Source organism: Micromonospora sp. NPDC048898 (assembly GCF_043198035.1).
In the GTDB taxonomy this organism is placed as follows: domain Bacteria; phylum Actinomycetota; class Actinomycetes; order Mycobacteriales; family Micromonosporaceae; genus Micromonospora.
Genome location: NZ_JBICUF010000014.1, coordinates 1 through 55,494, shown reverse-complemented (window position 1 = coordinate 55,494; position 55,494 = coordinate 1). Strand labels below are relative to the sequence as shown.

The 55,494-nt window shown below is 72.8% G+C and carries 54 protein-coding genes and 1 pseudogene (1 of these 55 only partly in view); 28 read left to right on the top strand and 27 right to left on the bottom strand.

The genetic code is table 11. From position 1 onward, the window contains the following. Window positions 1-772, bottom strand: partial view of a GlxA family transcriptional regulator gene (locus ACGFIQ_RS27965; protein WP_393248478.1) — the 5' portion only. It extends 197 nt beyond the left edge of the window; only the first 772 of its 969 coding nucleotides appear in the window; its start codon is at window positions 770-772; the stop codon falls past the left edge of the window. A gap of 117 nt (window positions 773-889) precedes the next feature. On the opposite strand from ACGFIQ_RS27965, the gene ACGFIQ_RS27960 reads away from it, so the two are divergent. The 3 genes from ACGFIQ_RS27960 to ACGFIQ_RS27950 all read left to right on the top strand — a co-directional run bounded on the left by ACGFIQ_RS27960 (window position 890) and on the right by ACGFIQ_RS27950 (window position 5,410). Beyond that, a complete protein-coding gene (locus tag ACGFIQ_RS27960) occupies window positions 890-3,667 on the top strand; it encodes a BTAD domain-containing putative transcriptional regulator (protein ID WP_393248617.1) in 2,778 nt (925 codons plus the stop codon). Between the two features lie 92 nt (window positions 3,668-3,759). Continuing rightward, window positions 3,760-4,479 (top strand): hypothetical protein, encoded by a 720-nt coding sequence (locus ACGFIQ_RS27955; RefSeq protein ID WP_393248477.1) that lies wholly within the window; start codon window positions 3,760-3,762, stop codon window positions 4,477-4,479. 43 nt (window positions 4,480-4,522) lie between these two features. Next, window positions 4,523-5,410, top strand: coding sequence for a hypothetical protein (locus ACGFIQ_RS27950; protein WP_393248476.1), 888 nt, complete (start codon window positions 4,523-4,525; stop codon window positions 5,408-5,410). A gap of 43 nt (window positions 5,411-5,453) precedes the next feature. Here the strand turns inward: ACGFIQ_RS27950 and ACGFIQ_RS27945 are convergent, their stop codons facing one another. Continuing rightward, window positions 5,454-6,440, bottom strand: a complete 987-nt coding sequence (locus ACGFIQ_RS27945) for an AraC family transcriptional regulator (RefSeq protein ID WP_393248475.1) — start codon at window positions 6,438-6,440, stop codon at window positions 5,454-5,456. A 431-nt stretch (window positions 6,441-6,871) separates the two neighbouring features. Between ACGFIQ_RS27945 and ACGFIQ_RS27940 the strand changes: the two genes are divergently transcribed. From ACGFIQ_RS27940 to ACGFIQ_RS27930, 3 genes are all read left to right on the top strand, one after another. Then, window positions 6,872-7,690, top strand: coding sequence for a hypothetical protein (locus ACGFIQ_RS27940; protein ID WP_393248474.1), 819 nt, complete (start codon window positions 6,872-6,874; stop codon window positions 7,688-7,690). Next, complete coding sequence (locus tag ACGFIQ_RS27935; RefSeq protein ID WP_393248473.1) at window positions 7,687-8,097, top strand: lasso peptide biosynthesis protein; 411 nt, start codon at window positions 7,687-7,689, stop codon at window positions 8,095-8,097. Before ACGFIQ_RS27940 ends, ACGFIQ_RS27935 begins: the two co-directional genes overlap by 4 nt. 482 nt (window positions 8,098-8,579) lie before the next feature. Next, the gene (locus ACGFIQ_RS27930; protein ID WP_393248472.1) at window positions 8,580-9,590 is read left to right on the top strand and encodes an AraC family transcriptional regulator; all 1,011 of its coding nucleotides are present in this window, start codon (window positions 8,580-8,582) and stop codon (window positions 9,588-9,590) included. A 66-nt stretch (window positions 9,591-9,656) separates the two neighbouring features. Here ACGFIQ_RS27930 and ACGFIQ_RS27925 read toward each other — a convergent pair whose 3' ends face one another. Continuing rightward, a complete protein-coding gene (locus ACGFIQ_RS27925) occupies window positions 9,657-9,905 on the bottom strand; it encodes a hypothetical protein (protein WP_393248626.1) in 249 nt (82 codons plus the stop codon). 45 nt (window positions 9,906-9,950) lie between these two features. On the opposite strand from ACGFIQ_RS27925, the gene ACGFIQ_RS27920 reads away from it, so the two are divergent. After that, window positions 9,951-10,442 (top strand): YcxB family protein, encoded by a 492-nt coding sequence (locus ACGFIQ_RS27920; RefSeq protein ID WP_393248471.1) that lies wholly within the window; start codon window positions 9,951-9,953, stop codon window positions 10,440-10,442. 43 nt (window positions 10,443-10,485) lie between these two features. Here the strand turns inward: ACGFIQ_RS27920 and ACGFIQ_RS27915 are convergent, their stop codons facing one another. Continuing rightward, window positions 10,486-11,430, bottom strand: coding sequence for a GlxA family transcriptional regulator (locus tag ACGFIQ_RS27915; RefSeq protein ID WP_393248470.1), 945 nt, complete (start codon window positions 11,428-11,430; stop codon window positions 10,486-10,488). 53 nt (window positions 11,431-11,483) lie between these two features. Here ACGFIQ_RS27915 and ACGFIQ_RS27910 point away from each other — a divergent pair, with 53 nt between their 5' ends. Beyond that, a complete protein-coding gene (locus ACGFIQ_RS27910; protein ID WP_393248469.1) occupies window positions 11,484-12,083 on the top strand; it encodes a DJ-1/PfpI family protein in 600 nt (199 codons plus the stop codon). Window positions 12,084-12,095: 12 nt separating this feature from the next. Here ACGFIQ_RS27910 and ACGFIQ_RS27905 read toward each other — a convergent pair whose 3' ends face one another. From ACGFIQ_RS27905 to ACGFIQ_RS27885, 5 genes and pseudogenes are all read right to left on the bottom strand, one after another. After that, window positions 12,096-13,280 (bottom strand): NAD(P)/FAD-dependent oxidoreductase, encoded by a 1,185-nt coding sequence (locus tag ACGFIQ_RS27905; RefSeq protein WP_393248468.1) that lies wholly within the window; start codon window positions 13,278-13,280, stop codon window positions 12,096-12,098. Between the two features lie 82 nt (window positions 13,281-13,362). Next, window positions 13,363-14,307 carry an RNA polymerase sigma-70 factor gene (locus ACGFIQ_RS27900; protein WP_393248616.1) on the bottom strand — a complete coding sequence of 315 codons (945 nt, stop codon included), beginning with the start codon at window positions 14,305-14,307 and terminating at the stop codon, window positions 13,363-13,365. Window positions 14,308-14,367: 60 nt separating this feature from the next. Next, window positions 14,368-15,495, bottom strand: a pseudogene (locus ACGFIQ_RS27895) (MFS transporter); the annotation flags it as partial. Between the two features lie 75 nt (window positions 15,496-15,570). Further along, complete coding sequence (locus ACGFIQ_RS27890) at window positions 15,571-16,050, bottom strand: hypothetical protein (protein ID WP_393248467.1); 480 nt, start codon at window positions 16,048-16,050, stop codon at window positions 15,571-15,573. Between the two features lie 10 nt (window positions 16,051-16,060). Next, window positions 16,061-16,516: a GNAT family N-acetyltransferase gene (locus tag ACGFIQ_RS27885; protein WP_393248466.1), complete on the bottom strand. Its 456-nt coding sequence runs from the start codon at window positions 16,514-16,516 to the stop codon at window positions 16,061-16,063. Between the two features lie 122 nt (window positions 16,517-16,638). Between ACGFIQ_RS27885 and ACGFIQ_RS27880 the strand changes: the two genes are divergently transcribed. The 5 genes from ACGFIQ_RS27880 to ACGFIQ_RS27860 all read left to right on the top strand — a co-directional run bounded on the left by ACGFIQ_RS27880 (window position 16,639) and on the right by ACGFIQ_RS27860 (window position 20,628). Next, window positions 16,639-17,193 (top strand): Uma2 family endonuclease, encoded by a 555-nt coding sequence (locus ACGFIQ_RS27880; RefSeq protein ID WP_393248465.1) that lies wholly within the window; start codon window positions 16,639-16,641, stop codon window positions 17,191-17,193. A 41-nt stretch (window positions 17,194-17,234) separates the two neighbouring features. After that, window positions 17,235-18,029 (top strand): class I SAM-dependent methyltransferase, encoded by a 795-nt coding sequence (locus ACGFIQ_RS27875; protein ID WP_393248464.1) that lies wholly within the window; start codon window positions 17,235-17,237, stop codon window positions 18,027-18,029. 290 nt (window positions 18,030-18,319) lie between these two features. After that, a complete protein-coding gene (locus ACGFIQ_RS27870; protein WP_393248463.1) occupies window positions 18,320-18,589 on the top strand; it encodes a hypothetical protein in 270 nt (89 codons plus the stop codon). Continuing rightward, window positions 18,589-19,629: a hypothetical protein gene (locus ACGFIQ_RS27865; RefSeq protein WP_393248462.1), complete on the top strand. Its 1,041-nt coding sequence runs from the start codon at window positions 18,589-18,591 to the stop codon at window positions 19,627-19,629. Before ACGFIQ_RS27870 ends, ACGFIQ_RS27865 begins: the two co-directional genes overlap by 1 nt. A 69-nt stretch (window positions 19,630-19,698) precedes the next feature. Beyond that, window positions 19,699-20,628, top strand: a complete 930-nt coding sequence (locus ACGFIQ_RS27860; protein ID WP_393248461.1) for an LLM class F420-dependent oxidoreductase — start codon at window positions 19,699-19,701, stop codon at window positions 20,626-20,628. Window positions 20,629-20,665: 37 nt separating this feature from the next. On the opposite strand, the gene ACGFIQ_RS27855 is transcribed toward ACGFIQ_RS27860, so the two are convergent. Next, on the bottom strand, window positions 20,666-21,103 hold the full coding sequence (locus ACGFIQ_RS27855) for a hypothetical protein (protein WP_393248460.1): 438 nt from the start codon (window positions 21,101-21,103) through the stop codon (window positions 20,666-20,668). Between the two features lie 119 nt (window positions 21,104-21,222). Between ACGFIQ_RS27855 and ACGFIQ_RS27850 the strand changes: the two genes are divergently transcribed. Continuing rightward, a complete protein-coding gene (locus tag ACGFIQ_RS27850) occupies window positions 21,223-21,975 on the top strand; it encodes a hypothetical protein (RefSeq protein ID WP_393248459.1) in 753 nt (250 codons plus the stop codon). After that, window positions 21,972-23,255, top strand: a complete 1,284-nt coding sequence (locus tag ACGFIQ_RS27845; RefSeq protein WP_393248458.1) for an FAD-binding protein — start codon at window positions 21,972-21,974, stop codon at window positions 23,253-23,255. Before ACGFIQ_RS27850 ends, ACGFIQ_RS27845 begins: the two co-directional genes overlap by 4 nt. Here the strand turns inward: ACGFIQ_RS27845 and ACGFIQ_RS27840 are convergent. From ACGFIQ_RS27840 to ACGFIQ_RS27830, 3 genes are all read right to left on the bottom strand, one after another. Beyond that, entirely contained in the window at window positions 23,252-24,373 is a 1,122-nt protein-coding gene (locus tag ACGFIQ_RS27840; RefSeq protein WP_393248457.1) for a site-2 protease family protein, read from the bottom strand. The two genes, ACGFIQ_RS27845 and ACGFIQ_RS27840, sit on opposite strands and share 4 nt — an antisense overlap. Window positions 24,374-24,483: 110 nt before the next feature. Next, window positions 24,484-24,903: a PIN domain nuclease gene (locus tag ACGFIQ_RS27835; protein WP_393248456.1), complete on the bottom strand. Its 420-nt coding sequence runs from the start codon at window positions 24,901-24,903 to the stop codon at window positions 24,484-24,486. Beyond that, window positions 24,900-25,109 (bottom strand): type II toxin-antitoxin system VapB family antitoxin, encoded by a 210-nt coding sequence (locus tag ACGFIQ_RS27830; protein ID WP_393248455.1) that lies wholly within the window; start codon window positions 25,107-25,109, stop codon window positions 24,900-24,902. The genes ACGFIQ_RS27835 and ACGFIQ_RS27830 overlap by 4 nt, the downstream gene beginning before the upstream one ends. 137 nt (window positions 25,110-25,246) lie before the next feature. Here ACGFIQ_RS27830 and ACGFIQ_RS27825 point away from each other — a divergent pair, with 137 nt between their 5' ends. Next, a complete protein-coding gene (locus ACGFIQ_RS27825; protein ID WP_393248615.1) occupies window positions 25,247-27,382 on the top strand; it encodes a prolyl oligopeptidase family protein in 2,136 nt (711 codons plus the stop codon). Here the strand turns inward: ACGFIQ_RS27825 and ACGFIQ_RS27820 are convergent. Further along, window positions 27,304-28,158 carry an alpha/beta hydrolase gene (locus ACGFIQ_RS27820; RefSeq protein WP_393248454.1) on the bottom strand — a complete coding sequence of 285 codons (855 nt, stop codon included), beginning with the start codon at window positions 28,156-28,158 and terminating at the stop codon, window positions 27,304-27,306. The two genes, ACGFIQ_RS27825 and ACGFIQ_RS27820, sit on opposite strands and share 79 nt — an antisense overlap. 280 nt (window positions 28,159-28,438) lie before the next feature. Between ACGFIQ_RS27820 and ACGFIQ_RS27815 the strand changes: the two genes are divergently transcribed. From ACGFIQ_RS27815 to ACGFIQ_RS27800, 4 genes are read left to right on the top strand one after another with little or no spacing between them, the layout of a single operon-like run. Then, window positions 28,439-29,338 (top strand): ABC transporter ATP-binding protein, encoded by a 900-nt coding sequence (locus ACGFIQ_RS27815; RefSeq protein WP_393248453.1) that lies wholly within the window; start codon window positions 28,439-28,441, stop codon window positions 29,336-29,338. A 1-nt stretch (window position 29,339) separates the two neighbouring features. After that, a complete protein-coding gene (locus tag ACGFIQ_RS27810; RefSeq protein ID WP_393248452.1) occupies window positions 29,340-30,140 on the top strand; it encodes an ABC transporter permease in 801 nt (266 codons plus the stop codon). 26 nt (window positions 30,141-30,166) lie between these two features. Then, entirely contained in the window at window positions 30,167-31,297 is a 1,131-nt protein-coding gene (locus ACGFIQ_RS27805) for a sensor histidine kinase (RefSeq protein ID WP_393248451.1), read from the top strand. Continuing rightward, window positions 31,294-31,926 (top strand): response regulator, encoded by a 633-nt coding sequence (locus ACGFIQ_RS27800; protein ID WP_393248450.1) that lies wholly within the window; start codon window positions 31,294-31,296, stop codon window positions 31,924-31,926. Before ACGFIQ_RS27805 ends, ACGFIQ_RS27800 begins: the two co-directional genes overlap by 4 nt. Window positions 31,927-31,936: 10 nt before the next feature. On the opposite strand, the gene ACGFIQ_RS27795 is transcribed toward ACGFIQ_RS27800, so the two are convergent. Next, complete coding sequence (locus ACGFIQ_RS27795; RefSeq protein WP_393248449.1) at window positions 31,937-32,842, bottom strand: L,D-transpeptidase; 906 nt, start codon at window positions 32,840-32,842, stop codon at window positions 31,937-31,939. 198 nt (window positions 32,843-33,040) lie between these two features. Between ACGFIQ_RS27795 and ACGFIQ_RS27790 the strand changes: the two genes are divergently transcribed. The 4 genes from ACGFIQ_RS27790 to ACGFIQ_RS27775 are packed head-to-tail and all read left to right on the top strand — an operon-like array spanning window position 33,041 to window position 37,728. Further along, window positions 33,041-34,720, top strand: coding sequence for a hypothetical protein (locus ACGFIQ_RS27790; RefSeq protein WP_393248448.1), 1,680 nt, complete (start codon window positions 33,041-33,043; stop codon window positions 34,718-34,720). Beyond that, window positions 34,720-36,183 carry an NADH-ubiquinone oxidoreductase-F iron-sulfur binding region domain-containing protein gene (locus tag ACGFIQ_RS27785; RefSeq protein ID WP_357553426.1) on the top strand — a complete coding sequence of 488 codons (1,464 nt, stop codon included), beginning with the start codon at window positions 34,720-34,722 and terminating at the stop codon, window positions 36,181-36,183. The genes ACGFIQ_RS27790 and ACGFIQ_RS27785 overlap by 1 nt, the downstream gene beginning before the upstream one ends. Window positions 36,184-36,220: 37 nt before the next feature. Beyond that, entirely contained in the window at window positions 36,221-36,847 is a 627-nt protein-coding gene (locus ACGFIQ_RS27780) for a TlpA family protein disulfide reductase (RefSeq protein ID WP_393248447.1), read from the top strand. Then, complete coding sequence (locus tag ACGFIQ_RS27775) at window positions 36,844-37,728, top strand: cytochrome c biogenesis CcdA family protein (protein WP_393248446.1); 885 nt, start codon at window positions 36,844-36,846, stop codon at window positions 37,726-37,728. Before ACGFIQ_RS27780 ends, ACGFIQ_RS27775 begins: the two co-directional genes overlap by 4 nt. 51 nt (window positions 37,729-37,779) lie before the next feature. On the opposite strand, the gene serS is transcribed toward ACGFIQ_RS27775, so the two are convergent. From serS to ACGFIQ_RS27750, 5 genes are all read right to left on the bottom strand, one after another. Then, window positions 37,780-39,063, bottom strand: a complete 1,284-nt coding sequence (serS, locus tag ACGFIQ_RS27770; RefSeq protein WP_393248614.1) for a serine--tRNA ligase — start codon at window positions 39,061-39,063, stop codon at window positions 37,780-37,782. A 120-nt stretch (window positions 39,064-39,183) separates the two neighbouring features. Continuing rightward, a complete protein-coding gene (locus ACGFIQ_RS27765) occupies window positions 39,184-40,248 on the bottom strand; it encodes a MerR family transcriptional regulator (RefSeq protein ID WP_393248613.1) in 1,065 nt (354 codons plus the stop codon). A 43-nt stretch (window positions 40,249-40,291) separates the two neighbouring features. Beyond that, complete coding sequence (locus tag ACGFIQ_RS27760) at window positions 40,292-41,473, bottom strand: saccharopine dehydrogenase family protein (protein ID WP_393248445.1); 1,182 nt, start codon at window positions 41,471-41,473, stop codon at window positions 40,292-40,294. Window positions 41,474-41,522: 49 nt separating this feature from the next. Then, window positions 41,523-42,656 (bottom strand): alcohol dehydrogenase catalytic domain-containing protein, encoded by a 1,134-nt coding sequence (locus tag ACGFIQ_RS27755; protein WP_393248444.1) that lies wholly within the window; start codon window positions 42,654-42,656, stop codon window positions 41,523-41,525. Beyond that, on the bottom strand, window positions 42,653-43,102 hold the full coding sequence (locus ACGFIQ_RS27750) for a hypothetical protein (RefSeq protein WP_393248612.1): 450 nt from the start codon (window positions 43,100-43,102) through the stop codon (window positions 42,653-42,655). Before ACGFIQ_RS27750 ends, ACGFIQ_RS27755 begins: the two co-directional genes overlap by 4 nt. Window positions 43,103-43,244: 142 nt before the next feature. On the opposite strand from ACGFIQ_RS27750, the gene ACGFIQ_RS27745 reads away from it, so the two are divergent. Next, window positions 43,245-46,181: a LuxR C-terminal-related transcriptional regulator gene (locus ACGFIQ_RS27745; RefSeq protein WP_393248443.1), complete on the top strand. Its 2,937-nt coding sequence runs from the start codon at window positions 43,245-43,247 to the stop codon at window positions 46,179-46,181. 11 nt (window positions 46,182-46,192) lie between these two features. Here the strand turns inward: ACGFIQ_RS27745 and ACGFIQ_RS27740 are convergent, their stop codons facing one another. From ACGFIQ_RS27740 to ACGFIQ_RS27730, 3 genes are all read right to left on the bottom strand, one after another. After that, window positions 46,193-46,741 carry a DsbA family protein gene (locus ACGFIQ_RS27740; RefSeq protein WP_393248442.1) on the bottom strand — a complete coding sequence of 183 codons (549 nt, stop codon included), beginning with the start codon at window positions 46,739-46,741 and terminating at the stop codon, window positions 46,193-46,195. Continuing rightward, window positions 46,738-47,235: a redoxin domain-containing protein gene (locus ACGFIQ_RS27735; protein ID WP_393248441.1), complete on the bottom strand. Its 498-nt coding sequence runs from the start codon at window positions 47,233-47,235 to the stop codon at window positions 46,738-46,740. The genes ACGFIQ_RS27740 and ACGFIQ_RS27735 overlap by 4 nt, the downstream gene beginning before the upstream one ends. Window positions 47,236-47,363: 128 nt before the next feature. Then, window positions 47,364-48,050 carry a BON domain-containing protein gene (locus ACGFIQ_RS27730; RefSeq protein ID WP_393248440.1) on the bottom strand — a complete coding sequence of 229 codons (687 nt, stop codon included), beginning with the start codon at window positions 48,048-48,050 and terminating at the stop codon, window positions 47,364-47,366. A 346-nt stretch (window positions 48,051-48,396) separates the two neighbouring features. On the opposite strand from ACGFIQ_RS27730, the gene ACGFIQ_RS27725 reads away from it, so the two are divergent. Beyond that, window positions 48,397-51,075: a cellulose binding domain-containing protein gene (locus ACGFIQ_RS27725; protein WP_393248439.1), complete on the top strand. Its 2,679-nt coding sequence runs from the start codon at window positions 48,397-48,399 to the stop codon at window positions 51,073-51,075. A 165-nt stretch (window positions 51,076-51,240) separates the two neighbouring features. Here ACGFIQ_RS27725 and ACGFIQ_RS27720 read toward each other — a convergent pair whose 3' ends face one another. Both ACGFIQ_RS27720 and ACGFIQ_RS27715 read right to left on the bottom strand, forming a co-directional pair. Further along, window positions 51,241-51,639, bottom strand: coding sequence for a hypothetical protein (locus ACGFIQ_RS27720; RefSeq protein WP_357070703.1), 399 nt, complete (start codon window positions 51,637-51,639; stop codon window positions 51,241-51,243). A gap of 140 nt (window positions 51,640-51,779) precedes the next feature. After that, the gene (locus ACGFIQ_RS27715; protein WP_393248438.1) at window positions 51,780-51,923 is read right to left on the bottom strand and encodes a hypothetical protein; all 144 of its coding nucleotides are present in this window, start codon (window positions 51,921-51,923) and stop codon (window positions 51,780-51,782) included. Window positions 51,924-52,309: 386 nt separating this feature from the next. On the opposite strand from ACGFIQ_RS27715, the gene ACGFIQ_RS27710 reads away from it, so the two are divergent. Continuing rightward, on the top strand, window positions 52,310-52,672 hold the full coding sequence (locus tag ACGFIQ_RS27710; RefSeq protein ID WP_030330302.1) for an STAS domain-containing protein: 363 nt from the start codon (window positions 52,310-52,312) through the stop codon (window positions 52,670-52,672). Window positions 52,673-52,784: 112 nt separating this feature from the next. Here the strand turns inward: ACGFIQ_RS27710 and surE are convergent, their stop codons facing one another. Both surE and ACGFIQ_RS27700 read right to left on the bottom strand, forming a co-directional pair. Beyond that, window positions 52,785-53,612 carry a 5'/3'-nucleotidase SurE gene (gene surE / locus ACGFIQ_RS27705; protein ID WP_393248437.1) on the bottom strand — a complete coding sequence of 276 codons (828 nt, stop codon included), beginning with the start codon at window positions 53,610-53,612 and terminating at the stop codon, window positions 52,785-52,787. Continuing rightward, a complete protein-coding gene (locus ACGFIQ_RS27700; RefSeq protein ID WP_393248611.1) occupies window positions 53,609-54,571 on the bottom strand; it encodes a PfkB family carbohydrate kinase in 963 nt (320 codons plus the stop codon). Before ACGFIQ_RS27700 ends, surE begins: the two co-directional genes overlap by 4 nt. Before the next feature lie 204 nt (window positions 54,572-54,775). Here ACGFIQ_RS27700 and ACGFIQ_RS27695 point away from each other — a divergent pair, with 204 nt between their 5' ends. Continuing rightward, complete coding sequence (locus ACGFIQ_RS27695; protein ID WP_393248436.1) at window positions 54,776-55,243, top strand: SRPBCC family protein; 468 nt, start codon at window positions 54,776-54,778, stop codon at window positions 55,241-55,243. Window positions 55,244-55,494 lie beyond the last annotated feature (251 nt).

The window sequence follows — 55,494 nt, the reverse complement described above, 5'->3', positions numbered from 1 at the left end:
GCCCGAGGTGCTCGACGAACAGTCGGGACAGGTGACGCTCGCTGACACCGGTGAGCCGGGCCAGCGCCGCGGTGCTCAGGTCGTCGCCGGGGTGGCTCACGATGTGGTCGCTGATCTCGCGAACCATGACGTCGTCGGTGGTCCGGCGGGCCAGGAACATGCTCATCTGGGCCTGCCCGCCCGGTCGATGCAGGTACGCCACAGTGCCCATCGCCACGCCCCGGGCCAGTGCCGCCCCGTGATCCTCCTCGATGAAGGCGAGGGTCAGGTCCAGTGCGCTCGTCATGCCACCGGAGGTCGCGACGTTGCCGTCCCGGACGTAGATCGGTTCGGCGTCGACCCGCACGTCGGGGAACCGGTCCGCCAGCCGTTCGGCGTACATCCAGTGCGTGGTGGCCCTCCGGCCGTTGAGCAGACCGGCCTCAGCCAGCACGGTCGACCCGGTGCAGACCGACGCGACCCGGTCCGCCAGACCCGCCAGCCGTCGGACGTGGCCGACGAGGTGCGGGCTCGCCGCCGCCCGCTCGTGCCCACGGCCGCCGGTCACCAGCAGCGTGTGCACCGGCCCGGTGAACCGTTCCAGGCTCGCCTCGCCCGCCAGCCGCAACCCCGAGTCGCAGGTGATGTCCCGCCGACCGGGGGTGGCCACCACAATCCGGTACGGCGGCGCGGCGCCGATCCGGTTGGCGATGTCGAGACTGGACGTGACACAGGCGATGTCGAGCAGCTCGGCCCCGTCGTACCCGACGACGAGGATCACCCGTTCGCGCATGGCAACAGCGTAGCTACCCCCCAGGGGTATTGGTAGTGCCGGCGATCCGCTGGATCGTGTCCAGTGCGCGACGAACAGATCGAGCATGCCGGGCTGCGGAACTAGCCTGATCCGGTGATGTCGGTGGCTGGCACGGGGGTGCGGGTCAGGCTGCTCGGGCCGGTGGAGGTGGTCGTCGCCGGCAGCCCGCAGGCGGTCAACGGCGTGCGCCGCAAGGCGGTGCTGGCGACGCTGGCGCTGCACGCGGGCCGGGTGGTCAGCGTCGACCGACTCATCGACGTGGTCTGGGGCGAGCACCCGCCGGCCACCGTGGCGAACACGTTGCAGCGCCACGTCTCCTACCTGCGCGGAGTGCTCGGCGAGCCCGGATCGATCGTGGCGCGTCAGCCCGGTTACGTGCTCAACACCGGGCCGGAGTCCACGGATGTCCAGGCCGCCGAGCACCTCCTCGAACTGGCCCGCCGGTCGTCGGACCGCAACGAACGGGTGGCGCACCTGACGGCCGCGGTGGCGCTGTGGCGTGGACCGCCGTTGGCCGACGTGAACGGGTCCGCCTGGCTTGAGGAGCAGGCCGACCACCTGGCCAGCCTGCGGTTGGCGGCCGAACGAGCGCTCGCCGAGGCCCGGTTGTCGGTCGGCGAGCACGCTCGGCTGGTCCCCGGGTTGGAACGGCTCGTCCGGCAACACCCGCTCGACGAGCACCTGCACGCGCAGCTGATGCTCGCCCTGTACCGCGACGGCCGGCAGGGCGAGGCGGTCGCCACGTACCGGCGGCTGCGCGACACCCTGCGGGAGAGCCTCGGCATCGACCCGAGTCCGCGGCTACGGGATCTGGAGTGCGCCATCCTGCGCCAGGACACGGCGATCGCCGCACCCGCGCCGGTGACGGCGGCACCGACGCCGGTGGCGGCGCAACTGCCTCCCCCCGTACCAACGTTCGGGGGGCGCGACGCGGAGCTGGCCACCCTCGACGCGCTGGTCGACCGGGGTGGCGCCGTGGTGGTGTCCGGCACCGCGGGCGTCGGCAAGACCGCGCTCGCCGTGCACTGGGCGCACCGCGCGGCCGAGCGCTTCCCGGACGGGCAGCTCTACGTCAACCTGCGTGGCTTCGACCCGGGGGCCGCACCCACCGAGCCGGCGCGGGCGCTGCACGGCTTCCTGGAGGCACTCGGCGTGCCGGCGACACGGATGCCGAGCGACGAGACCCTGATGGTGAGCCTGTACCGCACGACGGTGGCCGGCAAACGCCTGCTCGTCGTGCTGGACAACGCCCGCGACGCGGAACAGGTTCGGCCGCTGCTGCCCGGCTCACCCGACTGCCTCACCATCGTCACCAGCCGCGACCAGCTCATCCCGCTCGTCGTCACCGAGAGCGCCCAACCGGTGTTCCTCGACCTGCTGAGCCCCGGCGAGGCCCGCGACATGCTGGTCCGCCGGCTGGGGGAGCACCAGGTCGCCGACGAACCCGCCGCGGCCGACACCATCGCCGACCGGTGCGCGCGGCTGCCCCTCGCCCTGGCCATCGTCGCGGCCAGAGCCGCCACCAACCGGCACTTCTCGTTGGCCACTGTCGCCGCCGAGCTGGGCGATCTGGGCGCCTTCCACGGGGGCGACGAGGCCACCGACGTGCGGGCGGTCTTCTCCTGGTCGTGTCAAACACTGAGCCCACCGGCGCTGCGGCTGTTCCGGCTGCTGAGCCTGCATCCCGGCCCGGACGTCGCCGTCCCGGCCGTGGCCAGCCTGGCGGGTCTCACCCCGCCGGCCAGTGCTTCGCTGCTGACCGAGCTGACCCGGGCGAACCTCCTCACCGAGCACACCTACGGGCGTCACGCGTTCCACGACCTGCTGCGCGCGTACGCCGCCGGCCTCGCCGACGAGGCCGAGTCACCGGCCGACCGACGGGCCGCCGTGCACCGGCTGCTCGACCACTGCCTGCACACCGCACACGCCGCCGACCTCGCACTGCACCCGCACTTCAGCGAGATCGACCTCGCGCCACCACGCTCGGACGTGACACCGGAGAGCCCCCGGAGCAAGGCGGCCGCCACGGCGTGGTTCACCGCCGAGCTTCCCGTCCTGCTCGCCGCCGTAGCGCTGGCGGCACGGTCCGGGTTCGAGGGACACGCGTGGCGGCTCGCCTGGACCCTGACCGGCTTCCTGCACCGGCAGGGGCACTGGCAGGACTGGCTCGGCACGCAACGCATCGCGTTGGCCGCCGCGTCCCGCATCGGCGATCAGACCGGGCAGGGCCACGCGCACCGCAGCCTCGGTCTCGCCTGCTCCCGGCTGCGCGAGTACGACGAGGCCGACGACCACCTGCGGCGCGCGCTCGACCTGTTCACCGACGTCGGCGACGACGACGGGTTGGCCCACACCTGTCTCAACAGTGGTCAGCTGGCCGAGCGGCGGGGGCAGCACCACCAGGCGCTCGACCATTCCCGGCGGGCACTGACCCTGTTCCGGCGGACCGGCAACCGGGCCGGGCAGGGGTACACCCTCAACGCGGTCGGTTGGCAGGAGGCGCTGCTCGGCGACTACCACAGTGCCCTCGCGTCGTGCGGCGACGCGCTGCGGATGTTGCAGGAGGTGGACGACGTCCAGGGGCAGGCCGACACCTGGGACAGCCTCGGGCACGCCCATCACCAGCTCGGCGACGACCGGCGCGCGATCGCCTGCTACGAGCACGCACTCGACCTCTTCACCCAGGTCAACGACCGCTACGCCGAGGCGAGCACGTACGTCAACCTGGGTGGCAGCCACCGGGCCCTCGCCGATCTCGGTGCCACCCGTGCCGCGTGGCAGCGGGCACTGGCCATCCTCGACGAACTCGGCGATGCCGACGCCGACTCGATCCGTGCCGACCTGGCACAGCTCGACGCCAGTCGACTGTCCTGACGTCCCCCGCTTTCCGCGTCGTTTCCGAGCCGCTTCAGCGCGGGTCGCCACTCTTCGGACACCAGTTTCCGTGCCGAGGGATGGAGCGTTCGATGAAGCGTTTGGCACACCGTATCGCGGTGCTCGGGGTGGTCAGCGCGACGGTGCTGGCCCTGCCCTCCACAGCCGTGGCCCGCACCGACAAACCGCCGACGAAGGGCACCGACTGTGTGGTCCAGCACCTCGACGACCGCGGCGGGGTCGTCCGCACCGAGACCGAGCCTCCGGGCCGGGTGCACGGCCAGTTCCGCTGCGAAGGCGGGCAGTGGACGTTCGCCTGGGACCCGTTCGGCGCGGACGACCTGATCACGGCCGGCGAGATCCAGATCGATCCGGCCGGTGCCGTCTCCGTCCGGCGGTTCACCGGCCCCGCGCTCGGCAACGACCTCACGGTGGGCGAGATCGCCACCATCGCCCAGGCCGTCAGCGGCAGCCGAGAGGTGCTCGTCGACCGCGCGATCGTCGCGGTCGACGACGGCAGGGAGCGGACCCCGGAGCAGATCGAGGCGCTGTTCGCCGGCAAGGACGACACCGGCGTACGGGTGCTGGACATCATCGAGAAGCCGAACGCGGCCAGGTCGGCGAAGGACGTCATCGACGAGGCCGGCGGCACCCCCGAGACGACTGTCGTCTACTTCAGCCTCTGGGGCGCGATCAAGTCGGTGATCGCCTGGATCGTGGACACGATCGACGAGATCGGTGAGTGGATCGACGACCACTGCGACGCGGGCTCCCCGAACGACGTCGGCGACGTGGTCACATGTCGCTGGTAGCCCGTCCGACCCCGCCGACACCGATCACCGAGACGAGGACACCATGACCGCCCTGCGGGACATCACCAGACGCGTCACCATCATCACGACAGCCCTGCTCGTCGGGCTGACCGCCTCGTACGCCCCGTCGCAGGCCGCCGACGACGAGGCCCGCACGACAGTCACCGACCACCCCGGTGCGCCGGGGACCGTGCGGCAACAGTTCGAGGAGCTGACCGGCCGGCCCGTCGGCGACCTGGACCGGGTGCTGGCCGTCGACACCGGAGGCCGCGACCTCACCGACGACCAGCTCACGGCGCTGATGGCCGGTGAGCGGGTGGACGGCGTCACGGTCGTGGGCACGATGCCGGGCGGCCGGGACATCCTCGGCACGACAATGGCCGACCTCGCCGACGGTGCGTACGACGGCAGGGGTGACGGCGCGACGGCGACCTCGCTGCTGTTCGCCTCGTCCACGCCCGACGGCCGGGAGTGGTGCCTGACCATGTGCGTCGCCGCGGGCAAGAGCATCTGGGAGTGCCTCCTGTCGCGCCGGAGCACCGACGAGATCCTCACCCTCGACCTGGCCGGTGACACCACGGTGGGCGGGACGAAGGCGGCCTTCGAGAAGGTCAACGGCGTGGCCGCCGACGGGCCGTACCGCGTGGACACGTTGGTCGGCGACGCCGAGCCCACGGCGGAGGAGATGGAGATGCTCCTCGACGGCAGGGACGTCGACACGCTGCGTCGGGTGGCGACGGTGGACGCACCGGACCCGGGGTGGGCGCTGGCCGACATCGCCGAGAAGTCCGGCGTCCCGTACGCGAAGAAGATGAAGCTGCACATCTTCACCCTGGGGCTTCCCGTCCTCGGGAAGATCGTCGTGGTGTGCGTCTCCCACAACAACGGCAAGACCTGGAGGTGCGAGGCCCACCGGTGGGGCGGGTTCTAGGGCGTCGGCTGGCCTGATCCGGCCGGCAGTCGTCCCGGCCGGATCAGGTGTGCAGGGTGTCGTTGGGCGACTGGCCGTGCGTCGCTCGATACTCCGCGACGAACCGGCCCAGGTGCAGGTAGCCCCAGCGGTGCGCGACAGCGTCCACGGTCGCCCCCTTTGTCGGATCGGCCTTGAGTAGGTCCTGGTAGGCCCGGTCCAGCCGCGTCCGCCGCAGGTACGCCATCGGTGTGGTGCCCAGCTGGCGACGGAACGCCGCCTGGAGCGCGCGAGGCGTCAGCCGGGCGGCGTCGGCGATCCGGGTGACGGTGATGGCCTCGTCGGCGTGCGTCTCGATGAACGACACGGCACGCCGGACCGGACCGGAGGGTAACGGGACCGCCTCGACCCGGTGCGGCATCGTCATCGCGGAGTTCGGGAAGACGGCGAGTGCGGCCGAGGCGACCTGGTCGATCGCGGCACCGACCACGAGCGGGCTGCGGAGCGGCTCCGACGGCCCGTGGAAGAGGTCGTAGAGATGAGTCGTGGTGCTGTGCCAGAACTGACCCATCTCCCTGGAGACCGGCGTGATCGCCTCGAACCGAAAGTCAACGGGATCGATTCCCGTCCGCTCGGTGGCGGCCTCGGTCACGGTGCGCGGGTCCAGGTTGAGGCAGTAGATGTCGAAATCCCGGCAGGTATTGGTGAACGGGCGGCCGATCGGGTTCAGGAGCACCCCGCCGGGACCTGTCCGCGTCTGGTCCCGGCCGTCCTGTGTCTCGACCTGCCCGTGCAGCACCGAGAGGAACATCAGGTCGGTCAACGGCTCGAGGAAATGGCCCTCGATGGCCGCGCCGCACCGCACCCGGCTCACCACGACCGGCCCCGACTCCACCGACTCCTGCTGGTAGGTGAACTGACCGACGACGTTGTGCGGCCGAAGCTCGATCCCCACGCACTCCTGGCTGATCACGTCGTGCGCCGCCGAGATTTCGTGGGTCTCGTACCTGCGCAGGACGGGCGGACCTGTCGCCTCAGCGCGATGCTGCATGCCGACTCCTCATCGCCAAGCTGGGGGACCGTCGGACGCGTCTGCTTGGCGACGCACGGATGCAAAGAGCACTTGGAAGATGAAGACGGTCCACTGTCCTCAACGACGCCAAGCTCCCGTCGACATGGGTGGAAACCTACCCGCCGAGCCGATGACGGGGATCGGACTGTCCATAATCCGCACGAGGCTAGCCAGATAACGCCGGCCAGAGCCACTGAAAGAGGCCGCGACGGGCAGGACGTGGTAGTTCCGAGAGAGCCGTTTTCCGCTGCTGACCAGTCCGTGGCACAGGCACCCACCGGACGGACGGCGCCGATCGTCCCGGACGGCCGAAACGCCGCGCCGAACACGCTCCGAGCCGGACCAGGCACCGGGCGGGTGGTCGCACCCGGTGTCGGCCGCGCGCCCGAGCGACACCAGGAGACCCATCCATGAGAACCGCCTACGGGCTGCGCATCGAGGGACTCGACGAGGTCGTCGAACTGGACGCCGACAGCTGCCCACCCGTGGGGGGCCGGCCGGTGACCGTACGGCAGCGGCACGTCGCACCGCCGCCACCCGCGCCGTTGAACGCCGACCGGATGGTCCGGATACTCGCCGACGGCCGCACCCTCGACGTGAACCGGGCCAGCGGCAGTGCCACCTTCTACGGGCCGCCGCTCGCCGCGGACCTGCTCGCCCACCCGTACCTCGCTCCGGTGGCAGTGGTGGTCAACCGTTGGGCCGAGCGGGAGACCTTCCACGCCGGGGCGTTCGTCCACGCCGGACGGGCGTGGGTGGTGCTCGGTGGTCGTACCGCCGGCAAGAGCACGCTGCTCGCGGCGCTCGCCGCCCGGGACATGCCGGTGCTGGCCGACGACATCGTGGTCTGTGCCGGCGGCGACGTGCTCGCCGGCCCACGCTGCGTCGACCTGCGAGAGCCGATCCCCGGTCTCGGGCTACCCACCCGGGTGGTCCGCGACGACAGCCGGCTTCGGCTCACCCTGCCCGCCGTCACGCCTCGCCTGCCGGTCGGCGGTTGGATCTTCCTGCACTGGGGTGACCGGCTCGCGGTGACCCCGGTCGGTCCGGCCGAGTTGCTGGCCCGCCTCGTCACCCGTCGCTCCCTGCCCGAGTTGCCCTCCGACCCGAGCGCGCTGCTCGCGCTCGCCGCCCGACCGGGCTTCGACCTGACCCGTCCCCGCGACTGGGCGACCCTCGACGCCACCCACCGACTCCTCGGCGCCGCGCTCACCGGATCGCTCCCGTGACGGCCGGTCCGGGCCGCACCCTCGACGCGCTGGCCCGGCTGATCCGCCACCACGGACCACGTGGTGTGGCAGTGGCGGCATGGACGATGCTGGCCTGTCGGCGAGTACGTCGCCAGCTCGCCCGAGGCGGGCTGGGCGCGGTACGCCTCACCGCGCCCCCGCCCGGCGGCACCGACACGTTGGTCCGGCGGGCGCTGTGCCGCAGCGGTGGCAACTGTCTGGAGAGCGCGCTGGTGCGGCAGCGCTGGTTCGCCGAGCGGGGGGTGCCACGGACCGTGGTGATCGGGGTCAGCGCACCGGCTGCCGGTTTCCACGCCCACGCCTGGCTCGACGGCGACCCCGATCCGCACCGGCACGGGCTGGCCGAGATTCTGCGCCACCCGGTCCCGCCGGCCTGGCTGCGCTGACCGTTGCGCAGGCAGGCCGGATCGTCAGCGGGACCGGCCGACCGGGGTCGCTTCGTCGCGGACCCCGATCGGCCGGCCGATCGGGCCGACCCATGGTGAGTGGCTCGGACAGACTGGGATGGGAGCGGGGGATCAGGGGCCCACCGTGCCGACTGAGGTGTCGGAAAACCGACAATTTCGCCCCCCGAAACGGGTAACCACTTTGACATAGTCATGCAGCTCACTCCGGCGACCGCCTCGGTGCGGCCCCGGGGGTGCGGGATCGAACTCGATTGTTGCCTGGCGGCGAACCATCACGCGACCTGTCGTTCGTGAAATGGCCAGTTTTGTACCGGAACCGGATTGACTTACCGTGCTCGCGGTCAGAAGCCTCGGAGCAGGCCGCGGCAGCGGTCTGGAAGTCTCCGGAAGGCCGTTGCGAACCACCGCGTGGCACGTTCAAACAGATCGGGCCGGATGACGGCCGACGGAGGTGACGGCCCATGCCGTGGACGGGGAACCTTGACGGGCAGGAGCCGGTCAGCCGAGACGTCGTCGAGACTGACGACCCGGAAGAAGCACACCACGTGATCGCACTCCGGTACGGGGAACACCGAGTGCGGATCTCCGGACCACCCGCTCGATTCCGCTACCGGCAGGCGACGCTGCGCGTCGAAGACCTGGAGATCGGTGAGATCCGATACACCATGCGCAACCGCAGCGAGTCGTTGCCCTATCGCGACTTCAGTGCGTTGACGGTGGCCAACGGTCGGTACGCCGCCCGTACCGACGACGAGGAGCTGCGCCTCGGCCCCAACATGACAGGTCGATACCCGGAGGTGGGCGCGGTCCACCTCATCGACGATCTGGCGGCCGTCTCCGTCCGGCTGCCGATGCAACGGATCGCCGCGGCCGCCTCCGTCCGCACCGGCCTGCCCATCGCGAACTTCCACTTCACCGCGATGGCACCCCTGTCCCCGGCGATGGCCCTGCTCTGGCAGTCGGTGACGACGTTCGCCCGGCGACAACTCGCCGTCAACGCGGTGGCCGCCAGTCCACTGGCCCGCGCCGGCCTGGTGGACATGGTGGCGACCACCGCCGTCGCGGTGTTCCCGAACACCACGATGACCATCAACTACCTGCCCGGACAGGCAGGTGTCGGCCGCGCGATCGTCCGCCGGGCCGCCGAGTTCATCGAGGCCCACGCCGCGGCACCGCTGACGGTGGGCCGGATAGCCGAAGCCTGCGAGGTCAGCCAACGCGCGTTACAGGTGGCGTTCCAGCGTTACCACGGGCAGACCCCGATGGCGTTCCTGCGGGCCGTCCGATTACGCCAGGCGCACTGGGACCTGCAACACGCCAAACCGGGGCAGACCGTGGCGGAGACGGCGCGACGCTGGGGCTGGACCCATCCCGGGCGCTTCGCCCAGGCGTACCGCGAGACCTACGGCTGCCACCCCTACGACACCCTGCGCGCCACGGGAGCAGCGGCGTCGGTGGAGCAGAGCCAGTGACGAACGCCGGATGGCCAGCGGGTCCGGTCGCCGCGACTCGGCATAGCCCGGCCGGACCCGGACGGGCTATCCGAACCGGTCGGCGAGCTTCGTCAGCTTGCGCACGTACGCCGGCCAGTCGTAGCCGTCGGGGATGTTGCTGTTGTCCCGCCGCCAACCGATCGCCCCGTCGTGCTGCTCGCGCAGGATGTCGGCGTGACCGGCATGGTCGGCCTGCAGCCATGCCCGCCAGTCTCGCCCAGGCGACGGACAAACCTGCGGCGTCGTGCCGGCCGTCGCAGCCCGGCGGCCCCCGGCGGTCCGGCCGGCGGGCACGGGTCAGGCGCTGCCCGGGGGTCGGCGGGGCACTATCGTTTCGGCGTGCACATCCATTTCGACGTCCCCGCCGACCCCGCCTACCCGGGCCGGGTCGCCGCCGCGCTCAGCCGTGTGCGCCTACGCAGGTACGGCTACATCGGCGCGGTGCTGGTGGCGGTGGGGGCGATCGGTCTCGCCGTCTCGCGCGGGTCCGACCGGGCCGAGCAGATCTCGCCGCTGTGCCTGGCGATGGTCGTGGCCGGTCTGCTGTCGATGCTGTATTCGCCCTGGGTGCGGTGGCGCGCCCGGCGCCGGTCCAGTGGCTACGCGGTCGAGGGCGCCTACGACATCACCGACGACAACATCATGATGCGCAGTGGCACGGAGTCCAGCGGCATCGCCTGGGACGGGGTCGCCCAGGTGAAGGACACCTCCGACTTCTGGATCGTGTTCGTCGGCCGGATGCCGGCGACAGTCATCCCACGCAGCCTGATGTCCGCCGAGGACGCCGAGACGCTGCGCGCGTACCTGGTCGAACGGGGCCTGCTGCGGTGACCCGCCGGCGCGCCTTTCGGCCGGGAGCGGGTCTGCGGGTGCGTCAGGGGGTGAAGGCGCGGCGGTAGGCGGTGGGAGTGGTGGCGAAGGCTCGACGGAAGTGCGCTCGGAGGTTGGTGGCGGTGCCCAGCCCCGTCCGTCTGGCGATGTCGTCGATAGTGCTGTCGTCACTTTCCAGCAGCTCGCAGGCGGCGCGCAATCGTTGCTCGGTCAGCCATGCCTGCGGGCTCATCCCGAACCGGTGCTGGAAGTTGCGGTGCAGGGTGCGGGTCGACTGAAGACCCTGCCGGGCGAGGTCCGCGACGGTGATCGGCAGGTGCAGGTTGGCGGTGGCCCAGGTGGTGACGGCGGCCATCTCGGCGTCCTCCCCGCTCGCCTGGGCGGGGACGAACTGCGCCTGGCCACCCGCCCGGTGCAGCGGTGTGACCAGGAGGCGGGCGCGTTCGATGGCCGCGTTCTGGCCGTGGTCCCGGCCCACCAGATAGAGGCACAGGTCGAGGCCCGCCGCGAGCCCGGCGCTGGTCAGCACCTGCCCTTCGTCGACGTACAGCGCGTTCGCGTCGACGGTGACCATGGGATGTTCGCGGGCCAGCGCCTCGGTGTGCACCCAGTGGGTGGTCGCCCGCCGGCCGTCGAGCAGCCCGGACTGGGCCAGTGCGAACGCGCCCGTGCAGATCGAGGCGATGCGGGCACCGCGCCGGTACGCGGCACGCAGGGCGTCGAGTGCCGGGGCCGGTGCCGGTCCGCGGCGGAAACCAGGAACGATCACGGTGTCGGCGTCGGCGAGGACATCGATCGTGGCATCGACGGTCAGGGCCAGCCCGGCGGTGGTGGTGGGGACCGCGCCGCCGCTGGGCGAGCAGACGGTGGTCGTGTAACGGCCGTGGCCCTCGTGGCCGAAGACGTGTGTCGCGATGGTCAGGTCGAAGGCGACGACGGGCGGCAGGGCCAGTACGGCGACCCGGTGCGTGGCTGATTGCTTATGCACAGTGGCAAGAATGCCACTCGTCCTCGACGGTGGCCGCGCGACATCCTCGTCAGGTGCGAATAGAAATCGTGGTTTTCGATGGCTTCGACGAGTTGGACGTCTTCGGGCCCTTCGAGGTGCTGGCGATCGCCGGGTTCGCCGTCGACCTGGTCGCCGTCGAGCGGCCGGGGCCGGTGGTCAGCATGCGAGGTGTCCAACTCCACGTGCCCGCGGTGCTGGGGCGGCCCGACGGTGTGGTCGTACCGGGTGGAGGATGGTTGAACCGGGCCGCCGCCGGTGCCTGGGCACAGGCGCAGCACGGCGCACTCCCGGCCCGGCTGGCCGCGCTGGCCCCCTCGACCCGCTGGATGGCGTCGGTCTGCACCGGCGGTCTGCTGCTCGCCGCCGCCGGCCTGCTGAGCCAGCGGAAGGCGACCACCAACCGCAACGCGTACGAGGAGTTGCGCTCCTACGGCGTCGACGTCGTGGACGAGCGGGTCGTCGACGACGGTGACCGCATCACCGCGGGCGCGCTCGCCGCCGGGCTCGACCTGGCCCTGTGGATCACGGAACGGGAACTCGGCGCGGCCACCGCCGATCGTGTCGCGGCCACCATCGAGTACGCGCGACCGGGACCCACCTGGCTCGCGCGGGCCGGGCGTGCACACCGCTGAGCCGCGACCCGCTCACCCCCGAGTGAGCAGTTCCGGGCGGGTCGCGACGATGCGGTGGCGGCGCACCGGGTACAGGATCGGGCGGGAGACGCTCCACGCCGCGCCCGCGCAGACGAACTCCTTGTAGCGGGCCGCCACCGTGCCCTTGAGCAGGGCGGGCCGGGCCCGGTCGTCGGCTGTCACGTACTGGATGATGCCGTCGCGGCGGCCGAGGCTGATGCACTGGTTGAAGTAGCGCAGCGGGGCCTTCGGGATCTTCGTCCGACCGGTCAGGCGCGCGGCGATGGCGTCGGCGGCCTGCCAGGCCATCGGGGTGCCCGAGGCGCAGGACATCCGCAGTGGTTTCCCGCCCGGTCCTTCGGCGATCGCCGCGTCGCCGACGGCGTACACGTCGGGGTGGGAGACCGACCGCATCGTGGCGTCGACGACGATCTGCCCGGTGTCCGCGACCGTCAGGGTCGTGGCGGCGGCGATGGGGTGGACGGCGAAGCCGGCCGTCCACACGGTCAGCTCGGCGGGGAGCACCCGACCGTCGCCGGTGACCGCGCCGGTGGCGTCGACCCGGGCGATGTCGGTGTGCTCGTGCACGGTGATCCCGAGCCGGTCGCAGACCCCGCGCAGGTGCTGCCGCGCCTTCTCGGTGAGCCAGTCGCCGAGCGCACCGCGGGCGGCGAGCGCGACGTCGAGGTCCGGGCGGGCCTCCGCGATCTCGGTGACCGCTTCCAGTCCGGTGAGGCCGCCACCGACGACGAGCACCGTCGCGCCGGCCGGGAGCTGGGCCAGCCGGTCACGCACCCGCGTCGCCGACGTCCTGCCGGCGATGTCGTACGCGTGCTCGGCGACGCCGGGGACGCCGTGGTCCGCGCTGGTGCTGCCGAGGGCGTAGACGAGCGTGTCGTACCCGATCTCGTCGGTGCCGTGCTCGGCGACGAGGGCGACGGTCCTGCGGTCGGTGTCGACGGCGGTGACCCGGGCCACGCGGGTCTCCACTCCGGTGCCCGCGTAGACGTCGGTCAGCGGCCGGTGCTTGAGGTGCTGCCCGGTGGCGAGTTGGTGCATACGGACCCGCTCGACGAAGTCGGCGTCGGCGTTGACGACGGTGATCCGCGTGTCGTCGCGGTGCAGTCGCCGGGCGAGACGCCCGGCGGCGATGGCTCCGGCGTATCCGGCCCCGAGGACGACGATCCGGTGCTTCATGGTGTCACTCCTGTCTCGGCGAGGGTCGCTTCCTGAACCGGACAGCGACCCGATTCCTGACAGGAGTCGGCTGAGAGCTGGGTCACCAGACGTGCAGCAGGGGCTCCCCGTGCGCGGATGCGGACCAGTGCCGGGTGGCGCGTACCAGCTTGTCCGGGTTGACCTGGGCGTGCACGGCCGCGACGCCGTCGGACGTCACCTTCAGCGCCAGGACACCGACGACCCGTTCGTCGAGCACCACCACCAGCGCCGGGGCGCCGTTGGCAACGTCGACGTAGAGGGCGGGGCTGCCGCCCACGAGGTCGCGTTTGGCGGTGCTGGGCGCGAACAGGCCGCGCAGGAACCTGGCCACCGCCAGCGCGCCGACGACAGGTGTGGTCCGGGCCGGGATCTTGCCGCCGCCGTCGCCGACGCTCGTCGCGTCGTCGGTGAGGAGCGTGACCAACCGCTGGGTCTCGCCGTTGGCGGCCGCTGCCAGGAACTCCTCGACGATCCGGCGCGCGGTGGCACCGTCGACCTCGGTGCGGGCCCGGTCACCGGTGACGTGCTGCTTGGCCCGCCGGTAGATCTGCTGACAGTTCGACTCGCTGACGCCGAGCATGTCGGCGATCTCCGCGTGGGTGTAGCCGAAGGCCTCGCGGAGCACGTACACCGCGCGCTCCTTGGCCGACAGCCGCTCCAGGAGGGTGAGGACCGCCATCGAGACCGACTCGCGCTGCTCGGCGGTGTCGAGGGGGCCGAGCATCCGATCCCCGGCCAGGACCGGTTCGGGCAGCCAGGTGCCCACGTAGGTCTCGCGCCGGGCCCGCGCCGAGGTGAGCTGGTTGAGGCACACGTTGGTGAGCGCCTTCGTCAGCCAGGCCTCGGGCGTCTCGACCCGCTGCCGATCGGCGGCCTGCCAGCGCAGGAACGTGTCCTGGACCGCGTCTTCGGCGTCACTCGTCGAGCCCAGCAGGCGGTAGGCGATCGCTCCCAGGCGGGCCCTGGCGCGTTCGAAGAGCTCGACCTCGTCCGGACTGAGCGGCATGGCTCGATAGTTAACCACGCCCGCGAGCCGGTCGACCGTGCCCGTGGAAAACCGGAGCGTGGCGGCCACCGCCGTCAGGCAGAACACGACAGCGGCGACGAGTGGTGGGCGTCCGCCGAGGTGCACGGCCGCCGAGCCGAGCGGGATGGCCAGCACGAGCGGGCCGAACATCGCGGTGTTCGCCGTCGCGGAGACCCGGCCCAGCAGTGCCGACGGCGTGTGCGTCTGCACGGCGGTCACCGCCGCGACCAGGGTCCAGGGCAGGCCGACGCCGGCGAGCACCGCACCGGCGACCGTGACCGGCCACCACGGCAGGCAACGGGCCAGGCAACCGACGGCGAACAGCACGGTTCCGGCGACACCGACAGCGGTGGGGCCCCGGCCGGCCAGGAGCCTGCCGACGCGCAGGCCGCCGATGACGGAACCGGCGCCCTGCGCGCTGGTCAGCACACCCAGGAACGTCGTCGGTAGGCGGAGTTCCGTGATCACGATCTGGTAGACCGCCGCGGTGGTGAAGCCGGACATCGCGATGGCCACGGCGGCGAGCGCGACCGGCACGCCCGTCGCCCGCTGTCCGAACAGGACAGACAATCCGGCACGCAGACGGCGGTGCCGCTGCGGTGGCTGGTCGGGTGGCGTGCGGTGCAGGCGCACCGCCGCGTACAGGATGGCGACCAGGACCGGCGTGGCCGCGCCGAGGACGACGGCCGCGTGGCCGCCGCGCCACGCGTAGAGGGCGGCACCGGCCAGCGGGGCGACGAGTTTCATGCCCTCCTGGGCGCTGGAGCGCCATCCGTTGACGTCGCCGAGTTCGGTGGGTGACAGCGCGGACGGCAACAGCGCCGACTCGCCGGCGTCGATGAGCACATAACTGACGCCGTAGACGGAGGAGACGGCGAAGATGAGCCACGTCTGCCCCGGCCCCCGCACCGCGAACAGCGTCAGCAGGGCGGCGGCCAGCAGGAGGTTGACCGCGATGACAAGTGGCCGTCGGGGTGCGGAGTCGAGCAGGCCACCAAGCCACGGGCCGGTGAGCACCGGGGCGTACACGCACAGCCCGGCGAGGGCCGCGAGGCCGGTGGAGCCGGTGAGGTCCAGGATCCAGATGCCGGCCACCAGGGACATGGCGCTGCTGCCGAAGCCGGACAGCAGGGAGATCGCCACGAACAGTCCCGCGTTGCGCCGCATGGGCCCTCCAGATTGAGCCGAGGTGACTCACATCCTGTTGGTTGAGGCATGCGGGCGCAATGCTTGCGGGTTACGTCAACGGGGCATTGACAACGCGTCCTCGATGGTCGCCGTGGCGGCGCGGGCCGGTGCCGGCAGCTGGTCGCCCGCCTCGCCGAGGTCGGTGACGAGATGCAGGGCCAACGCGTACAGCGAGCCCGGGGTGGCGTCCAGGGCGGCGTCCACCGTGCCGCGCACCAGCGCCGCCCGACGGAACCGCGCGTCCCACCGCCGGTCGGCGGCAATCCATCGTCCGAGCTCGGCCACGGCGGCCCGCACCGCCGAGATCTGCGTCGAGTAGCGGACATCGAGCTGCTGTTGCCGCGACCGCCGCGCCGCCACCAGGCGCTGCCGGCGTTGCTCGGCGGCCTGCCGGCTGCCGAGGCCCAACGCCTGTGCGATCTGCGCCCACGTCGCGCCGCCGTGCCGCGCCCGGTCGATCAGGTCCAGCTCCTGCTCGTCCAGGCGGGAACGGGCAACCTGGACGTCCGCCAACTGCCCCAGCTCCGACGTCACCCTGTCAACATTACGTTGACGGCGGCGGTGTTGGTGCGCGCACCAGGAACACGTCCACCGGATCCTCGGCATCGAGCGTGAACCCGTGTCGCTCGTAGAGCCGCCGGGCCGGACTGCCCCGCAACACGTTCAGCCGGACCGGGGTGCCGTCGCGGTCGCACCGGTCCAGCAGCTCGCGCAGCACGGCCGTGCCGATGCCGCTGCCCTGGAGGTGCGGCGACAGGTAGAAGTGCTCCAACCAACGGGCGTCGTCCGCCGGGCGCAGCGCCACGCAGCCGGCGAACGCACCGCCCACCTCGACAACCCAGGTGTACGCCGGAACGAAGCCGTCGCGCAGGCGCTGCCGCACGCGCTGGTCGTCGTAGCGCCCGAGTCGCTCCAGATCGGCCCGCAGCACCACGGCCCGCAGCTCGGCCACGGCGTCGACGTCCGCCATCGAGGCCGGCCGCAGCTCCCACTCCACCATGATCACCACGCTAGCGCCGCCCCACGAGAAGTCCGACACCCCGCCCGCCCTGCTCGACCCGGCACGCCGACGTCGCTGAGCGGAGCAGGGCGAGGTGCCGCTCGTCAATTAGGATGAGGCTCATGAGCGCTGAGGCCGTCGGCATGCACATGCCCGCCATCGTGACGCTCGACGACGTGGCGGCGATGAACGCCGCCGACCCGAACGGCCACCGTTACGAGACCAGCCCCGAGGGGGTCCTGTCGGTCATGCCGCCCCCCGACTCGGACCACGCCATGATCGCCAGTCGCCTCTTCGCCTGGCTGATCATGGCGGGTTGGCCCGCCGAGCAGGTGCTTCAGGCGGCCGGCCTGCGCATCTCCGGCCCGGCTGGCAACGGCGGTCGCATCCCCGACCTCAGTGTGTGGCGCAAGCCGCCGACCCGCAGCGTCTGGGCGGCGGTCGACGACGTCGTGCTCGTCGTGGAGATCGTCTCGCCGGGCTCGGAAGCGATCGACTCGGTGACGAAGGTCCGCGAGTACGCGTCGGCGGGGATCCCACGGTACTGGGTGGTGGACCGGGACGGCGCGCAGACGGTCACCCTGCATCGGCTGGGCGGGGACGGCAGCTACGAGGAGCGGGCCCGGATGCCGTTGGCGTGGCTGCTGCAGACGACTCCCGCCGATCATCTCGACTGAAATTCACCGCCGAGTGACAGCGCCCGTCGTATCGTGCCGGCATGACGCACCCGGTGTGGGCGGACGGTGACGCGTACGAGGCGTACGTCGGTCGGTGGAGCCGCCTGGTCGCGGCGGAGTTCCTGCGCGAGTTGGGCGTGGCGCCCGGTCGGCAGTGGCTGGATGTCGGCTGCGGCACCGGCGTGCTGACCTCGACGATCCTCGCCGACGCCGCACCCGCTCGGGTCACCGGCGTCGACCGGTCGGTGGGTTTCGTCTCGACCGCGCGTACCCGGGTCGCCGACGCGCGGGCGACCTTCCAGGTGGGCGACGCCCGCGCGCTGCCGGTGGGTGACCGCACCGCGGACGTGGTGGTGAGCGGGTTGACACTCAACTTCGTGCCGGAGCCGGCGCGGGCGGTGGCGGAGTTCACCCGGGTGGTCCGGCCGGCGGGGACGGTGGCCGCCTACATCTGGGACTACGCCGACGGCATGGCGATGATGCGGCACTTCTGGGACGCCGCCGCGCGGCTCGACCCGGCCGCGGCGACGTTCGACGAGCAGAGCCGTGGCACCGTGTGGCGGCCCGAGGCGTTGCGGGCGCTCTGGGAGGACGCCGGCCTGGGCGAGGTGTCGGTCCGACCGGTCGACGTGCCGACGGTCTTCGCCGACTTCGCCGACTACTGGACGCCGTTCCTCGGTGGGCAGGGCACGGCGCCGGGGTACCTCACGACGTTGGCCGAGCCGGCCCGGGACGCGCTGCGGGAGGCGCTGGCGGCCCGTCTCCCGGTCGAGCCGGACGGCTCGATCCACCTCGGCGCGCGCGCCTGGGCCGTGCGGGGTGTCGCGGCCGGGTAGCAACCGCGACTCACGTTTCCGCAGGTCAGCGGGGGTCTGTGTCGTGCACCGGACAAGACGGTAGGGCCTTTCGCGGAGCACTGTTGGGGCAGGTGCCGACTCCGCTGGGGGCGCCCGCAGCGGTTTCCTCCTCACCGGGACAAGGACGTCATCACCGCCGACGCCGCCGCACGGCCGCGTCGTCTGGGCCGGTGTCCCGTCTTCCCTCTCGCACTTCTGTGCGTCACGTCGGCTCGGAGTCGCTCATTCGTGCGCCCGGACCCGGCGACCTATCTCAGAGAGGCATTTCCATGGCCGCTCCCACCGCAACCGCAACCCTTACCGCGCCGGTCTACTCGCCGGGCGACCAGATGCTCTTGACCGTCACCTACGCCGACGCCGACACCAAGCCGTTGACCGTCACCATCGTGGTCACCGACGCGCAGGGCAACAGCAGCGCACCCGTCAAGGTCACCGCGGTCATCGACCCGCTCACCCTGACCGTGACCGACAGCTCCGGGCGTATCTGGACCCGGGTCTCCGACAACGGTGCCGTCGCCGTGTACCGGGCGGTGGCGTGATGCCCCGCGTCACCGTCCAGGTGCGTGACACGGCCGGCAACACCGCGACGGCCACCGCCGACTACATCGTGGGTAGCCAGCCGGTGCTCGGCGGCTACTACCTCTCCGGTGGTGCCGACCCGACCGCCGACATGGCCGGCGGCAACTTCCGCTCCCTGACCCAGTACCGCAGTTTCGCCGACGGCTACACCTTCCCCGGCTACAACCGGCCCTGGCTGATCACCCTCGGTAAGGCGGGGGTACAGATCAACATGGTGTTGGAACTCAAGCACTACGGCGCCGCGGACACCGGCCCGCAGACCTTCACCGTGGACGGCACCACCTACACCGTGCCGGCGCCGTCGATGACCATCCAACAGCGCCCCGGCACGACCTGGCCGAAGGCGTACGGGTACGGACAGGTGGTCAGCGGTCAGTGTGACGGGTTGTTCGCCCGCGCGTTGGCGCAGTATCGGACGCTCGGCTTCGGCGTGAACATCCAACTGGCGTCCGAACTGGACACCGACCACGAGTTCGGCACCACCGACGCCGGGGTGGCGTACACCTGGGCGCAGTCCGACGCCCGCGCGGTGCAGGCGATCAACTACATCCTCACCTGGTTCAAGGCGCGGACGCTGCCCGGCGGTACGACGTTCTCGGTCGGCATCGGCGGCTTCGACCGGGCCTGCTTCCAGCGCGTCCACCCGGAGTCGCTGATGACCCGGCTGGACTTCCTCCAGTGGAACGTCTACGGCACCAACGCCAGCCACACCGCGCTGGCCCGGTTCCGCCGCACCAAGGACTGGGCGGTGGCCGACCTCGGTCCGGTGGCGCTGTCCCGCCGGGTGCTCATCGCGGAGTGGGGGGTGCGGGTGGCCGAGATCCCCAACCAGGCCGCCTGGATCGCCACCGTGCCGGCGGCCATCGCCCAGCTCAACGCCGAGGGTGGACCGCCGATCGCCCGCACCAACTACTTCAACTCCGGGTGGGGCACGCTGACCCCGAAGGCGACCGGACTGGCCGCGCTGCGGTCCGCCTACGCCACCCCGCCGTACGCCTGAGTCTGCGGCTCGGCGACCCGGTCGGTGCGACTGCCGACCGGGTCGACCGGGGGACCCTATGCTCGGATGATGGAATTGCGGATCTTCACCGAACCCCAGCAGGGCGCCAGCTACGACCAGTTGCTCGCCGTCGCCCGCTGCGCCGAGGACGCCGGCTACGGTGCGTTCTTCCGGTCCGACCACTACCTCAAGATGGGTGACGTGACCGGCGAGCCCGGTCCCACCGACGCGTGGACCACGCTGGCTGGCCTGGCCCGAGACACCAGCCGCATCCGGCTCGGCACGTTGATGACCGCGGCCACCTTCCGGCTGCCCGGCCCGCTGGCGATCACCGTGGCGCAGGTCGACCAGATGAGCGGCGGTCGCGTCGAGTTGGGCATCGGCACCGGCTGGTACGCCGAGGAACACAGCGCGTACGGCATCCCGTTCCCGCCCCTGGCCGAGCGGTTCGACCGGCTGGAGGAGCAACTCGCGGTCATCACCGGGCTCTGGTCCACGCCGGCGGGGCAGCGCTTCGAGTACGACGGCCGGTACTACCCGGTCCGGGACTCGCCCGCACTGCCGAAGCCCGTGCAGCAGCCGCGCCCGCCGATCCTGCTCGGCGGGACGGGCCCGAAGCGCACCCCCAGGCTGGCCGCCCGCTACGCCGACGAGTTCAACCTGCCGTTCGCCTCGGTGCCGGACACGGCGGCCCAGTTCGACCGGGTCCGCGCCGCGTGCGGGGAGATCGGCCGGGACCCGGCCGACATGGTGTGGTCCAACGCCCTGGTGCTCTGCTGCGGACGCGACGACGCCGAGGTGGCTCGTCGGGCCGCCGCGATCGGCCGCGAACCGGACGAGTTGCGGGTCAACGGCCTGGCCGGGACGCCCGGCGAGGTCCTGGACACCATCGGCCGGTACGCGGAGATCGGCAGCCAGCGGCTCTACCTACAGGTGCTGGACCTCGGCGACCTGGAGCACCTCGAACTGGTCGCCCACGAGGTCATGGCGAAGCTCTGACCCAACGGGCCGACGGGCCGACGGGCGGCGGTGACGGTCAGGCGCGGCGGTGGGCGCCCACGCCCGTCCCGGACGCGTGTGGGTCTCCCAGCACGGTGTCCAGCCGCCCGTCCCGGTCACTGTCCACGTAGGTGATGTCGGCGATCCCGTCGCCGTCCACGTCGATCTGCACGACGTCGGCGACGCCGTCGCCGTCGAGGTCGGTGACCACCTCCACCGAGCCGTCCAGGTGCCGGGTCACGATCGACTGTGGCCCGGCACCCGGCGCGCGCGGCGCGGGGCCGGGTGCCGGCACCGGAGTCGGGGCCGGCGCGGGTGCCGGGGTGGGTCGGGGACCGGGCGTGGGCGACGGATGGCTGGGCGACCCGCCGGTTGGCGGCGCGCTGGCCTGCTCGACGCCGCTGCCGGTCGGGTCCAGTTCCTCCTCGGAGGGGAACACGTCGCCCCGTGGGGCCGGGTCGCGGTAGCTGCTCATGGGCGTAGGGTTCCCCGGCGATGACGAGAACAACCGTGCCCGATCGACCGGTGTCCTCGGTGGGCGGTTTGGCGGAGGATGCGAGAACCGACGCCACGGTCATGAACGGGGGTCCGAGCGTGGAACTACGCCGGAATCGGGGGGCCCGTGCGCTCGCTCTGGTGTGCGTACTCGGTGGGGTGTTGCTGTTGGTCTATCCCAGCGACGGCGCCCCGCTACGGACGATCATCGCGGGGGGTGCCGTCGCGCTCGGCGTCGTGGCGCTGGTCAGCGCGCTGCGACCGTTCCGGTTCGGGATCGGCGCCGAGGGGCTCACCATCCGACGGCCCGGCCTGCGCCGGGACATCCGGTGGGCCGAGGTCGACGCGTTGGTCCTGGACGAGCCGCCCCGCCGCGACGGCTACCGGAGGCCGCCGCGACTGCTGCTGGTGCCCGTGCCGGGTGTGCCGCTGGAACCGGTGACCGCCCGCCACCCACTCGACGGTCGCCCCGCCATCGAGTTGCTCGTCCTCGACCAGGTCCGCGAGCAGCCCGACCAGGTGGCCGCCGCGCTCACCCAGTACGCCGGTGACCGTTTCGTCGACCTGCTGGCGCTGCGCCGAGCCGCCTTCGCCGACCCGGACCTGCCGGTGGGCCTGCGGGGCTACCAGATGGACCGGGTCGACCGGTTGATCCGCCGTGGTCAGGACGCCCTGCTGGCCGGGGACGCGCCCAGCCGGCAGGCGGCCCGGGGTGAGATCGAACGCTCCAGCGCGGCCGGTCTGCCGATCGCCCAACGTGGCTACCACACGTTCCAGACGGATACGGTTCTGGACGCCCTCGTCGCCGCGTTGGCCGACCACCAGTCCACCGATCGGGAGACCGCAACATGATCGCGCACGGACCGCACGCCACACCGGCCACCGCGGCCGACGTTCCGCGCCGCAACTGGGCCGGCAACGTGCGGTACGCCGCTCGGGCGTTCCACCGGCCGACGTCCACCGACGACCTGCGCCGCCTGGTCGCCGGCAGCACCCGGATCCGGGCGGTGGGCAGCGGGCACTCCTTCAACCGCTTCGGCGACACCGACGGCGACCTGGTCACCCTCGCCGGGCTGCCCCCGGTCGTCGAGGTGGACCGCGAGCGCGGGCAGGCCACCGTGAGCGGCGCGATGCGCTACGGCGACGTCGCCCGACACCTGCACACCCAGGGGTACGCGCTGGCCAACCTCGCCTCGCTGCCGCACATCTCGGTGGCCGGCGCGGTGGCCACCGCCACCCACGGCTCCGGTCCGACCCACGGCAACCTGGCCACCGCGGTCGCCGGCCTGGAGTTGGTCACCGCGGACGGCGACCTGCGGCGGGTCGACCGCGAGACCGACCCGGACACGTTCGCCGGCATGGTGGTCGGTCTCGGCGCGCTCGGCCTGGTCACCCGGGTCACCCTGGACGTGGTGCCGGCCTACGAGCTGCGCCAGTACGTGTCGCTCGACCTCGACCGGGAGGCGTTGGACGAGGCGCTCGACTCGGCGTACAGCGTGAGTGTCTTCACCGACTGGCGGGCACCCCGACTGCGTGAGGTGTGGCGCAAGCAGCTGGCCGACCAACCGCCGCCCCCGGCGGACTGGCTCGGCACCACCGCCGCCACCGCGCCACGGCACCCGGTGCTCGGCATGTCGCCGGAGCACTGCACGCCGCAGCTCGGCGAGCCGGGCCCGTGGCACGAGCGGCTGCCACACTTCAAGCTCGGCTTCACCCCGAGCAGCGGCGACGAGTTGCAGTCCGAATACCACGTGCCGCGTACGGCGGCGGCCGACGCGCTCGCCGCGCTGGACGAGGTGGTGCACCTGATCGCGCCGGTGCTGCTGGTGTGCGAGTTGCGGACGGTGGCGGCGGACGAGCTGTGGCTCAGCCCGAATTACCAGCGGGACAGCTTCGTCGTGCACTTCACCTGGATCGACGACACCGCCGCCGTACTGCCGGTGGTGGCCGCGGTGGAGGAACGCCTGGCGCCCTTCGCGCCGCGCCCACACTGGGGCAAGGTCTTCGTCACCGACCCGACGGAGTTGGCCGCCCGCTACCCGAGGCACGCCGACTTCGCCGACCTGCTGCGCCACCTGGACCCGACCGGCAAGTTCCGCACCGACCTGCTGGACGGGTACTTCCCCCGCTAAGCCCGTAGGGTGCTGCGTTGGACGGCTCGGCTGATGTCGCTGGGGGAGACTATTCCGACCAATTGACCGTCCGTTACCACCAGGGCTCGGCCGTCGGCACACTCGCTGAGCCGGGGGAGCAGGTCATTGAGTTCTTCGCCGGGCTGGGCCAGGACCAACTGGTCGGCTCGGCAGGCCACCTCGGCCAGCGTGGTCGACGCCCGCCGCTCGGCCGGCACACCGCGCACCCGGTCGACGGTGACCAGGCCGGTCGGCCGGCCCTCCTCGGTGAGCGGCAGCGCCGAATGCCGGTACGCGAACAGGTAGTGGTCGACGAAGTCGGCGACAGTCATCTCCGCCGAGGCGGTCTGCGGCTGCGGCGTCATGACGTCACCCACCCGCACACCGCGCAGCGCGCTGCCGGTGCGGGCCTGCCGTTCCTCCATCGCGGCGGCCCCGATCAGGAACCAACCGATCAGGGCCAGCCAGAGCCCACCGAAACCGACCCCGGACAGGAACTGCCACAACCCCAGACCGATCAGCAGGACACCCAGCACCCAGCCCGCCCGCGCGGCCACCACCGACGCCCTGGTCCGGTCACCGGTCGCCTTCCACACCGCGGCGCGCAGCAACCGGCCGCCGTCCAGCGGCGCGGCCGGCAGTACGTTGAAGATGGCCAGCAGCACGTTGATGCCGGCCAGCCACGCCACCGCCCCGAAGAGCAGCCCATCCTGCCCGGCCAACGCGAGCAGCGCGGCGATCGCGCCGAAGAACGCCCCGAGCAGCAGGCTGACCAGCGGGCCGACCCCGGCGATCCGCAGCTCCGCGCCCGGGTCGCGCGGCTCGCCCCGCAACTCGGCCACCCCGCCGAACAGCCACAGCGTGATGCCGTCGACCTCCAGCCCGTTGCGCTTGGCCACCACCGCGTGCGACACCTCGTGGGCGAGCAGGCCGACGAAGAAGACCACCGCCGCCACCAGACCGGCGAGGGTGTACGCCACGGACGAGCGATCCGGGTACGAGCGGGGGAACTGGTTCGCGGCCAGACCCCACGCGATCAACGCGAAGATGACCAGAACGCTCCAGTTGACGCCGACCGGCACCCCCGCGATCCGACCGAGTCGGAAACTGGCCCTCATCCCACCGAGATACCCCAGCCGGGCCCACCCATGCCAGCTCCGGCTGAGCCGGACACGCGACGCCGCCGCCGTCGCCGCCCTCCCCGCCTATCGAAGGCTGCGGCTGCCAGTCAGTCGGCGGTGCCGGGCGGGACGACCCAGGCGCTGGGCTGCCCGGTGATCGCACTGATGAGATCGAAGTCCCCGTCGTAATGCAGGACGGTGACCCTGTGTCGCTCGGCGGTGGCGGCGATCAGCAGATCCGCCATGGACAGCGCGCGGTGGTTGCCCTTGTGTAGGGCCTGCACCTGCACGTCGATCGCTCGATCCCAGATCTCGTCAGGCATTGACAGCCACCGGAAGCCGCTCATCAACCACCGGGCACGCTGCGCGTCCTTCGCAGTACGGGCACTGTGAATGACTTCGATCTCGACAGCCCCGCACACCGCGAGCAACCCTCGCTCGGAGAGCTCACTGAGCACCGGAGCCACTTGCCGCTTCGGCCAGCGGGCGAGGGCTGACTTGTCGAGCAGGTATTGCTCGTGATTCACGCCGCGTCCGAGTCAGCGGTCCCGACGGGACCGGTCAGATCGGGCAGCCCTCCGCTCTTTAGCCAGTCGGCGAACTGTCGCCGCTTTTCCCGATCGACGATGGCCTTGAGGGCGGCGTTGACGGTGGCCTTCTTCGTCGCGGTGCCGAGAATCTTGCCGGCCTCGGCGAGGAGTTCGTCGTCGACGTCAAGGATCGTCCGGCTCACGGTGCCTCCTCAGGTAGGCGGTCATCATCGAAGATATCAACTTTGCGTACTTCTGATATCACGCCTCGCTGAATCGTCAACCTGATGCCCGGCCGTGGACGCGCAGCGAGTCCGGCGGGATAGTTGCGAGGGTGACGATGCTGACCGGTGAGGGTGACGACCCGTACCTGTGGTTGGAAGACCTTGCGGGGGTGGACGTCTCGGCATGGGTGCACGACCGCAACGCGGAGACGGCCGCGGCGCTGACCAGTGACGAGGCGTTCGCCGACATGCGGGCCGAGATCCGGCAGGTGCTCGATTCCGATGAGCGGATCACCTATCCGGGCTGGTACGGCGACGGCTTCTACTACAACTTCTGGCGGGACGGGGCGCATCCGCGTGGGGTCTGGCGGCGGACCACGCTCGATCAGTACCGCGGTCCCGACCCGAACTGGGACGTGCTGCTCGACGTCGACGCGTTGGCAGCCGCGGAGGACGAGAACTGGATCTGGAGCGGCGCGAGGATGCTGCGACCCGGTTACCATCGCGCCCTGATCAGCTTGTCCCGGGGCGGCGCGGACGCGGTCGTGGTGCGCGAGTTCGACCTGCAGGGCCGCGCCTTCGTCGTAGACGGCTTCACGCTCCCCGAGGCGAAGAGCAGTGTCTGCTGGATCGACCTCGACACCATCTACGTCGCCACCGACTTCGGGCCCGGCTCCCAGACCACCTCTGGTTATCCCCGCATGGTGCGGCGGTGGCGGCGCGGCACCACCCTCGCCGAGGCCACCGCCGTTCATGAGGCACGGTCGGACGACATCGCCGTGTACGCCTCACACGACCCGACGCCCGGCTTCGAGCGCGACTTCGTGGGCCAGTTCCTGGACTTCTACCGGACGGAGAACTACCTGCTGACCGAGACCGGCGAGCTGACCCGGATTCCCATTCCCGAGGACGCCCGTTGGGACGTACACCGGGATTGGTTGTTGGTCCGGCTGAGGTCGTCGTGGGCGACCGGGGGTACGACGTACCCGACCGGGGCCCTGCTCGCGGTCCGGTTCGATGCGTTCATGGCGGGTGACCGGGAGTTGGCGGTGCTGTTCCAGCCGGACGGTCAGACGGCACTGAGCGATCACCACTGGACCCGGAGCCACCTGATCCTGGCCACCCTCGCCGACGTGAAGAGCCGTCTACAGGTGCTCACGCCGGGCGAGACCGGCTGGCAGCGCAAACCGCTCGCGGGCGTGCCCGACCTCGACCACAGCCGGATTGTGGCCACCGACCCGGAGAACGGCGACGACTACCTCCTCGCCTCGGAAGGGTTTCTCCAGCCGGCGACGTTACGCCTCGGACTGGTCAGCAGAGGGGCCGAGGTCCTCAAACGGGAGCCGGCCGTGTTCGACGCCGAGGGCCTGACCGTTCGCCAGTTCTTTGCCACCTCGGCGGACGGCACGCGGGTGCCGTACTTCGTGGTGGGCGATCCCGACGCTGAGGACAGTCCGACACTGCTCACCGGTTATGGCGGGTATGAACATTCCCTGACCCCGTGCTACGGCGGCGTCATCGGGCGGGGATGGCTCGCCCGGGGTGGCACGTACGCGGTGGCGAACATCCGCGGCGGCGGAGAGTACGGCCCCGAGTGGCACCGGGCCGCACTGCGGGAGGGCAGGCCCAGATCGTTCGAGGACTTCGCCGCGGTGGCCACCGACCTGGTGACGCGGGGCATCACGACCCCGACGCAGCTCGGCATCGAGGGCGGCAGTAACGGCGGCCTGCTGATGGGCGTGATGCTGACCCGCTACCCGGCACTCTTCGGCGCGGTCGTCGCGCACGTGCCGTTGCTGGACCTGCGGCGGTACCACCGGCTGCTGGCGGGAGCGTCGTGGATGGCCGAGTACGGTGACCCGGATCGGGAGGCCGACTGGGCGTACCTGCGTGAGTTTTCGCCCTACCACAACATCGACGGCGATCGGTCATACCCACCGGTCCTGCTCATCACCTCGACCCGAGACGACCGGGTGCACCCCGGCCACGCTCGAAAGATGGCGGCCCGGCTGCGCGAGCACGGCCACCAGGTGGCCTACTACGAAAACGTCGACGGTGGGCACGGCGCGGCGGCGAACAACGAGCAGCGGGCCTTCCTGTGGACGCTCACGCTGAATTTCCTCTGGCGGAAACTGAGCGGCGGGGTCGTGACGCGACCGGTTGACGGAGTGATTCAGCGGCGGGGTGCTTCGCTGGCGATTGTCGCCTCCCGGGGCAGGGCCGCCGCGCGCAGCGCCCAGTCCAGCGCGTAGTCGGCGACCTCCTCCCAGCCGTCCTGCCCGACGGTGAAGTGCGACCGGCCGGGAAACTCCTGGTACGCGGTGAGCGCCCGGGACTTCTGGTAGAGCCCCGCGTTGGCACGCACCACCGACGCCGGCACCACGTGGTCCGCTCCGCCGGCCAGCAGCAGCAGGGGCGCGCGGTCGTCGCGTGCGGTGTCGACCCGGGCGGGTGAGCGCGGGTCGACGTTGGCGAACGCGCCCTCGAAGAACACCCGGCCGGCACCGGGGACGGCATAGCGCTGCCACGCCCGGTCGGAGTCGGCACGGCTCATCGTGTTGCCGAAGGTGTAGGCGAAGTCGTCCGGGGTGAACGGCACGGCCCTGCTCCGGTTGGCGGGGCTGCGCAGGATCGGGAAGCCGGAGCGCAGCTGACTCAGCGGCACCTTGTGCACCCCCTTCACCGCCGCGGGATGCACCCCCACCACCGCCGCGCCGAGACCCCGGTCGGCGAGGACCTGGGCGAACAGGCCGCCGAACGAGTGACCCATGATGATCGGTGGTCGGGGCAGCGCCCGGATGATCCTGTCGTAGTGCGCGACGATCGTGGCCATGCTCTGCTCGGCGATGGGGGCGGGGTCGTCCCGCAACTCCTCCACGGACCGGTCCATCCCGGGCCAGGCCGGGGCGATGACGTGCATGCCGCGCGCGGTGTACCGCTCGGCCCACCCCTGCCAGCTGCGCGAGGTCATCCAGAGCCCGTGGATCAGCACGATCGTGTCGACCTGGCCCTGCGGCGTGGCACCCATCGCATCCTCCCGGTGTCGCGGCGTCCGGCCCGGCGGTTACCCGCTGCCGCGCCGGGAATTCCTCCGCCGGCGCTCGCCTCGCCGTGCCCCGCGCGGGGCGGACCTGGCAGAGAGCGTGATGACACAGGGGCATATTGATGACTCAGAGGCATCACGCTCGCCGTGGTGCCCGCCCGCGCGGAGGTCACTCTGCGTGCCGTCCCGGCCCTGACAAATGTCACGGCCGGGACGTGACGACCGCTCCGGGCATCGGGGTACGCGCCGCCGGAGCATGAGTGACATGACCAGTACGCATCCGGCCGTCGAGTTGAGCGGCCTCACCAAGACCTTCGGCGCGGTCACCGCGGTCGACGGGCTGAGCCTGCGGGTACAGCCCGGCGAGGTGGTGGCGTTCCTCGGCCCCAACGGGGCGGGCAAGACCACCACCATCGACATGCTGCTCGGTCTGGCCCGCCCGGACGAGGGCACCGTCCGCATCCTCGGCGGCACCCCGGACAACGCGGTGGCCCGGGGCCGGGTCGCCGCCGTGCTCCAGACCGGCGGGCTGCTCAAGGACCTCACCGTCGGCGAGACGGTCGAGATGAGCGCGCACTTCTACCGGCACACCCGCCCGCCGGCCGAGGTGCTGGAGCGGGCCGGTATCGCCGACATCGCCGGGCGGGTCGTCGGGCGGTGCTCCGGCGGGCAGCAGCAGCGGCTGCGCTTCGCGCTGGCCCTGTTGCCCGACCCGGATCTGATGGTGCTCGACGAGCCGACCACCGGCATGGACGTCGAGGGTCGGCGGGACTTCTGGCAGGCCCTGCGCCGCGACGCGCGGGCCGGCCGGACCGTCATCTTCGCCACCCACTACCTGGACGAGGCCGACGCGTACGCCGACCGGATCGTGCTGGTCCGACAGGGGCGCATCGTGGCCGACGGCACCACCGCGGAGATCAAGAACCTGGCCGCCGGCCGCACGGTCCGGGCCACCCTGCCCGGCGCCGACCAGGCCGCGCTGGCCGCGCTGCCCGGCGTCGACGCCGTGGAGGTACGCGGCGACAGCGTGCTGGTGCGCACCGGCGACTCGGACGCGATCGCCCGGCACCTGCTCACCCGCACCGACGCCCGGGACGTGGAGATCACCTCCCGCAACCTCGAGGACGCCTTCCTCGCCCTGACCACCGCGCACACCGGAGCCTGAGATGACCACCATCGCCCCCACCCCCACCCGTGCCGCCGAGCCGGACCGTCGGCTGCCCGCCCTGGGCGGGTTCGCTCCGGGAGTCCTGCTCATCGAGTTGCGCCGGGTGCTGCGCAACCGCCGCACCCTCGCCTTCACGCTGATCATGCCGGGCGTCTTCTTCCTCATCTTCGGCCTGCCGCAGGGCGGGCAGTCGCTGGACAACGGTCGCCCGGTCACCGCGTACGTCATGATCAGCCTGGCGGTGTACGCGGCCATGGTGGCGACCACCAGCGCGGGCGGCGCGGTCGCCACCGAGCGGGCACTGGGCTGGAGCCGGCAACTGCGGCTCACCCCGTTGCGCCCGACCGCGTACGTGGCGACCAAGCTGGTCACCGCGATGACCCTCGGCCTGCTCGCCGTCGTCGTCGAGTTCCTGGTGGGCGCGGCGGCCGGTGTGCGCATCCCCGCGTACGTCTGGCTGCTGTCCGGGCTCGCCGCCTGGCTCGGTTCGCTGGTCTTCGCCGCGTTCGGCCTGTTCATCGGCTACCTGGTGCCGGCCGAGAACGTCATGCAGTTCATCGGCCCGATCCTGGCCGTGCTGGCCATGTTCGGTGGCCTGTTCGTCCCGGTCGAGGTGCTGCCGGAGGTGCTTCAGCAGGTCGCGAAGTTCACCCCGGTGTACGGCATGGGTGTGCTGGCCCGCGCCCCGCTGACCGGCGAGGGGGTGAGTGTGGCGGCGGTGGCCAACCTCGTCGTCTGGGCGCTGCTCTTCGGTGTCGGTGCGGCCCGGCTGTTCCGCCGGGACACCGCGCGGGTCTGACCCCCACGAAGGCTAGCGTGAACCCGATGGACCTCTCGACCGGGCAGCCCTGGCCGGTGAGCCGCCACTGGCGGTTCACCGGCTGGCTGCTGGCCGCCGTGTGGCTGTTCTTCCTCAACGTGCCGCTGGCCACCGCGCTGCACCAGCCGGAGCCGTGGCGGCGGGTCGTCGGTGTGCTGGCCCTTGTCGTCTTCGGCGTCGGTTACGTGCTGCTGTTCCAGTGGGCCCGCAAGCACCGCCAGGCCCTGCTGCCCATTCCGGCGGGCCGGGCGCGGGCCGGGCTGGTGCTGCTGGTCGCGGTGGGCCTGGCCAGCATCCCCGGCACCGGTGGGGACTGGTTGGCCACCCTGGTCTACGTGGCGGCGGCGGCGGTGTTCCTGTTGCCACCGCGCGAGGCGTTGGCCGCCGTGGTGCTCAGCGCGCTGACCCCCGTGCTGGCGTCCTGGCTGGTGCCGGGCTGGCAGGCGGAGAGCGGCATCGTCTTCGCGGTGCTGCTCGCCTCGTTCGCGATGTTCGGGGTGTCCCAGTTGGCCCAGCGCAACAGCGAACTCCGGGCGGCCCAGCAGGAGATCGGCCGGCTCGCGGTCGCCGAGGAGCGGGCCCGCGCCGCCCGCGACCTGCACGACATTCTCGGGCACTCGTTGACCGTGGTGGCGATCAAGGCCGAGTTGGCGGGCCGGCTCATCGAGGTGGACCATGCGCGCGCCGCCGTCGAGATCGCCGAGGTGGAGGCGCTGGCCCGCGCGGCGCTGTCCGACGTACGGCAGACGGTCGGGGCGTACCGCGAGGTCACCCTCGTCGCGGAGTTGGCCGGCGCCCGCTCCGCGCTGGCCGCGGCGGGCATCGCGGCGGACCTGCCGGCCGAGGTGCCGGCGCTGCCGGACGAGTGGGACCGGTTGTTCGGGTGGGCGGTGCGGGAAGGGGTGACGAACGTGGTTCGGCACAGCGGGGCACGGTGCTGCACGGTCCGGGTGCACCCGGACCGGGTCGAGGTGAGCGACGACGGGCGGGGTCCGTCCACTCCCGACGCCGGTGGCTACGGGCTCGTCGGCCTGCGTGAGCGGGCGCGGGAGTTGGACGCCGCGCTCAGCGTCGGCCGCCGGCCGGACGGGAGTGGTTTCCTGCTCCGGGTGCACGCCCCGGCGGAGGCCCGGTGAGCGGCGACTCCCCGCCGATCCGGCTGCTGCTCGCCGACGACCAGGCGCTGGTCCGGGGCGCGCTGGCCGCGTTGCTCTCGCTGGAGGAGGACCTGAGCGTGGTGGCCGAGGTCGGCCGGGGCGACGAGGTGGTCCCCGCGGCCCGCCGCAGCAACCCCGACGTCGCCCTGCTGGACGTGGAGATGCCCGGCCTGGACGGGATCGCCGCCGCCGCCGCGTTGCGGACCGCGCTGCCGACCTGCCGGGTGCTGGTGGTGACCACCTTCGGCCGGCCCGGCTACCTGCGTCGGGCGATGGAGGCCGGCGCGAGCGGCTTCGTGGTCAAGGACACCCCGGCCCGGCAACTCGCCGACGCGGTCCGCAGGGTGTACGCCGGTCTGCGGGTGGTCGACCCCGCGCTGGCCGCCGAGACCCTGGCCGCCGGGGCGAGCCCGCTGACCGACCGGGAGACCGAGGTGCTGCGGACCGCCCGGGGCGGTGGCACGGTCGCCGACCTGGCCGGGGCGCTGCACCTGTCCGAGGGGACGGTGCGCAACCACCTTTCGGCGGCGATCGGCAAGACCGGTGCGCGCAACCGGGCCGAGGCGATCCGGGTTGCCGAGCAGAACGGTTGGCTGCTCGGCGAGTGACGCCCGCCGGTTAGGCGGTCGGGGGCGGGGTGGGTAGCTTGTCGACGACCACCACGCTGCTGCCGGGGCGGACCTCGGCGAGCAACTCCCGCTGACCGCTGCGGGTCAGCCGGATGCAGCCGTTCGTGGTGTTCGCACCCAACTCGTCGTCGTTGTACCAGGTGTGCACGCCGATGTGGGCGCCGCGCAGCCCGGCCGGCACCGACTCGGGGTCGTCGGGCACCGAGCCGAGGGCGTAGATGTCCACGCCTCCGTAGACCTCCTCGGGCGGCGGGGTCCGACCCAGGACGAACGTCCGCCCCAGCGGCGTCTCCTGCCCCGACTGGCCGAGGCTGACCTCCCAGGAACGCACCGCCGTGCCGGCTCGGTACCAGGTGAGCCGGTGGACCTTGCGTTCCACCACGATCTGGTCGCGCAGCGCCACGGTGTCGAACCCGCCGGGCGGCAACCAGGCGAGGCGCCGATTGGCGGAGGGCAACAGGACGGCCGTCCAGCCGGCGCGCCGCTCGGCGATCGGCATGGTGAGGTCGACGCCACTGATCGTGGGTTCGAGGAAGGCGCGCGGACGGCCGCCGGGCGCGTCGTACGCGGCGATCCGCCTGGTCGGGTGCACGCCCTCGGTCAGCGGCGTGGTGTCCAGGGTGGCCGGATCGGCGGGGAAGCCCCCGGGCGCGGGGTCGTAGTCGACCACCGGCAGCCCGGCCGGGGCGGGCGCGGCCGGGAGGACCAGCTCCTCCGGGCTCTGCTCGGCACTGCTCGGGGTCGGGTCGGCGGCCGCGATCCGTCTGTCGGGGGCCGTGCCGGGGGTCAGCGCCTGACCCACCAGCAGCGCGGTCACCAGCAGGGCGGGTACGCCGATGGCGGCGGACACCCAGACGCCACGGCGGCGGTACGTGGACTTTCGGTCAAACGGCACCAAACCACTCTAAGGTGGCGGCTGGCTCGCGGCTCCCGGTTCGCCGATACCCGCCGACCTGAAGGTCCCGACCCCGCACCGGGGGGACGCCAACGCACGTCGACGCACCTCGGTTCGATTCCGGCCCAGAAATTTTTCGGCGCGGGTGATCCGCACGCCCCGCCGGTCCGTACTGGATGGGGGAGCAGGGGTCGGCCGGTGGTACGCCGCCGCGAGACGATCGAGGAGCACATGGCCCGGGCACAGCAGAACCAGAAGGCGGCCACCGTCCGGACCAGCGCCAGCAGTCGGGGGGTACGCACACCGTCACGGTCGGCGGCCACCCTGCTGATCGCGTCGGTGCTCGCCGCACTGTGGGCGGCGGTCATGCTGACGGGCGCTGGACAGAAGGCGTACGCGTACGGCTTCTTCTTCACCGAGTTCTTCGCCGGGGTGATCTCCCTGGTGACGTTGAGCCTCACTGTGATGCTCGGCCTGCTCGCCACCGACCGGCTGGTGCTGCGCATCTCGCACCGGGTGCTGATGCAGTCGGCGCACCGGGCCACCGGCGTGCTGGGCGTGGCCGGGCTCGGCTTCCACGTCCTCACCAAGATCGCCACCGGGCGGGCGGCCGCGACCGACGCGCTGGTGCCGTTCGTCGGCGGCCGAGGGCTCTACGTCGGGCTCGGCACCGTGGCCGCCCTGCTGATGGTCAGCGTGATCTGGACCGGCATCATCCGGGCCCGCTTCGCCGGTGTCGGTCCGAAGTGGCTGTGGCGCACCCTGCACTCCACCGCGTACCTGGCCTGGCCGTTCGCCGTGCTGCACGGCCTCAACGCCGGTCGGGCCGCGAGCCCCTGGGTGGTGTTCAGCTACCTCGGCTGCATCCTGCTCGTGGTGCTGGCCCTGCTGGTCCGGCTCTCGGTCACCATCGGCCGGCGCAGCCGCGAGCAGCACCAGGCCGCGGTGCGCAACGCGGTGCTGGCCGGGCGGGCCAACGAGACGAACACCGGCCGGTCGCTGCTGGCCGGGCTGAGCCGACGCAGGAACGCCGACGCGGACAAGCGTCCCGCCTGGGCGGAGACCACCACCGCCACCTGGGCCGCGCCGGCCGCGCGGCGTGACCCGGACCGGTTCACCGTTCCGGTGGTGCCCGAGCCCGGTTCCCTCGTCGAGCCGACCCGACCCAGTCGCCGCCGGCGTGCGGAAGAGCCGGCGGCCCGCCGCGACACCGAGCGACAGTCGCGCGGCCGGCGCGTCGAGACGGAGTCCACGGCCCGCCGATCGCGCCGCAGCGCCGAGGAGACCGCCACCCGCGGGCGCGACGAGGAGGAGACCGTCACCCGTCGGCGCGACGACGAGGAGCTGGAGCCGGTGACCCGGCGGCGCGGCTCCCGTACCCGGGACGAGGCCGTTCCGACCGGTCGGCGACGCGCCGACGAGCCGGCCGCCGAGCGGTCCCGCCGCCGGTCCCGCGGCGAGGACGACGGCAGCCGCTACTCGGCGCCGCCACAGCCGACTGTCGAGCCGGAGGAGCCGTGGGACAGCCCGCTGCGGTGGCAGGCCGCCGAGCCGATCTCCGCCGGTCCCGTCTCCGTCGAGCCGATCTCCGCCGGCCCGATCTCGGCCAGCCCGATCTCCGCGACGCCGCGCAGCGGCAGCGGTCGGCACAGTGTCGAGGACGACGTGCCGGAGGAGCCGGACTACTGGCGTCCGCCGGCCCGGTACGTGCCGGACGAGGTCGCGCCGCCCGTCGACGACACCCCGACCCTTGTCGACCTGGCGTCCCGGCGCGCTCGGCGGGCAGCCGGCGAGGGCCGGTCCGCGAAGCGTCGCAAGGCCAGCGCGGACGCGGTGGACGGGGCGTACTGGGCTGGGCTACGGGGTGAGGCGAAGTGATGCGCACGGCAGTGCCACCCGTCGCGTGCGTGGGCGAGCCCCGGCTCACCGCCGGCTTCGCCGAGTTCGGTCGGCTCGACCTGGCCGCGCACGAGGAGGTGCACGGCCCGATCGGCCCGATGGAGCCGGCGCAACTGCTCCGGCTCGCCGAGGGCATGCAGCTCAAGGGCAAGGGTGGGGCGGGTTTCCCGTTCGCCCGCAAACTGCGCGCGGTGCTGGAGTCCTGCGAACGTCAGGACCTCGCCGCCGTGGTGGTGGTCAACGCCACCGAGGGGGAGCCGGCCAGCTGGAAGGACAAGGTGCTGCTCACCCGCGCCCCGCACCTGATCCTGGACGGCGCGGCGCTGGCCGCGTACGCGTTGGACGCCGACGAGATCGTGATCGGTGTGGCCGACGACGGGGTTGGCCGGGACTCCCTGATGGAGGCCCTCGAAGAGCGCCGGATGCCGGTGCTGACCACCATCGTCACCGTGCCGCACCGGTTCATCTCCGGCGAGGGCGGCGCACTCGTCAACGGCATCAACGGGCTGCCGCACATCCCGCCCGGCACCAAGAAACGCTCCAGTGACTCCGGGGTCAGCGGCCTGCCCACCCTGCTGTCGAACGCCGAGACGTACGCGCAGCTCGCCGTCGGGGCGCGACTCGGCCCGTACGAGTACGCGGCGCTCGGCACCGACGACGAGCCGGGCACCGTGCTGCTCACCGTGACCGGCGCGGCGGGCCGGCCGGCCGTGGTGGAGTGCACCGCCGGGATGCCGCTGCGCGACGTCCTCGACCTGTGCGAGGTGCCGGAGACCCAGGGCATCCTGATGGGCGGCTACCACGGCAAGTGGATCACCCCGGAGGCGGCGGACCGGGCCGAGGTGTCCCGCAAGGGCCTGGCCGCGGTCGGCGGCACCCTCGGCGCGGGCATCATCGTCCCGCTCGGCGTCGACACCTGCCCGCTCGGTGAGGCCGCCCAGGTGGTGCGCTATCTCGCCGGGGAGTCCGCCGGCCAGTGCGGGCCGTGCAAGATGGGCCTGCCCGACCTGGCCCGCGCGGTGGACCTGGCCGTGGCCGGGAGCCAACCGGCCGACGTGGTGCGAGCCGCCGCCGGCGAGGTGCGGGGCCGGGGCGCGTGCAGCCACCCGGACGGCACCGCCCGGTTCGCGCTCTCCGCGATCGAGGTCTTCGCCGACGACCTGCGACTGCACACCACCGGAGACGGCTGCGGCCGGCGGGTCAAGGGCGTGATGGGGCTGCCCGGCGCACCCGACGCGAACCCGCAGAAGCTCACCCTGGACTGGTCGCGCTGCGACGGGCACGGCCTGTGCGCGCACGTCGTACCGGACTTCATCCGGCTCGACGCGAACGGATACCCCGCCTTCCCGCCCACCCCCGTGCCGACCTGGCTGCGGGAGGGCGCGCTGAAGGCGGTCAAGGTGTGCCCCGAGCTGGCTCTGCGCCTCGCCAAGGCCGAGTAGGGAAGGGCACCTTTTCGCAGAACGAACGGAGACGCGCATGCCCAGCTGGCACGTACCGAGGCGGTTGGCCGGGGTTGGTGCGGCCCGCCGTGCCGGTACCGCCGTGGCGTTGGCCGCCGCGCTGCTCGGCGTGGTCTCCTGCACCGGTACGGCCACCCCGGCACCGGCGGTCGCCGGCACCGCGCCGGCCACCACCGGTGCCCCGCCAACCACCACCGCCGCCGCGACCGGCTCGCCGAGTACGGCCCCGGCAGCGGTCCCGGACGTGCTGCGCTTCACCGGCACCACCCTCACCGGCGCGGCGTTCGACGCGGCGCAGCTCGCCGGCAAGCCGGTGGTGCTGTGGTTCTGGGCACCGTGGTGCGCCACCTGCGCCAGTCAGGCCTGGACGGTGGCCGAGGTCGCGCCCCGCTACCGGGACACCGTGCCGATCATCGGCGTCGCCGGGCTGGGCGTGCAGCGGGCCATGAGGGAGTTCGTCACCGAGTTCGACCTCGCCGCGACGCCCCAGATCGACGACCGCAAGGGTGTGCTCTGGAAGCGGTTCAAGGTGACCGAGCAGAGCATCTTCGTGCTCATCGATCGCAGCGGCACGGTGGTCCACCAGGGCTTCCTCGACGGTGAGGCACTCACCGCCCGGGTCGCCGCACTGGCCGGGGCGTGACCGCCCCGCTGCTGCTCGCGCTGACCGCCGGCATGCTCGGCGCGGTCAACCCGTGCGGCTTCGCGTTGCTGCCCGCGTACCTCTCGCTGTTGGTCGCCGGAGCGTCGGACACCCGCGGCGCGGTCGGCCGCGCGCTCACCGCGGCGACCGGGCTGACCCTGGGGTACGTGCTGGTGTTCGGCGCGTTCGGCCTGGCGCTCGCACCACTGGCCGGCTGGCTGCGGCCCCGGCTGCCGTGGCTGACCGTGGCACTCGGCGTGCTGCTGGCGCTGGCCGGGTGCTGGCTGCTCGCCGGCCGACGACTGCCCGCACCCGGCTGGACCACCCGGGCACCCCGGCTGACCCGCTCCTGGCCGTCGATGGCGCTGTTCGGCGCGGCGTACGCGCTGGCGTCGCTCGGCTGCGCCATCGCGCCGTTCCTGGCCATCGTGGTGACCAGCCTCCAGGCCGGTTCGACCGGGCACGGGTTGGCGTTGTTCGGCGCGTACGCCCTCGGGATGGGCCTGGTGGTCGCGGTCGCCGCGCTGGGCGTGGCGCTGCTGCGCGACGGTCTGGTGGCCCGGCTGCGCGTCGCCGGCGCGCTGGTGCCCCGCCTCAGCGGCCTGGTGCTGCTGCTCGCCGGCGGTTACGTCGCCTGGTACGGCTGGTACGAGCTACGGCTCGCCGCCGGCCGCCGAGAAGCGCTGCAAGACCCGGTGATCCGAGCGGCCGGCAAGCTCCAACAATCCCTGGCCAACACCCTGGACACCGTCGGCCCACCCGTGCTGCTGGCCGTGCTGGCCACCCTGATCCTGACCACGTTCCTCCTCCGCCCCACTCGCCCACCTCGCCCTGTTGATCATGAGGTTATTGCCGCGACACGCCGAGGCGAGGCGCAATAACTCCGTGATCAACGAGGCGAGGCGAGGCGGGGCGCGGGGGCGAGAGCAGGGCTAGCGGGGGGTTAGGCGGTCTGTTCCTAGGCGGTCCTGGAGGACCTTGGGGATCAGGACGCTGCCGTCGGGCTGCTGGTTCTGCTCCAGGATTGCGGGGAACAGGCGGCTGGTGGCCAACGCGGAGCCGTTGAGGGTGTGCACGAAGCGGGTCTGCTTGCCGCCCGGCTCGCGGTAGCGGATGGCCGCCCGCCGCGCCTGGTAGTCGCCGGCCCAGGAGACCGACGACACCTCCTTGTACTTGCCGGTGCTCGGCATCCACACCTCGATGTCGAGGGTCTTGCGCATCGACGCGCTGGCGTCACCGGCGGAGAGCAGCGAGCGCTGGTAGTGCAGGCCGAGCCCCTCGACCAGGCTCTCCGCGTGGGCGAGCATCTCCTCCAGGGCCGCGTCTGCCTGCTCCGGCAGGGTGAACTGAAAGATCTCCACCTTGTTGAACTGGTGCCCGCGCACCGTGCCGCGCTCGTCGGAGTGCGAGCCGGCCGACTCCCGCCGGTAGCACGGCGTGTACGCGAAGGCCTTCAGCGGCAGCTTCGGGGTCTCCAGGATCTCGTCCTGGTACGCGCCGAGGATCGCCGTCTCCGAGGTGGGCAACAGGAACTGCCCACGCGGGGCGGACTCGGCGTCGAGGTGGTAGACGTCGTCGTAGAACTTCGGGAACTGCCCGGCGGCGAAGCCGGCCGAGTCGAGCAGCAGGTGCGGCGGGAGCAGGAACTCGTACCCGGCCCTGACGTGCTGGTCGATGAAGTAGTTGAGCAGCGCCCACTCCAGCCGGGCGCCGGCACCGGTGTAGATCCAGAAGCCGGAGCCGCCGAGCTTGACGCCGCGTTCGTAGTCGACGAGGCCCAGGGCGCGGCTCAACTCGACGTGGTCGCGGACCTTGTCGATCACCGGCGGCTCGCCGAAGGTCTTCACGACCCGGTTGGCTTCCTTGCCGCCGGCCACCACGTCGTCGGCCGGCAGGTTGGGCAGCTCACTCATCGCCGTGCGCAGCCGCGACTGCACCTCGTCCAGCTGGGACTCCAGCTCGGCGAGCTGCTTACGCTCGGCCTCCGGTGCGGCGGCCCGCGGCTCCTCGCCGGCCCGCTTCGCCTGCGCGTACGCCCGGGCCTCGGCCTTGCGCCGCTGCCGCTCGGCGTCGATCTCCGTGATCAGGGTGCGGCGTTCCTGGTCGAGCCGCTGGATCTCGTCCAGCGCCCGGGTGACCTCGGCGGGATCCAGACGCTTCGCCAGCGCGGTCGCCACCGCCTCGCGATCCTTCCGGATCAACTCCATGTCGAGCATGCTGCTCCGTACGCCTCCGTCCGGGGTCACAGGTGAACCACCCGATGCTACCGTCGCGGGCTTTTCCTCCCGGAACGGGGAGTGCGGGCGCTCCCGGAACGGGGAGTGCGGGCCGAGCAGTCAGAGCCGGATCGGCATCAGCACGGAGTAGGTGTCCGCGTCGTCCGGTCGGCGTACGGCCAGCGGGGCGATCGGGCCGTCCAGCTCCAACACCAGCTGCGGCGCCCCGGCCGCGTTCAGCGCGTCGAGCAGGTAGCCGCCGTCCACGCCGACCCACAACGTGTCGGAGGCCAGATCGGCGGCGGGGAGCAGCCGCAGGCCGCCCTCGTCGTCGACGCCGAGCACGGTGACCGCCCTGGTGGTGCCGTCGTGGTCACGGGCGACGGTGGGAGCCGCCGGGTCGGCCAGCGCGGCGCGCAGCGTCGCCACGTCCACCGGGATCCGGCGCGCGGCCCGCCGCTCGCCGACGGCCTTGCGCAGCAGGCGGCGGTAGTCCGGGAAGTCGTACGGCAGGGCGGTGCCGGTCACCGTGGCCTCGGCCACCCGCACCCGCAGGTCCGCGCCGGCCACGCTCAGCCACACCGGTCCGGTGTCGGTGGCGTCGAGCAGTGGGCGGAGCCGGTCGACGAGGGCCACCGGCACGAACACCCGCACCGGGGGTCCGTCGACGTCGGCTCCGGCCCGAGCCAGCGCGAGCCGGTACCTGTCGGTGGCGACGAGTCGGACCCCGTCGGGCTCCACGTCGAGCAGCACGCCGGAGAGCATCGGCAGTTCCGGGTCGACGCCGACGGCGAAGCGCACCGCGTCGAGCGCGGCGGCCAGGTCGGCGGGGGAGAGCAGCAGCGTGGTGGTGGCCGGCCGACCCGGGTCGACAAGGGCCCGGAGCCGGGCGGCCTCCCGGCGGGCGTCGGTGAGCCCGTCGGCGAGCCGGCGCAGGTGCGCGTCGAGCATCCGGTGCACCGCGGCCGGCTCGGCGCGTACCGCGGCGGCGATCTCCGGGACCGGCATCCCGATCCGGCGCAGCCCGGCCACCAACCGGGCCGGTGTGATCTGCTCGTCGGTGTACCAGCGGTAGCCGGTCACCGGGTCGACCAGGGCCGGCTGAAGCACCCCCGCCGAGTCGTAGAAGCGCAACGCGCTGACGGTCAGGCCACTGGCCCGGGCCAGCTCACCGATGCTGTGCAGGTCGCTCACGCTGGGCATCCTGCCCCCTCGACCCGGTCGAGGGTCAAGCCGAGCGGTCCAGCACCCGGAAGGTGAGCCCGGCACGGACGAGCCGGTCGAGCAGCGCGTCACCCATCGCGGCGACCGGGGTGAGCTGCCCGGCGGTCGGCGGCAGCTCGTCGAGCGCCAGGCAGAGCGCCGACTCGGCGAGCATCTTCGCCGTCTCGTCGTACCCGGGGTCGCCGCCGGCCACCTCGGTGACCACCCGCCGCCCACCGCCGGTGCCGACGAACCGGACCGTGAACCAGGACGCCGCCCGTTGCTCGGCGGTCGGCCCCTGCCCGGACGCGAGTCGACCGAGCAGCCAGCGTCGACTCGGCGGCAGCCGCACCAGCCCGATCAGCGCGCCGAGCCCGACCGCGCCGGCCAGCACGGTGGGCAGCCGCTTCACCGCGGCGAAGTGCCGGTACCGGAAGTCCGGGCCGTACTCCGGTCGGGCCGTCGCCGACCGGCGGACCACCTGCGGGTCGATTGTCGGCAGCGGCACGGTCCAGCCGCCCAGCTCGGCGGAGCGGGCCAGCCGGCCCGGCACCGCGCGGGCCCGGCGGTCGGTGGGGCGCGGCTCGACCGCCCGGCGCTCCCGGGCGGCCCGGCTGGCCTGCCCGGTCCGGGAGAACGCGGTGAGCGCCGAGTGGTAGGTGCCGGCGGAGAGGCGGCCACCGGCGCGGACGTGACCGTCCACGGTGATCGGGACGTCGGTGGGCAACTGCTTGACGGTGAACCAGACGCCCAGGTCGTGCGGGACGGAGTCGAACCCGCAGGCGTGCACCAGCCGCGCGCCGGTGCCTGTCGCCTGAGCGTGGTGGCGCACGTACATCAGGTCGACGAACTCCGGCTCGCCGCTGATGTCCAGATAGTCGGTGCCGGCCGCCGCGCAGGCCGCGACCAGCGGCTCACCGTGGTGGATGTACGGGCCGACCGTGCTGGCCACCACCCGGGCGCTCTCCGCCACGGCCCTCAGCGAGTCTGCGTCTGTCACGTCGGCGGTGAGCAGCGGCAGGTCGGCACGTGTCGGGTCGATCGCGGCGAGCCGGTCCCGGACGGCGGCGAGGCGGGCCGGGTCGCGCCCGGCCAGCGCCCAGCGCAGCCCGGCCGGCGCGTGTCGGCCCAGGTATTCGGCGGTCAGGCCGCCGGTGAACCCGGTCGCCCCGAACAGCACCACGTCGTACGTCCGCTCGCCAACCATCCCCGGAGTCTGCCACCCGCTCGCGCCGAGGCACGGTGCCGAGGAGACGTCACGGCGTGAACACGGCCCGTAAGCAGCCGTCGGCCCGGTCCCGGAACAGCGCGTACCCCTCGGGGCCGTGCGCCAGCGGCAACCGGTGGGTGGCCAGGTGTTCGGTACGCAGCTCGTCGCGGGCCATCCGGTCCAGCAGCATCGGCACGCTGCGCAGGTCCGGCCGACGGGCCCCGCGCAGCGTCAGCCGTCGGTCGGTCACCGTGCCCAGCGGGAACGCGTCGACGAACCCGTCCGTCCCGCCGAGCAGCACCACCACACCGCCCTTGCGGCAGGCGTGCACTGCCTCGCGTCTCGCGTCCGGCCGGTCGGCGTGCCCGGCGAACCTCTCGGGTGGCGGCGCGCCGACAGTCACCACGCACACGTCCGGCCCGCGCCCACCGCTGCGGTCGCGCAGCTCCGCCGCGACGTCGGTGCGACGGTAGTCCAGCGGCTCCGCGCCGGAGTGCCGCTCGGCCATCCGCAACCGCTCCTCGTACCTGTCGACGACGAGCACCCGGGCGGCACCGTGCAGCACCGCCGCCCGAGCGGTCAACTGGCCCACCGCCCCGGCACCCCAGACCGCCACCACGTCCCCGGGCCGCACCGCACCCAGCTCGGCGGCCAACCACCCGGTCGGTGCCGCGTCGGCGGCGAACACCGCCCGGTCGTCGTCGACGGCGTCCGGCACCGGGAAGGCACTCACATCGGCGTACGGCACCCGCACGTACTCGGCGTGACCGCCCGCGAAACCGCCCGCCGCCCGCGGACGGCCGAAGCAGCCGGCGTCCGAGTGTCCCCGGTCAGGGTCGGCGCTCGCCTGGTCGGCATGGGCGTTGTCGCAGCAGGAGTGCAGGCCCTGACGGCAGTACCAGCAGCCGCCGCAGGCGACGCTCGCGCCGACGACCACCCGATCGCCGCCACGGTGCCGCCGGACCCCGGGACCGACCTCGACCACCTCGCCCAGGAACTCGGCCCCGAGCACGTCGCCGGAGCGCAGCAGGGGATGCCGTCCGGCCAACAGCGGGAGGTCCCCGCCGGCGGTGGCACTGCGGCGTACCCGGACGATGACGTCCCGCTCGTTGCGCAGCTCCGGGTCGGGCACCTCGCGTACCGCCAGCTCGTCGGCGGCCACCCAGCACAGCGCCCTCACCCGCGGACCCCGGGGCGGTCCAGCGCCGAGCGGTCGGCGCGCAGCACCTCGCCGGCCTCCACCCGCTGCTTGATCTGGCGCAGGGTCCGGCGGACCAGCAGATGAGGGTCGTCGCCGACCAGGTGCGCGGCCAACCCGACCGGCGGGGTGGCACCGGCCACCGGTCGGGCGGCCAGCTCGGTGCCCCGGTCGCCGGGCGCCGGCCGCACCCGCACCTCGACCGCGCCGTCCAGGCGGCGCAGCGGTTCCGGCCACCGGCCGGCGGGAAGCACCTGCTCCGGCGGCCGGTCGACGGTCACCACCTCCCACCGGGCCGCCGCGGCGGGGTCGCGGTCCGCGCCGGTCCCGCCGCGCCACCGGGGTACGCGCAACAGGCGCGCCGCCCCGCTGCGCGCCGCGCCGCCGAGGGCGGGTCCCGCCCGCACCAGCCGTCCCATCGCTCCCACCGGTCCCACGTCCTCCCTTTCCACGTCCCCCGATCGTCGGTCGCGGCCGGGTGAAGCGTGCTCGCCCGGAAGGGGTGAACCGGCCCGCGTCGGGTAACCGCTCGCCGACCGGGGGTGGAGCGCGTGGTGGGGGTGGGGCTGAGTGCCAGAACAGCAGGATCGCGTACGCGTCGACACGGCACCGGAGCGACCGCTGCTCGCGTCGCGGCTGAGCCCGGCCGTGCCACCGGAGCCGGTGGTGGCCCGGCCCCGGCTGCTGCGCCGGTTGGACGAGGGCAGCGCCGGACCGGTCACCCTGGTCGCCGCACCCGCCGGCTGGGGTAAGACCACGCTGCTCGCCACCTGGGCGCGGCTCGACGGTCAGACGCCCGACGTCGACCCGGGCGCGGTCGTGCCCGACTCCGGCGACCTCTCGGTTCCGGCCAGCCCAATCCTGGCCTGGGTGTCGGTGGAGGTCGGCGACGACGCTGCGCGGCTCTGGGCGTACCTCGCGGCGGCGTTGCGGACCGCGACCGGGTCGGCGGACGGTGACCTGGTGCCCGACCGGCCGCCCCGACCCGACCAACTGGAGGTGCTGGCCGCCACCCTCGCCGCCGCGGACCGGCCGGTGCTGCTGATCCTCGACGACCTGCACCGGGTCGCCGACCCGACGGCGCTGAGTGGCGTGGAGTTCCTGCTGCGGCACGCCGGGCAGCGACTGCGCCTGGTGATCGGGGCGCGGGCCGGGCTGCACCTGCCCCTGCACCGGCTGCGCCTCGCCGGCGAGCTGAGCGAGATCGGCCCGGACGAGCTGGCGTTCACCGACGACGAGGTGGCCGACCTGCTCACCGCGCACGGCGCGGCCCTGCCGGCGGCCGCCGTGCGCCAGCTCCGCGAGCGCACCGGGGGCTGGCCGGCCGCGTTGCGCATCGCCGCCCTGGCGGTAGGCGGGCAGCCCGACCCGCAGCGCTGGGTCGGGCAGTTCGGGGGAGACCAACCGGAGATCGCCGGCTACCTCCGCGAGGAGGTCCTGGCGACGCTCGACCCGGCCGAGGAGGACCTGCTGCGTCGGACCGCCCTCGTCGAGACCGTCTGCGCCGACCTGGCCGGGGCGCTGACCGGCCGCGCCGACGCCGGGCAGGCGCTTGCCGACCTGGCCGGGACCGGTGGTCTGCTGCACCGGGAGGACACCCGCCCGCCCTGGTACCGCTGCGACCCCCTGCTCGCCGACCTGCTCCGCGCCGACCTGGCCCGGTTGCCCGACCACGAGGTGCGCGACCTGCACGTGCGGGCGGCCGACTGGTACGCCAACGACGGCCGGCCGGCCGACGCCCTGCGGCACGCGCTGACCGCCGGCCGGTGGGACCTGGCCGGCGACCTGTTCGTCGCGCACTGGCCGGAGCTGACCCGGTACGACAGTGGCCCGGTGCACGCCCCGGCACCGGTGGCCCCGCCGGCGGAGGTCCTCCGGGCCGACCCGGAGGTGGCGCTGGCCTACGCCGCCGAGCGCGCGCACGCCGGTGACCTGCCGGCCGCCACCGGTCACCTGCACGCCGCCGCCGGACACGCCGCAGGACTGCCGGTGCCTCGCCGGCAACGGTTCCTGCGGTTGGTCACCGCGCTGGAACTGACGGTGGCCCGGCTCGCCGGCGACCCGGTGCAGGTGCGGGCCGCCGCCGCGCGGCTGCTACGGACCCGCCCGGAGGGCGCCACGCCGACCCGGCTGCCGGACTCCGCGTCGACCACCGCGCCGACGCGGCTGCCGGACTCCGCGTCGACCACCGCGCCGACCCGGCTGCCGGGCTCCGCGTCGACCACCGCGCCGACGTCCGGTGGCGGCGACGCCGCCGACGACGCCGACCTGCGGGCGTTCACCGGCACCGGGCTGGGACTTGTCGAGTTGGCGGAGGGTGCGCTGCCGACCGCCCGGTTCGTCCGTGCCCGGGCGGCTGCCCGGGAGGCACGTCGGCCGCGCACCGAACTGGTCGGCGCCAGCCGGGCCGCGCTGCTGCTCGCCCTGCGCGGGGGGCTGCGGGCGGCGGAACAGGCGGCCCGGGACGCGCTGGGCATGCCGCCGTGTCGGGGCTGGTCCTGTCAGCTCGACTGCGCCTACGCGTACCTGGCGTTGGCCCAGGTGGCGCTGCTGCGCGACCAGCCCGACGAGGCCACCGCGAACCTCAACCTCGCCGGCCCGGCACTCGGTGTCACCGGCGGCTGGGCCGGCGACACCGGCGACGGCTGGCTCGGCGCCGCTGACGGCGAACCGGTGGCCACCGCGGCGGCGGTGCTGTGCCGGGCACAACTGCACCGCGACGCCGGGGACCTGGCCGCCGGCCAACGACTTCTCGGCCGCGCCCGGGAAGCGCTGGCCGACCGGCCGTCCGCCACCGAGCTGACCGGCCTGCTGCGGGCCGCCGAGGCCGGACTGCGCGCCGAGCGGGGCGACCTGGACGCCGCCCGCGACCTGCTCGCCGGCCCCGCCGACGAGGAGACCGGGGCCGACCCGGCGCTCGCGGTGGCGCGGGCACGGGTGGAGCTGCTGGCCGGCGACCACGCCGCCGCCGCGCGCAGCGTGCCCGCCTGGCAGGCAGCGACGGCCACGGCCTGGCCCCTGCCGGTACGCCTGGACGCGGGCCTGCTGGACGCCGTACTGGCTGAGCGGGCCGGGGACGGGCGTCGGGCGGGCCGACTGCTGGAGCAGGTGCTGGACCTGGCCGGACCGCCCGGCTGCCGACGGGTCTTCACCCGCGCCGAACCGCCGGTCCGAGACCTGCTGGCCGCACACCTGGACGCCGGCACTGCGCACTTCGCGCTGGTCAGCGACCTGGTACGCGGGGCCGGGCAGAGCGTGCGCGGGCCCGGCCAGGGCACCGCCCGGACCACCGCCGAGCCGAGGGGCACCCTCGACGAGCCGCTCACCGAGCGGGAACTGACGATCCTGCGCTACCTACAGAGCATCCTGTCCAACGTGGAGATCGCCAGCGAGCTGTCCCTCTCGGTCAACACCGTGAAGACCCACGTGCGCAACATCTACCGCAAACTCGACGCGACCCGCCGGCGCGAGGCGGTCCGGCGGGCGCGCGAGTTGCGGCTCATCTGAGCGGAACGCGGTCAGGCGTCACTCGCCGCGTCCACGGCCGTCAACAGGTCGGGCAACTCGTACCCGCCGTCGTGGCGGACGCCGTTGACGAACAGGGTGGGAGTGCCGTTCACCCCGCTGCGAATGCCACCCACGAAGTCCCGGCGCACCCGGTCGGCGTGCGCCCGGTTCTCCACCTCGGCGTTCAACTCGCCCGGCGGCAGGCCGACCTGCTCGACACCGAGCGAGAGGTGCACCGGGTCGAGTTGGTCCTGGTGCTCGTAGAGCCAGTCGTGCATCTCCCAGAACCGGCCCCGAACCGCGGCGGCCTCGGCCGTCTCGGCGGCACGTTCGGCGTACGGGTGGACGTTGGCGATCGGGAAGTACCGGTAGACCAGCCGGACGGTGTCGGCCCGCTGCCGCAGCATCTCGTGCAGGTTCGGGTACGCCGCGCCGCAGAACTGGCACTGGAAGTCGCCGTACTCGACGACTGTCACCGCCGCGTCGGCCGGCCCGCGGATGTGGTCGTCGGTGGTGACCGGGTCCCGCAGTCGGGCGGTCACCTGCAGTGGCGTGGTCATCCGGCCATCACCTTCCGATCGGAGGCGAGTTGGTCCAGCGCGTCGAAGATGCCGTCCGCGCCCGGGTTGACGTCCGGCGGCGAGAGGTAACTCCAGGCCACCGTCCCCGCCGGATCGAGCACCACGAGCGCGCGGTCCGCCTCACCCCGCGAGCTGTACGCGCCGTAGCGGCGGGCCACCTCGCCCTTCGGCTCGAAGTCGGCAAGCAGCGGGAACTCGACGCCCCGGCTCTGGGCGAACGCCCGGTGTGACCAGATGCTGTCCACCGAGATGCCGAGCACCACCGCCCGGTACTGGGCGAAGACGGGTGCCGCCGACTGGTAGAGCGACATCTGGTCGCCGCAGACCGGGCTCCAGTCGGCGGGATAGAAGGCGAGTACGACAGGTCGGCCCCGGAACTGCTCGGGCCCGGTCAGGGCCCCGTCCGGGGTGGCCGCCAGGGTGAAACCGGGCGCGGGGCGCCCCGGTTGGATCAGCCCGTTCGGATCACTCATGCCACCAGCCTGCTCCCGGGGTGGGTGAGGCCGGCTCACCCACCCCGGGTGGTTCCGCGCTCGCTCAGCGCCAGCCGGGCGCTCGCCCGTGCTCGCTCAGCGCCAGCCGGGCGCTCGCCCGTGCTCGCTCAGCGCAGCACCGGTGCGACCGCGATGTGGTTCTGCACCTCGCGGATGCCCGGCGCGGACCAGGCCACCTGCTCGACCTCGGCGCGCTCCGGCATCGAGTGCACCAGCCCGGCGAGCACCGCGGTGTCGCCGTGCACCCGGACGCTGATCCGCTCGGCCTCGGTCGCCCCGGCCCGGGCCAGGGCGTCGACGATCAGTTCGGCCAGGTTTCGGCCGTCCGGTGCGGCGGTCGGCCGGACGGTGACGCCGTTGCTCACCCCGCGTACGCCGGTGAGCCGCCCGACGGCCCGTTCGGCCGCCCGGCGCTGGTACTCCCACTCGACATCGCCGTGCAGCGTCACCCAACCGGACGAGACCGTGACCTGAAGCTTCTCGATGGGCACGAACGCGTCCCACTCCAGCGCGTGGCTGGCCGCGGCGGCCAGGTCGGGATCGGTGCGCTCGGCGCCGTCGGCCAGTTGCACGGCCAGGTCGTTGGCGACCGCCCGGACCCGGACGACCCGGTGGGCGGCCCGTTCGGCGGCCCACTTCTTGGCGTAGCTGTCCACCCGGCCGGTCAGCGTGACCACACCCTCGGCCACGGTCACACCGATCTCGTGTGGCTGCACCCTCGGTTCCCAGGTCAGCTCGTCGAGGACGGCGGACTGGATGTCCTGGTCGGTGCGGTCGATCTCCGCGATCGCCATCTGGGCCTCCTCCCTGCGTGGGTGGCGGACCGGTGGCGGCTGCGGCCGGAGGTCCGCCCGGGTCCGAGCCTGCCGCCGCCACGGGTGAACCGTCCTCACCCGCACCGGGTGAGGGACCGTAGCTCCGGGCGTTACGGGCGAGCGCCGGGGGAGAGGGTGGGAGCGCTTCCAAAGCGAGCCTATTTCGGTTACGGTAGTCACATTCCTCGATTGCGGGAGCCGTCGCGTCGGGTGGTGGGAGCCAGGGCAGCTCCGTCCGTCCCGTCGTTGTGCCCGTCCCCCGGGCCACGGCGTCGCCACGCGACCAACCCCGTCCCCCGGGGTTGCCTCCCGAGAGGATCCACAGATGCCCAGAAGTCTCGCCAGCACGGTCGTGACCGTGCTGGCAGCCGCCACAGCCGTCGTGGCGGTCCCGCTCACCCCCGCCGGGTCGGCCTCCGCCCCGACCGCGGCGGAGGCGTACACCTGGCGCAACGTCCCGGTGGGCGGCGGCGGCTTCGTGCCCGGCATCGTCTTCAACCCCACCGAGAAAAACCTGATCTACGCGCGCACCGACATCGGTGGGGCGTACCGCTGGGAGCAGGCCAGCCAGTCGTGGACGCCGCTGCTCGACTGGGTCGGCGCCGACCGCTGGGGTTACAACGGCGTGGTCAGCATCGCCACCGACCCGGTGCAGACCAACCGGGTGTACGCGGCGGTCGGCATGTACACCAACGGCTGGGACCCGAACAACGGCGCGATCCTGCGCTCGACCGACAAGGGTGCCACCTGGCAGACCACCGAGTTGCCGTTCAAGAACGGCGGCAACATGCCGGGCCGGGGGATGGGTGAGCGGCTGGCCGTCGACCCCAACCGGAACAGCACCCTGTACTACGGCGCCGAGGGCGGCAACGGGCTCTGGCGCAGCACCGACCACGGGGCGACCTGGGCCAAGGTCACCGCCTTTCCGAACGTCGGCAACTACCGGGCCGACCCCAGCGACCCGAACGGCTACAACGGGCAGAACCAGGGCCTGACCTGGGTCAGCTTCGACAAGAGCACCGGCACCGCCGGATCCACGACGCAGACCATCTACGTGGGCGTGGCGGACAAGGAGAATCCGGTCTACCGCAGCACCGACGGGGGCGTGAGCTGGTCGCGCATTCCCGGCCAGCCCACCGGCTACCTGGCACACAAGGGCGTCGTCGACCCGCTCGGCGGTCACCTCTACATCGCCACCAGCGACACCGGTGGCCCGTACGACGGCGGCAAGGGCGACGTCTGGAAGTTCACCCGGTCGACCGGAGCCTGGACCCGGATCAGCCCGGTGCCCTCCACCAGCGGCGACGACTACTTCGGCTACAGCGGCCTGACCATCGACCGGCAGCACCCCAACACGCTGATGGTGGCCACCCAGGTCTCCTGGTGGCCGGACGCGATCTTCTTCCGCAGCACCGACGGCGGGGCGACCTGGACCCGGATCTGGGACTTCACCAACTATCCCGAGCGGTCCCGCCGCTACACCATGGACATCAGCTCGGTGCCCTGGCTGACCTTCGGCGTCAACCCGGCACCCCCGGAGGCCTCGCCGAAGCTCGGCTGGATGAACGAGTCGGTGGAGATCGATCCGCACGACTCCAACCGGATGATGTACGGCACCGGAGCCACCATCTACGGCACCACCGACCTCACCAAGTGGGACACCGGCGGCCAGTTCACCATCCGACCGATGGTCCGCGGGCTGGAGGAGACGGCGGTGCTCGACCTGGTCAGCCCGCCCAGCGGCGCACCGCTGATCAGCGCGCTCGGTGACGTCGGTGGCTTCCGGCACACCGACCTGGACGCCATTCCGCCCATGCTGTTCACCCAACCGGTGTTCACGACGACCACCAGCCTGGACTATGCCGAGAGCAAGCCGGCCGTCCTGGTGCGGGCCGGGAGCTTCACCGACTCCGACCGGCCCGGCGACAGTCATGTCGCGTTCTCCACCGACGGTGGGGCCACCTGGTTCCAGGGCACCGAACCGTCCGGGGTCAACACCGGTGGCACGGTCGCCGCAGCGGCCGACGGCAGTCGGTTCGTCTGGGCGCCCGGCGACGCCGGTCAACGGGTGGTCTACTCGGTGGGCTTCGGCAACTCGTGGGCTCCCTCGGCCGGCATCCCCGCCAACGCGACCATCGAGTCCGACCGGGTCGACCCCAACCGGTTCTACGGCTTCAGCGGCGGGCGGGTCTACCTCAGCACCAACGGTGGGGCGAGTTTCACCGCCACGGCGGCGACCGGTCTGCCCGCCACCGACGTCCGGTTCAAGGCGCTGCCCGGCCGTTCCGGCGAGTTGTGGCTGGCCGGGCCCGGAGGCCTGTGGCGATCCACCGACTCCGGTGCCAGCTTCACCAAGCTGGACGGCGTCAGCGCCTCCGGCAACGTCGGCTTCGGCAAGGCGGCACCCGGGCGCACCAATCCCGCCGTCTTCCTGTACGGCACGGTGAACGGTCAGCCCGGCGTGCACCGCTCCGACGACGCCGGTGCGACGTGGGTACGCATCAACGACGACCGCCACCAGTACGGCAACCCGGCCGAGGCGTTGACCGGTGACCCCCGCGTCTACGGCCGGGTGTACCTCGGCTCCAACGGCCGCGGCATCCTCGTCGCCGACCGGGCCGATGGGCCGCCCCCCACCACGCCGCCCCCCACCACGCCGCCCCCCACGACGCCGCCTCCGACCACGCCGCCGCCGACGGGTGGGTGTACGGCGACCTATCGCGTCACCGGCTCCTGGTCGGGTGGCTTCCAGGCGGAGTTGGTGGTCCAGAATGCCGGCACCATGCCCATCGCCGGTTGGACGCTCGGCTGGACCTTCCCCAACGGGCAGCAGATCACCCAATTCTGGGGCGGGACCCACACCCAGGCCGGGGCTGTCGTGTCGGTCCGCGACAGCGGCTGGAACGGCGCCCTCGGTGCCGGGGCCACCACCACCGCCGGCTTCCTCGGCTCCTGGACCGGCAGCAACGCGCCGCCGACCACAGTCACCTGCCTGAGTCGCTGACCCGGTGAACCGGGCCTGACGGCCCGATCACCACCCGAGCACCGGTCCGTCGGGCTGCCTGAGGGGTCCGGCACCCGGCGGACCGGTCCACCCCATGATCGACCGGTGTGGTGCGAACGACGCAGGGCCGCACTCGAACGAGTGGGGCCCTGCTCGTTTGGTCGTTCAGACCGCCGGGGAGTTGGGCCGGTCCACGTCGACGAACTCCACGTCGTCGACCGCGCGGTCATCCCGGCTGCCGGCGGCCCGCGCGGCCGACCCGACTGCCCAGCCAACCGCGGCACCGACAAGCGCGGCACCGATCAGCAGGGTCCAGGGCAGAGCCGGCTGCCGGCCGGCGAGCGCGTCGAAGGCCAGCGAGGCGCGGCGTCGCGCCTCCTCGGCGGCGGAGCCGACCAGGTCACCCGCACCGTCGGCGAGGTCGCCGCTGTTGCGACGGGCCGAACGGGCGGTGTCGCGCACACTGTCTCCGGCGTAGCTGACGGCGGAGAGCAGGTGCTCCCAGGCCTGGTCCGCAATCCGCTCCGGCTTGTTGCGGCGGTCCAGCAGGTTGGTTCCGAACATCGTGGTTACCTCCTCGGGTGCCGAAGCCGCCGGCCACTTCGGACTTCGGCGTCTGTTCAGCGCGTCACGGTTCGCCTCCCCCGCCAGTGCCCAGGGCCGTCCGGGCGCAAACCCGGCCGGCCCTGGCCCGCTGCCGGGACTCAGCGCACCGCCACCACGGCGACGCCGCGGGCGAAGTCGTCGTCGTCATCACCGTCGTCGTCATCGCCGCCACCGAAACCGCAGGCCAGTACGAGGGCCAGCAGCACGCCGACGCCGGCCAGCCCAGCAAGTCGTTTGATCATCGAAGATCCTCTCCGTCACGGGCGGTGTCCCGGCCCGATGCTAGGTGTTGTCGGCAAACCGACGGCACGGATCGGGCGGGTATCCGCACACGACACGCCGGTGGCAGCGGGCGGGCGTCGCTTGTGGGCCGGTTGTCGGGCGCGTCGGGCCGGGACCGCTACCCTGGTTCGGCGGCGCGTCGGTCACGACCGGTCGTCGGAGGTCAAATAACAAAAAGTCTTGAGCAATCAGATACTCAAAAGTGCGGATATGGGTGCCTTTGTGCGGCCGGATCCGCGAATTGCTCATCCCGAGGGGTGGCGACCGAGGCTGTCGGAGGAATACTCTCGGTCGCGGCCCGCGTACTGATGAGGCGCCCGGGGGACGGGCGGGTGGAGGTGCTCGCGTGAGCCTGTCGATCGTGAAGTCTGTTTTGTCCGGTGGAGTCGTGGAGATCGCCCCTCGGGGTGAGATCGACGTCGACACAGCGTACGAGGTGCGTGAGGCGATCGCGGAGGTGCTGGCCAAGGGCCGACCGCTGCGCATCGAGCTCAACATGAGGCTTGTCACCTTCATCGACTCCGTCGGCATCAGCGCCATGGTTGCCGGCTTCCAGACCGCCGAGGTCAGCGACGTCAAGCTGGTGGTCACCGAGCCGAGCCGGTTCGTGCACCGGCAACTCTGGGTGACCGGCCTGCTCGGCCTGTTCGGTGCACCGGAGCCCTACTTCGCCGGCGCGGCCACCCCCGAGGTGCTGCCCGGCGCCTGAGGTGCTGCCCGGCGCCTGAGGTGCTGCCCGGCGCGCCCGAGGTCGCGGCCCGGTGCCTGAGCGCGCCCTCTGCCTGAGCGCGCCCGGTGCCTGAGCGCGCCCGGCATGACCGTCAGGGCTGGTCGTCCAGCCCGGTCAGGTCGACATCCGTCGCTTCGGTGACTGCCCGGATGGCTGTCACCGAGGCGTACCCGGCGGCCAGCAGCGCCACGTCCGTGCCGGGCTGTGCGGCCTGCCCCGGCTCCTCCAGCGACGTCCGGACGAAGCCGTGGCCGGACTCGGCCACCGTCATCTGCACCTGACCGAAGCTGGCCAGTGTGCCGCGTCGCACCCCATGCAGCCGCCCGTGCGGCAGGTCCGGGGCGTTGACGTTGAGCACGCTCTCCGGCGGCGCGGAGGTCAACCGGGGGAGCAGGTCCAGGGCGACCCGCGCGGCGGTGCTCCAGTGCCGCTCGGCGTCGCGTACCCGGGCGGCGGCGTCCACGGCCGCGCCACCGCTGGCTGCCGTCGCCTCACCCGCGGACAGCACGTCCAGGGAGACCGCCATCGCCCGGCAACCGTTCATCGCGGCCGTGAACGCGGCACCCACCGTCCCGGAGTGCAGCACGGCCCGGCCCGCGTTGGCACCCCGGTTGATGCCGGAGAGCACCACCGACGGCGGCGGGCCGAACGCGCCGTGCAGCGCGATCAGGGTGATGAAGCCGGGGGAGCCACCCACCCCGTACGCCGGCACACCCGTCAGGTCCGGCAGCGGGTGGTCGTTCACGACGACCCGCCCGTCCCGCTCGACGGCGCTCATCGCGGCGCTGGTGCCGCTCGCCTCCTCCAGCGGCGCCGCGACCACCACGTCCAGGCCCCGCTGTGTCGCCGCCCAGGCCAGTGCCTGGATGCCCGGCGCGGCGATCCCGTCGTCGTTGGTGATCAGCACCCGCAGCGTCATCGCTCGACCACCCGGTCGGCCAACTCGTCGGGGGTGGTCCGCTCCTGGGGCCGGCTGTCCGCCGGCACCAGCCGGACCCGCTCGACCAGGCCGGTGATCGAGTCCAGTCGTCCGGTGCCCAGGCCGTGCCGGGTCACGTTCATTGCCCCGGCGGCGGCGCCGGTGCGGATGGCGGTCCGGATGTCCCCGCCGCGGGCCACGACGGCCGCCACCCCGGCGGTCATCGAGTCGCCCGCCCCGCGCGGATCGGCGGCCTCCAGCCGGGGCATCTCCACCTCGAACAGTTCCCCGTCGATGAGCGCCAACGCCGGCTGGTCGGCCCGGCTCACCACCACCGTCTCGGCGCCGGCGGCGTGCAGCTCGTACATGGTGCGGGTCAGCTCCAGGCTGTCGTCGCTGCGGGCGCGGCCGTCGCGGATCAACTCCTCGTGGCTCACCTTGAGGAAGAACACGCCGCTCTCCAGCACCGCACCGAGGTGGTCGCCGGAGAGGTCGACCACCACCCGGCCGCCGTTGGCGCCGAGGTCGGCGGCGAAGCGCCGGTACAGGTCGGCCGGGACGAGCCACGGCTCGTTGGGTCCACTGAGGACGCTGACCGCGGCCCGCAGGCCCTCGCCGAGGGCCAGGTTGTACAACTCGTCCAGCTCGTGTCGGCTCAGCGGCTGCCCGGGCACGTCGGCGATCTCCTGCCGCGAGCCGCCCCGGCGATCGTGCACGTACCCGCCGCTGCCGGAGTCCCGGGCCACCACCTTGAGGTCCACGCCCTCGCTGACCAGAAGTGGCTCCAACACCTGGCCGATCTCGCCGCCGAGGGCGGCGCAGAGCACCACGTCGACACCGAGCGACAGCACCATCCGGGCCTGCCAGACACCCTGCCCGCCGGGGTGCAGGTGCAGCTCCGGGTGGTCGTTCGGCTGGTCCACGGTGACCGTGAGCTGCGGCGTGGGTGCGAAGACCATCACGTGCCCGCTCACCTGTCGTCACCGCGCATGATGTCGCCCTTCATCCCGGTCGGGTGATTTCCCACCAACCGACCTTAATGCGATGCCTGGCGGTGCGGCACCCCATCGGGCGGGGTTCGTCCGGGCATCCGGCCACCGCCGGGCGTTGCCAGCCAGGCAGCGGTACGGGACGATCGTGCGACAAACGACGGTGGGAGACGTGTGCTCAGCAGCGATACCTTCAGCTACACCGTCCAGGCCCGGTGCTCGCTGGCCGAGGCGGCGGCGCTGCTCAGTGACCTGACCCGACAGGGTGAGCTGCACCCGCTGATCGTCCGGGTCCGTCAACTGCCGCCCCGACCCGGCGCCCAGGCCAGCTACACGATCAACGACAGGCTGGTGGCCGGCCCACTACGCTTCCGCACCACGTACCACGCGGACGTGCTGAGCAGCGGCAACGACGAGATCATCATGGTGGCCCGGCAGTGGCCCGCCACCACGGTGCACAACCACACCCGACTGCGCGCCGAGCCGGACGGCCTGGTCCGGATCGACGTCGAGATCACCCTGACCGCGCCGACGCCGCTGTTCCGGTACGCGTTCCGCCAGGCGCGGGCCGCTCACCTGGCCCTAGCCGCCCGCCTCGGCCCGGCCCTCGACCGCACCGGCGGCGCAGCGCCCTCGGCCTGATCCGCTCGCGCCCGGTCGCCCGGATCCGCTCGCGCCCGGTCGCCCGGATCCGCTCGCGCCCGGTCGCCCGGATCCGCTCGCGCCCGGTCGCGCCCCGTGATCGTGCACGATCCAGGATGTAGTGGCCTGCGGGCGTCGGGAGGCCACTACATCCTGGTCAACGCCGTTGCGTTAGGGCTGTGATCGGCGGGTCAACCCCTGCTGAGTAGTGAGAACGGGACTCCTGATAGATCAACTTGTGTCGAGCAAGA

Coding starts and splice junctions, on each gene's coding strand:
- ACGFIQ_RS27845 (WP_393248458.1), top strand. CDS start 21,972: ATGATCGCGCACGGACCGCACGCCACACCGGCCACCGCGGCCGACGTT.
- ACGFIQ_RS27810 (WP_393248452.1), top strand. CDS start 29,340: ATGACCACCATCGCCCCCACCCCCACCCGTGCCGCCGAGCCGGACCGT.
- ACGFIQ_RS27720 (WP_357070703.1), bottom strand. CDS start 51,639: ATGTTCGGAACCAACCTGCTGGACCGCCGCAACAAGCCGGAGCGGATT.
- ACGFIQ_RS27725 (WP_393248439.1), top strand. CDS start 48,397: ATGCCCAGAAGTCTCGCCAGCACGGTCGTGACCGTGCTGGCAGCCGCC.
- ACGFIQ_RS27785 (WP_357553426.1), top strand. CDS start 34,720: ATGCGCACGGCAGTGCCACCCGTCGCGTGCGTGGGCGAGCCCCGGCTC.
- ACGFIQ_RS27735 (WP_393248441.1), bottom strand. CDS start 47,235: ATGAGTGATCCGAACGGGCTGATCCAACCGGGGCGCCCCGCGCCCGGT.
- ACGFIQ_RS27815 (WP_393248453.1), top strand. CDS start 28,439: ATGACCAGTACGCATCCGGCCGTCGAGTTGAGCGGCCTCACCAAGACC.
- ACGFIQ_RS27940 (WP_393248474.1), top strand. CDS start 6,872: ATGAGAACCGCCTACGGGCTGCGCATCGAGGGACTCGACGAGGTCGTC.
- ACGFIQ_RS27715 (WP_393248438.1), bottom strand. CDS start 51,923: ATGATCAAACGACTTGCTGGGCTGGCCGGCGTCGGCGTGCTGCTGGCC.
- ACGFIQ_RS27730 (WP_393248440.1), bottom strand. CDS start 48,050: ATGGCGATCGCGGAGATCGACCGCACCGACCAGGACATCCAGTCCGCC.
- ACGFIQ_RS27880 (WP_393248465.1), top strand. CDS start 16,639: ATGAGCGCTGAGGCCGTCGGCATGCACATGCCCGCCATCGTGACGCTC.
- ACGFIQ_RS27905 (WP_393248468.1), bottom strand. CDS start 13,280: ATGAAGCACCGGATCGTCGTCCTCGGGGCCGGATACGCCGGAGCCATC.
- ACGFIQ_RS27900 (WP_393248616.1), bottom strand. CDS start 14,307: ATGCCGCTCAGTCCGGACGAGGTCGAGCTCTTCGAACGCGCCAGGGCC.
- ACGFIQ_RS27885 (WP_393248466.1), bottom strand. CDS start 16,516: ATGGTGGAGTGGGAGCTGCGGCCGGCCTCGATGGCGGACGTCGACGCC.
- ACGFIQ_RS27865 (WP_393248462.1), top strand. CDS start 18,589: ATGCCCCGCGTCACCGTCCAGGTGCGTGACACGGCCGGCAACACCGCG.
- ACGFIQ_RS27960 (WP_393248617.1), top strand. CDS start 890: ATGTCGGTGGCTGGCACGGGGGTGCGGGTCAGGCTGCTCGGGCCGGTG.
- surE (WP_393248437.1), bottom strand. CDS start 53,612: ATGACGCTGCGGGTGCTGATCACCAACGACGACGGGATCGCCGCGCCG.
- ACGFIQ_RS27955 (WP_393248477.1), top strand. CDS start 3,760: ATGAAGCGTTTGGCACACCGTATCGCGGTGCTCGGGGTGGTCAGCGCG.
- ACGFIQ_RS27780 (WP_393248447.1), top strand. CDS start 36,221: ATGCCCAGCTGGCACGTACCGAGGCGGTTGGCCGGGGTTGGTGCGGCC.
- ACGFIQ_RS27760 (WP_393248445.1), bottom strand. CDS start 41,473: ATGGTTGGCGAGCGGACGTACGACGTGGTGCTGTTCGGGGCGACCGGG.
- ACGFIQ_RS27855 (WP_393248460.1), bottom strand. CDS start 21,103: ATGAGCAGCTACCGCGACCCGGCCCCACGGGGCGACGTGTTCCCCTCC.
- ACGFIQ_RS27805 (WP_393248451.1), top strand. CDS start 30,167: ATGGACCTCTCGACCGGGCAGCCCTGGCCGGTGAGCCGCCACTGGCGG.
- ACGFIQ_RS27930 (WP_393248472.1), top strand. CDS start 8,580: ATGCCGTGGACGGGGAACCTTGACGGGCAGGAGCCGGTCAGCCGAGAC.
- ACGFIQ_RS27875 (WP_393248464.1), top strand. CDS start 17,235: ATGACGCACCCGGTGTGGGCGGACGGTGACGCGTACGAGGCGTACGTC.
- ACGFIQ_RS27825 (WP_393248615.1), top strand. CDS start 25,247: ATGCTGACCGGTGAGGGTGACGACCCGTACCTGTGGTTGGAAGACCTT.
- serS (WP_393248614.1), bottom strand. CDS start 39,063: ATGCTCGACATGGAGTTGATCCGGAAGGATCGCGAGGCGGTGGCGACC.
- ACGFIQ_RS27740 (WP_393248442.1), bottom strand. CDS start 46,741: ATGACCACGCCACTGCAGGTGACCGCCCGACTGCGGGACCCGGTCACC.
- ACGFIQ_RS27950 (WP_393248476.1), top strand. CDS start 4,523: ATGACCGCCCTGCGGGACATCACCAGACGCGTCACCATCATCACGACA.
- ACGFIQ_RS27700 (WP_393248611.1), bottom strand. CDS start 54,571: ATGGTCTTCGCACCCACGCCGCAGCTCACGGTCACCGTGGACCAGCCG.
- ACGFIQ_RS27945 (WP_393248475.1), bottom strand. CDS start 6,440: ATGCAGCATCGCGCTGAGGCGACAGGTCCGCCCGTCCTGCGCAGGTAC.
- ACGFIQ_RS27840 (WP_393248457.1), bottom strand. CDS start 24,373: ATGAGGGCCAGTTTCCGACTCGGTCGGATCGCGGGGGTGCCGGTCGGC.
- ACGFIQ_RS27860 (WP_393248461.1), top strand. CDS start 19,699: ATGGAATTGCGGATCTTCACCGAACCCCAGCAGGGCGCCAGCTACGAC.
- ACGFIQ_RS27870 (WP_393248463.1), top strand. CDS start 18,320: ATGGCCGCTCCCACCGCAACCGCAACCCTTACCGCGCCGGTCTACTCG.
- ACGFIQ_RS27820 (WP_393248454.1), bottom strand. CDS start 28,158: ATGGGTGCCACGCCGCAGGGCCAGGTCGACACGATCGTGCTGATCCAC.